Origin of the sequence: Micromonospora sp. WMMD961, assembly GCF_029626145.1 — a bacterium.
Taxonomy (GTDB): domain Bacteria; phylum Actinomycetota; class Actinomycetes; order Mycobacteriales; family Micromonosporaceae; genus Micromonospora.
In genome coordinates, this window is the sequence record NZ_JARUBJ010000002.1 from 3,291,024 (window position 1) to 3,348,694 (window position 57,671).

A 57,671-nucleotide genomic window follows, 5' to 3' on the forward strand; every position below is an offset into this window, starting at 1 on the left:
ACGACCTGCTCAGCGCCCGGGAGGCCGGCACGCTCACCCGGCTGGCCGCCGCGTCCGAGATCGGGCGGGACGGGCACACCGGGTACGAGCCGCTCTTCGACGGCACCGCCGAGTCGCTGCGCGGTTGGCAGCAGGCGCCGACCGGATCGTTCGCGATCCAGCCGGACGGTTCGCTGCGGCCCAGCGGAGGTCTGGGCATGCTCTGGCACACCAAGGAACTCGGCGACTTCTCGCTGCGGCTCCAGTTCAAGGACATCGCACCGGGCACCGGCCGGGCCAACACCGGCGTCTTCATCCGGTTCCCGGACCTGCGAACCCCCCTGGAGCAGCGCCCAGCGGGCAGTTGCGGCACGATCGGCTCGGCCCGGACCTCGACCGCGTGGATGGCGATCTACTGCGGACACGAGATCCAGATCTACGACGGCGAGACCGGTGAGCCACAGAAGACGGGCTCGGTCTACAACTTCGACCCGGTGCCGCTCGCCCAGGCCGGCGTGACGCCGAAGAACGAGTGGAACGACTACGAGATCCGCGTCGTCGGGCAGCACTACACGATGATCCGCAACGGCGTGGTGATCAACGAATTCGACAACACACCCGGCAAGCAGTCGTCGCGTGCCGGCGACCCGCCGACGGACCTGCGGCAGTTCCTGCGCGGCTTCATCGGTCTGCAGAACCACGGTGACAACGACCTGGCCGAGTTCCGCAACGTCCGCGTCCGGGAACTCTAGGAGAGACGATGCCCCGACGAATAACGGCAGCGCTGGCGGCGCTCCTGCTCACGGTGACCCCGTGGGTGGCGACGCCGGCCTCCGCCGCCCCCCGAGCCGCGGCACAGGTGCTGACCTGGACCGCCGACGGCGACATCACCCGCTACAAGTCCGCGCCCGCCACCGCCGTGGCCGGCGAGACCACGATCATCTGGGAGAACAGCGAGGCCACCGGCAACACCATCGGGATGCCGCACACGCTGACCTTCGACACCAGCACCGAGGGCTACAACCACGACGTCACCCTCAACATCCTGGCCAGCCCGTTCGACGCCAACAACGGCCGCCACCAGGCGACGGTGACCCTCACCCCGGGTCGCTACCGCTACTTCTGCTCGATCCCGGGCCACAGCCAGATGGTCGGCGAGTTGGTGGTCACCGAGGGCGGCGGGGGTGGCGACACCACACCCCCGACGGTGGCCGCCACCGTGGCGGGTGACCAGGATCCCGACGGCAACTACCTCGGCGCGGCCACGGTGACCGTCACGGCCACCGACGCCGACTCCGGAGTGGCGACCGTGGAGTACCAGGTCGACGACACCAGCTTCGCGCCGTACACCGAGCCGGTGCGGGTGACCGCGATCGGCGACCACTCGGTGCAGTTCCGGGCCACCGACCAGGCCGGCAACACCAGCGCCGTCGGATCGGTGTCGTTCCGGATCGTCGAGCCGGGGGAGGAGGACACCACCGCGCCGGTGGTCACGGCCGCGCTGGCCGGCGACCGCGACGACGACGGCAACTTCATCGGTACGGCCACCGCCACCCTGACCGCCACCGACGCCGGATCCGGGGTCGCCACCATCGAGTACTCGTTGGACGGCGCCGCCTTCACCGCGTACACGACTCCGGTCGTGGTGACCGCGGCCGGGATGCACATGCTGCACTACCGGGCCACCGACGTCGCCGGTAACACGTCGGCCGAGCAGATGTCCCACTTCACCGTCGTCGAGCCGCCGGCCGAGGACACCACGCCACCCACCGTCACCGCGACCGTGGCCGGCGAGCGAAACGACGACGGCGCGTACGTCGGCGGTGCGACCGTGACGGTCACGGCCACCGACGCCGACTCGGGCGTGGCAGCCGTGGAGTACGCGCTCGACACCGGCGCGTGGACCGCGTACTCCGCTCCGGTCACCGTTCGCGCCCCCGGAGCACACACGGTGCGCTTCCGGGCGACCGACACCGCCGGGAACACCGCCGCCGAGCAGTCGACGACGTTCACAGTGGTGGCCGACGGCACCGACGCCTGCCCGGACTCCGACACCCGGGCCACTGTGGTCATCGACGGTGACAACACCGGCGTCGGCAACGTCGACACCGGCAACGGCTGCACGATCAACGATCTGATCGACGAACACGCCGACTACCCCGGCCACGCCGCCTTCGTCCGGCACGTCGAGGCGGTCACCCTCGCGTTGGTGACCGGCGGAACGCTCGACCGGCGGCAGCAGGGCGCCATCGTCCGGGCCGCGGCCCGATCGGACGTCGGCGCATGAGTCCTCGAATCTTCTCGACAGGGAGTACCACGATGCCCGGACGTACCGCCGCCAAACTGGCCACCGTGACCGCCGTCGTCGCCGCCTCGGTGCTGACCGTGGCGCCGACCGCCCACGCCGACCTGGTCACCCACTGCATCGGCACCGGCGGTGCGGTGACCGTGCCCAACGACCTGTACGTGCCGGCCGGCGAGTCCTGCGCGCTCACCGGCACCACGATCACCGGCAACGTCACCGTCGCCGCCGGTGGGAACCTGGTGGTGACCGGCGGTCGGATCAGTGGTGAGGTACGCGTCTCCGCAGACGGTTACCTCGACGCCACCGACACCACTGTCGACGGCCAGGTGGTGCTGGCCGCCGGCGGCTACGGCATCTTCCTCTCCGACGCCAGGACGGGCACGGTTACCGTGCGGCCGAAGGGCAGCGCGACCATCGACAGTTTCCTCTTCGCCGAGGAGTCGACGGTCAACGGGAACGTCACAGTAGGTGCCGGTGAGGTCCGGCTCGACCGGGGCACCCAGGTGGAGCGCAACGTCAGCAGCACCGGCACCTACTACACCGACGTGCACGACTCGTTCGTCGACGGCACGCTGTCGGTGCTCAACAGCGCCACCGGCAGTGTGGTGTGCGGCAGCGCGGTGCGCGGCAAGGCCACGTTCGCCGGCAACCTGGGCGGCGTGCAGCTCGGCCCGAACGGTGGGCTGGACAGCTGCGCCTCCGGTGGCTACTGGGGTGCCGACGTCAGCATCACCAGCACCACCGGTGGTGTGACGCTGGACGACAACATCATCGACGGCGGGTTGACGGTGACGGGTAACGACCCGGTCGCCCAGGTGGCCGCCAACAACCGGATCCGTGGCGGCGTGACCGGTGACCAGGCGGCGGCGACCGCCAACCGGGCAGCGCGGATGGCCACTCCGGACCGGGAGGACGCCGGCGACCAGCGGGCCGAGGTTCGTCGTACCTCGGCGGTGCAGGAGGCCACCGAGGCGGGCGCCGCGAAGCTCTAACCCCGGCCTACCCCGTCGATCATGGAGTTGTGGTGCCTGTCTTGGGGGACGATGTCTGCTTCGTCACCCACCACAACTCCATGATCGACAAGGCTAGGGGGCTAGAAGTTGCCGGCCGAGTTGCACTTCACGCCCTGGTCGAGGCAGTTGCGCACCCGTGCGGCGAGCGCCTCGTCCTTCCACGCGTTGAAGAAGTCCGCGTGCATGGAGAACGAGGTGCCGGACGCGAGGGTGATGCCGTCGGTGTTCGCGCTCAGCGGGTACGAGATCACGAAGGACACCGAGGGGACCGGCACCGGGTGGCTCTTCGGACAGGCCCCGGTGTGGTCGCCGTTGGCCATGTGCGCCTTGTGGTCCGGGCTGTCCAGGTGCTTGCCGTCCCAGCAGTCCGGGAAGGTGATCTGCCGGACGATGTGCGCGGTCTTGGCGCAGACCGGGAAGGTCTTGTCCGCGCTGCGGCCGATCTCGCCGCCGATGCCGGCGCACCAGAAGTGGTTGCCCTGCTTGTCCGGGGTGTCGACCTGGTTCTTGGCGTTACCGGTGATCATCCGCAGGCCGAACGGGAAAGGCTGGGTCTTGCTCGGGTCCTTCAGGCGGGATCCGTAGTAGACGGTCACCTCCGTCGGGTCGACGACCTTGCCGTTCTGATACATCGTCGGCACCCAGTAGGCGGACTGGTCGTCCGGCGAGTTGCAGGTGGTCGCCTTGGACGCCCGCAGCGACTCGGCCGTCGAGTTGGCGTCGGTCGACCGGTTTCCCCAGAACGTGTGGTTGTGCGAACCGCCGACCAGCTTGGGCAGCACGATCGGGTCGTCGCTGTTGTGGTGGCTGACCGTGCAGCCGACGTTGAACTCGGGCACCTTGACCGGGTTGCCGGTCACCGGCTTGGGCTTGCGCGCGAAGAACGCCCTCGTCGCGGCGGCCTGCGCGGCGGCGTCGATTTTGATCCAGCCACCGGAGGCGGTGGGCGGGGCGGTGCTGGTCGACGGGGCCGCCGGCTGACCCGGGGCGGACGGGGCGGCCGAGGCGCTCGGCGCGCCCGGCGTGGCCGACGCGTCGCCGGGAACGGGAGCGGTGGGCGTGTCCGGTCCGGACGAGCCGATGCCGGTGTCGCTGGAAGGGCTGGACGCGCCGGGCGTGCCGGGAGCCTCCTTGCATCCGCCGGCGAACGCCACGCTCACCAACAGCAGGGCGGTCACGGAACGGCGAAGCCTGGGGGTGGATCGCATATTGAACAAGAGGGGTCACCTTTCTTCCGACAACGAAGAGTACGAGTCGACCCCCTGCACCATTCCAACTGAGACGATTAAGTCTCCCTTAAATATCGCTCCGCGATTGCTCGATCCGCTTTGCGGAGTGGTCGCGCTGTCGTTTCAATCTCATTTCCCGGATTTTCTTCGAAAAACTGTAATCGAGCAGCGGGTGGATACTCCACTCTCAGGGGGCGTCTGCCGCGCGCGGAACAGCGTCGTGCGGCGCCGGGTGGCTAGTCTGCCCGCACGCCGTCGTCGCGAAGGGCCGTGGTTCTTCGGCAGGTGTGCCGGGCGTTGCCGCGTGCGCGGTGGCCGGCGCCTGGGTGGCGCTGGGCTACGGTCTGTTGTTCTCGCCCGATAATGCGCAGGTTTGGGGAGACCTGGAGGCCGGCGGACGGTTCGCCGCCACCATATTTGTGTACCTGCCGTATTACGTCACCACCCTGCCTGTCGCCGTCGTGTTCGTCCACGGGCGCTGGGGAGATCCAGACCTGCTGTGGCCGCTGGCGGCGACGACCGGTGGCATCGGGCTCTTCGCCTAGTGGGTGAGCGGTCAAGTACCACCTGGTCCAGGCCCAGCCGCAACTCCTGACCCCCGTCGTGTGGTGCTCCGTCGCCGATGCGGTTGCTGCCGTGTTGCTGGGTGTGGCGGGCGCGACGTCGCTCGCCCGGCGAATTCAGCCAGTCACCCGCTGAGCGCGGTCGGCGCGGCGACGAACCGTTTCCGACTTTTCTTCGTGATTGCCGGAAACGGCGCGATATCCCCTGCTGGCGCGGAAGAATTGCGGCCACGGAACACGAGAGTCGGGGGCGTTCGATGGGGCTGTGGCGACGGATGGCGCTGGTCGTGGTGTCCGTCGTGGCCACACCGCTGGTCATCGGCGGATGCACCACCGAGCGCAAGGCCCCCGTGCGGCTCGCCGAGGGGGAGGTGCCGGCGCCGGAGTTGACTCTGACGCCCGCCGACCGGTCCCGCGACGTGCCGGTCAGCGCCGAGGTCACCGCACGGGTCGCCGGCGGAAAGGTCGTCGTCGTACGCATCGCCGACGACAAGGGCATGCTGGTCAGGGCGGAACGGCGGGAGGACGGCTCGGCCTGGGTGCCCACCGTCGCGTTGCGACCGCGGAGCACCTACACCGTCGAGGTGATCGCCGTCGGCGACGCCGGCCGGACCACCACCCGTACCACGAGCTTCACCACGATGCCGACGTCGACGAAGCCGCAGGTGGCCAGCACGCTGTACTTCGCGGACGGCCGGACGTACGGCACGGCCATGCCGGTGACCATCGGCTTCGATCCGCCCATCGCCAGGGCGGCCCGCGCCGACGTGCAGCGTCGGCTGTTCGTCACGACGAACCCACCGCAGCGCGGGGTCTGGTCCTGGCTGGACGACGGCAGTCAGGTCTACTACCGCGCCCCCGACTTCTGGCGACCGGGCACCACGATCAGCGTCCGCGCCGCTCTGGAGGGTCTGCCGATCGGCGAGGACCTCGTCGGGGACGCCGACCGCACGGCGACGTCCCGGATCGGACGGCAGGTGGCACTCGAGGTCGACAACGCCACCAAGCAGATGCGCGTGCTGCGCGACGGCAAGGTGATCCGCAGAATCCCGGTCAGCCTGGGCAAGTCGAGCACCCCGACGTCCAGCGGCAAGATGGTGATCATGGAGAAGCACCAGCGCACCACCTTCGACACGCGCGGCGAGCCGAACGGCGGCTACGTAGTGGACGTCGAGGACGCGCAACGGCTCACCTGGGGCGGTGAGTTCATCCACGGAGCTCCCTGGTCCGTGTCGGATCAGGGACACCGCAACGTATCGCACGGCTGCACGAACATCTCGCCGGCCAACGCCGACTGGCTGATGAAGGTCACCCAGATCGGTGATCTGGTCACCTTCACCGGCACCGAGGTCCGGCTGCAGGCGGGCAACGGCTGGACGGCCTGGAACACCAGCTGGGAGCAGTTCGTCAAGGGCAGTGCACTGCCCGTACCCGCTGGTCCTCGGCCGGCCCCGCCCGCGACGCCGCGCCCGGGCACGGTCGCGGGCGGCTCGCCGACGCCGGGGCCGACCGGCTGAGCCGGCAGGCGACTATCGCCCGGTCGGGGCGTAGAAGGCGCTCGGATCGTTGGCGAGGGACGCCTTGACGTACGCGCTCCACTCGTCGGCGAGGACCTCGATCCGGCCGGCTTCGATGCCGTCCAGAGCGACGCGTACGACGTCGGCGGGGTCCATCTTGTCGCCCTCGTAGTGGGCCATCATGTCGGTGTCGGCGGCACCCAGGTGCAGGCCGCTCACCAGGGTGCCCTGGCCGGCGAGTTCGAGCCGGATGCCGTTGGTCAGGCTCCACTCGGCCGCCTTCGCCACGCCGTAGGCGTTGGCCCCGTCGTAGGAGAACCACGACAGCGCGGACAGGACGTTGAGGATCGCCCCTCCGCCATTCGCGCCCAGCACCGGTGCGAACGCCCGGACCATGCTCAGGGTCCCCCAGAAGTGCGTGTCGAGCTCGGATCGGATCTTGCCCAGGTCCCCGTTCACCAGGTTGGTGAAGGTGGTGATGCCGGCGTTGTTGACCAGAAAAGTGACGTCGGACGCGACGGCCGCCGCCTGCTCCACGGAGCTTGGGTCGGTGATGTCCAGCCGAAGCTTCTCGACACCGGGAATGTCGATCTGCTCCGGGTTGCGGGCCGTGGCGTACACCTTGGTCACGCCGCGCTCCAGCAGCTGTCGGGCGAAGTGCCGGCCGAGGCCACGGTTGGCCCCGGTGACCAGTGCGATCGAACCGTTGATCTGCATGACGTGTCGCCTCCTGGCGTGTTTCAAGGACGAGCGGTACGTGAGCTACGCTAAAACCTGACGTGAACGTGAGGGACAAGGTCGTGTGGCGGGCGTCACCGGCCGGGGGAGGATCCATGCGCATCGGCGAACTCGCCACGGCGGCCGGGGTGTCTGTACGCGCCCTGCGCTACTACGAGGAGCAGGGCCTGCTGACTGCCGCACGCAGCAGCGGCGGGCAGCGTCACTACGGCGACGACGCTGTCGAGCGGGTGCACCTCATCCAGACGCTGTACTCGGCCGGCCTGTCCAGCCGCACCATCCTGGACCTGCTGCCCTGCGTCGACGCGAAGGTCAACACGCCGGAGTCCCGGGCGCTGCTGCGCGCCGAACGTGCCCGCATCGATGAGCAGATCAGCCAGCTCCGCAGCGCGCGGGACCGGCTCGACGCGGTCATCGCCCTCAGCGAGAGCCCGGCCAGCGGATGCACCCACGTGGAATTTGCCGCCGCACTGGCGGCGTAGCGGGTCGACGGCGCGACCGGTGTCGGTGGCCGCGCCCGCACCGGGACGGTCCGGCGGCGCTCAGATCGGGGCCAGCTCCGGCACACCGAAGTGCTGGTCGAGGACCTGCATGGCGGCGCCCGCCGCGATGGCGTCCGCGCCGAGGCTGGACACTGTCACCGTCGTGGTGAGCCAGTCCGCGCGTCGCGCGTCGGCCCGCACGGCAGCGGTCACGGCCGCGAGATAGGTCTGCGGATGCCGTAGCAGGTCCGCGCCGGCCAGCACCACGTGGGCGAGATCGAGGGTTTGCAGCAGGTTCACCACCCCCACCGCCACGACGTGGGCGGCCCGGGCGATGTCTCCGGCCTCGGCGGCGTGACTGTGCACGATCTCCAGGCACCCGTGGCGACCGCAGACGCAACGGGGGCCGTCCAGGTCGACGACCGTGTGGCCGAATTCGCCCGCGTTGGTGTGCGCGCCCCGGTGGGCGGTGCCGCCCAGCCAGAAGCCGCCACCGATACCCGACTCGATCATGATGAGGGCCGCGTCGCCGAACGTCGCGCCGTGCCGCCAGGCCTCGGCCGTGATCCCCGCGGTGACGTCCTTGTCCAGGTGGACGGGCAGGCCGAGGTGCTTCTCGGCGATCTCGCGCAGCGGTACGTCGTGCCAGTGCCGCAGCCCGTGGGCGCCCCGGACCAGGCCGTTGGCGTGGTCCAACGGACCGATCATGCCGATGCCCACGCCGGTGACCCGGTCCCGCACGTCGCTGTCGCCGGCGATCGCCCCGATGCCGGCAGTCAGGGCGTCGAGAAGCTGCTCGGGGGTGAAGTCGCCGGGCAGCGGACTGACCGCCGAGTGGCGCACGGCGCCGGCCAGGTCGACCAGGACGAGACGCAGTGTGCGCCGGGCCACGTGGGCGCCGATCGCGTACCGGCTGTCGGGAACGATTTCGTAGACCACGGCGGGCTTGCCGATGCCCGTGCGACGCACACCGGCGGGACGGATCAGGCCGTCACCGGTCAGGCGTGCGATGACCTTGGAGACCGCCTGTGGCGTCAACCCGGTGGCCTCGACCACCGTCGACCGCTCGAAGGTCCGCGCGGTGCGCCCCAGTGCCATGACCCGCGCCTGGTTGTAGCCGCGCAGGAACGTGACGTCGGCAGTGATGCGGGTCATCTCACCACTCTATTACGCAACGCTGTTGCTAAATTTTTTCGGTGATCGGGATGAGCAGGGGACGACGGGTGGCGGCGCTGGTGGCGTTGGCACTGGGTGGTGTGGCGATCGGTCTGACCGAGTTCGTGGCGATGGGCCTGCTGCCCGACATCGCGCGCGGCCTACTTCCGGGGGAGTACGCCCGGTCGTCCTCGGACGCCGTCGCCCGCGCCGGCTGGATGATCACCGCGTACGCGCTCGGCGTGGTCGTGGGCGCGCCCCTGATCGCCGCGCTGAGCGCACGCCTGCCGCGCAAGAAACTCGTGCTCGGACTGCTCGCGCTCTTCGCCGTCGGCACCGTCGCGTCCGCGATCGCCCCCACCTTCGACCTGGTGCTGGTGGCCCGGTTCGCGGCGGCGTTGCCACACGGCGCGTACTTCGGCGCGGCCGGCCTGCTCGCGGCCACCCTGATGGGCCCCGGCAACGAGGCCCGTGGCTTCGCCATCGTGCTCAGCGGCCTGACCGTGAGCAACGTGGTCGGCGTACCCCTCATCACGCGGCTCGGGCAGGCGGCCGGCTGGCGCGTCGCGTACCTGATCATCGCCGGTGTTTTCGTGCTCACCCTGCTGGCGGTCCTGGCGGTCGTCCCGGAGGTCGCCGCGGCGGTCGACGGCTCACCCGCCGCCGAGTTGCGGGCGCTGCGGACCTCGCAGGTCTGGCTGGTCGCCGCGACCGGCGCGGTCGGCTTCGCCGGTTTCTTTGCGGTGGACACCTACATCGCGCCGGTCACCACCGACGTCGCCGGTCTCTCGGCCGCGACGGTGCCCTGGGTGCTGGTGGCGGTGGGGCTCGGCATGACCGTCGGCAACGCCCTCGGCGGCTGGTTGGCGGACCGGGACCTGCAGCGCAGCATGGTCATCGGTTTCGTCGCGATGATCGTGAGCATTGCGACCTTCAGCCTCGTCGCGTCGACAGCAGTCGGCCTGTTCGTGGGCGCGTTCCTGGTCGGCGCGACCAGCCTCTATCTCGGGCCGGTCCTGCAGGCCCGCCTGATCACCGTCGCCCCCGGAGCGCAGCTGATGGGCGCCGCGCTCAACCAGTCGGCGATGAACATCGCGAACAGCCTGGGCGCGGCCCTGGGCAGCGTCGCCATCGCCGCCGGCCTCGGTTACCTCGCACCGGCCTGGGTGGGCGTGCTCCTGGCGGTCGTCGGACTGACCCTGGGAGTGGTCAGCTTCGCGGTCGGGCGGCGCGCGGGCGAGCGGACCCCGGCCACCGTCGCGGGCTGAGGTGGCCGGGCCGCTGTCGCGGGCTGAGGTGGCCGGGCCGCCCGTCGGGCCGGTCAGAAGTCGTCGACGCCTACCGTCACGCGGTGGGCGCTCGACCTCCAGTTGGGCACGTTGATCACGTCGTATCCGCCGCCGCGTTGGCCCACGGTGATCCGCACGAGGCCGAGCTGCGCCGGTGCCGCCGGGATGAACAGGTCCATGCCGGTGATGAAGGTCTGGCTGAAGAACTCCGGCAGGGGGGCGGTCAGGTCGCTGACGCCGTCGCTGCCGTCGTCGAACGCGAAGATCGCGATCGTCCGCTTGACCCGTGGCGCGTTCGCGGCGTTCAGGACGTCCCGGCCGTTGATCCACAGGTGGTCGCCGGCCTCGCCCTGGTCGCCCCACCACTCCTTCTGTCGTTGGATCGTCAGCGCCGTGTGCCGGTCGCTGGTGTCCACCAGCGCGCCGAGCCCCTCGCCGGGCACGCTCGTCGCGAGGCGTACGAACGAGTCCGAGCGAAGGAACGGCTGGAAGTAGAAGTGGTGCGTCGGTGCGCCGGAGCGCACGATCGCGAACTCGTAGCGGGCCGTGGCGAGCACCGGAACGGGACCGAACGAGCCGTCGCCACTCAGTGCCAACCGGTGCGTGGGTCGGTGGGACAACCGACCGCCGGTCAGGGAGTTGACCGGATAGACCTCGAGCGTCGCGTCGGTGACGCCGGCGTTGCTCGGAAAGAGCACCGCGCGACCGGAGACCCGGGCGGTGCCGAAGAGCTGGGGCGTGATCCGTGTCGTGTGCGGCGCCCGACCTCGCAGGAACCGGAAGATCTCGCCGAACGACTCCGGCGACGACACTGTCTGCGTGTGGGACTGGTCCGGGAGGTGCACGTTCGTCGCGCCGACGACGGCGCGGGACGGGTCGCCCTCACCCCAGATCGCGAGGGTGGGCACACCACCGGGCAGGGAGGCGGCGGGGCGCCCGTCCAAATTCACGTAGTGCGCGACCCGGGCGGCGCGCGCCGGTGAGCTGTTGAGATAGCCCTGCATGACGAAGGTGCCCAGGGAGTGCGCGAGCAGGTCGACCCGGTCCGCGCCGCTCGTCGCCAGCAGCCGGTCGATCCGTGCGTCGAGCCCCGCGTACACCTGGGGCAGGATCGTGGCGATGTTCGGCGAGTCGTACTCGTGGGCCTCGATGACGCCGATCGGGTAGCCGTTGGCGGCGAGCCGCTTGGCCTGGGACTGGAACTGCGCCGCCGATCCGGCGCTGCCGTGTAGGAAGATCACCGGGCGGTACGTCGGTGTGGCGGCGGCGTCGGCGGCCCGTGGGACGGGAGCGACGGACAGGCCGACCGCGAGGGCGCCCCCGGCCAGTACGGAGAGCAGTCTCCGGCGAGACACGTGCATCGGTCCTCCACCCTGAGCGACGAAGTATCTGCACTGATAGCGCAAGTATCGTGCCAGGGTGCGGCGCGGCGGTCCACACCTGACGGTCGTCGGTCAGTTGACCTCTCTCGCGAGCAGGTCGCCGAGAGAGGCGCGGACCGGATCGGGATTCGACCAACTCCAGTTGGGGTGCGCGCGGTTGGTGAGCAGCGCGAGGACGAGCTTCCGGGCCGGGTCGACCAGGAGTGACGGACCGGCGAAACCGGTGTGGCCGAAGGTCCGGGCAGAGGCGAGCCGGCCCATGAACCAACTCTGGTTGAGCACGACCCCGAGTCCGTGGGCGGCGGTCCGGTTGGGCCGCTCCGGGTCGATCGCTGGTTTCCCGGCGTTCTGGTTGGTGAGCATCCGACGCACGGTCGTCGCGGAGAGGATCTTCCTGCCCTGGTGGGTGCCGCCGTTCAGGAGCATCTGCCCGATGACGGCCAGGTCGCTGGCGGTGGCGAAGATACCGGCGTGCCCGGCCACGCCGCCGAGGTGGTTGGCGACATCGTCGTGGACGGTGCCCCGGAGCAGACCCCGGGACGAGCGGGCGTCGGTGGCGACGAGACGGCCGGCCTTCGCGCTGCCCGACAGCCAGTTGTTCGGGTTGAAGCCGGTGTCGCGTAGGCCGAGCGGGCCGGTGAGGTTGCTCTTGAGTGCCTGGTCGAGCCGCTGGCCGGTGACCTTCTCGACGATCTTGCCGGCGACCATGAGCCCGACGCTGGAATAGCGGAACGTGGTGCCGGGCACCGCGCCGGAGACCAGCCCGGTGGTGAGCACGGCGTTCCAGCGGGCCGTGTTGTCGGCGAGCCCGGTGACCTTCGCGCCGACCGGTAAACCGCTGGTGTGGGTCAGCAGCATCTCGACGGTGATCCGCTCGGTGCCCGCCCCGGTGAAGCCCGGCAGGTAGTCGCGCACCGGCGCGCCCAACTCGACCCGACCTTTGTCGACCTGTTGCAACAGCAGGATGGCCGTGTACACCTTCGTCACCGAGGCGAGGTCGAAGATGGAGTCCGGGCGCATCTCGACGCGCTGGCCCGCCGGCAGCAGTTTGGGCCCGGCGCCGTAGCGCAACGCCTCCCCGACCGCCGTGTGCACAGCCGTCTTCCCGTCGACCAGAACGACGGCGACCGCGCCGGGAAAGCCCTTGTGCTGCACGGTCTGCGGCGTGGCGGGCAGGTGCCGCCGCAGTAGCGCCGTCACCTCCTGCGCGTAGCGGGCCTGGCCGGCGGGCGCGGCACCGCCGCTCGGGGAGGCCGCGGCGCTCGGCGTACCCGACGGCGGTGTGGTCTTCCCGGCCGCGCCGAAGCCCACCCGGTTGCCGGCGGCATCGGTCGCGGTCACCGCGTCACCGGGCCCGGCCACACCGGGATCCGACGCGCCGTTGTCGCCGCAACCGGCGACGGCGGAGGTCGCGGCGGCAAGGCCGGCGACAAGGAGGGTACGACGTGCGACGGGCATGCCGGAGATCGTGACAGCCGGCATCGGCACGCGCCAACCGGCTCGCCCGAACGTCGGTCGTCTCGATCCCGTCGTCCGACATGCGGTCATCTGGCGGACACGGGCAGTTGCCGTTCGGGTGGTTGTGCGACGATCGGCGAGCGTCACGCCGGACGACCGTCCACCGGTCCGCCCGCCCAACGAACGCTGGCGGGCCCGGAGGGCACCACACCCCGTCTCCCTTGGAGAGCACGATGTCCCTCTCCCCATCCCGGGTCTTCGCGGAGCTGAACGTGGCTCGACCCCCTGACCAGCCCTCCCCGTCGATGGGGCGGGCCGTGGTGATCGGCGGCAGTGTCGCCGGCCTGCTGGCCGCCCGGGTGCTGTCCGATCACGCCGACAGCGTCGTCATCATCGACCGGGATGACCCGCAGGCGGCCGGCGCGCGGCCCGGCGTACCCCAGGGGACGCAGCTGCACGCGCTGCTGCCCGGTGGCCTCCTCCAGCTGGAGCGCCTTTTTCCCGGCTTCCGCGACGCGGCGCTGGCGCGCGGGGCGGTCGAGGCGCCGCCCGAGGCGCGGCGCAACTACCTCGACGGTCGCGCCAAGGTCGTCGTCCCGGACGACGCCGACAGCCTGGCGGGCAGCCGGCCACTCCTGGAAGGGCTGATCCGGCAACAGGTGCTCCGACTACCCAACGTCAAGACGGTCACCGCACGCGCCACCGGTCTCGTGTTCGACGGCGCGGCGGTCACCGGGGTCCGCTGCGAGGTCGCTGGGGTGACCGGCGTGGAGACCGGTGACCTCGTGGTGGACGCCATGGGCCGGTCGAGCAGACTCTCGGACTGGTTGGAGCAGGCCGGCTGGGAGCGGCCGGTGACCCGGCGGATGACAGTGCACCTCAACTACGCGACCGCGCTGTTCCGCCGCCCTGAGGCCACCCCGGCCTCGACGGTCGTGCTGGCACTGCACACCCCGAAGATGGCGGTGGATGTGGCCGGGGCCGCGTTCTTCGCCATCGAGGACGGTCGGTGGATGGCGATGATGGCCGGTTACGGCGACCACCGCCCGGGGCGCACCCCGGAAGACTTCGTCCGTCGCCTGCGGGAGCAGTTCCCGCCGGAGTTCGGCGAGGTCGCCGACCAGGAGATGCTGGGCGACGTCCAGACCTACCACCATGCCGACAGCCGCCGACGGGACTTCCACGCGCTGAAGCGGTTCCCGGCCGGCCTGGTCAGCGTCGGCGACGCCGTCGCGTCGTTCAACCCGGTGTACGGGCAGGGGATGACGTCGGCGGCCCTGCACGCGGCCTGCCTGTCGACGTACCTGCGGTCCCACCCGGATCTGCGCGCGCCCGCGCGCCACTTCCTCGCGTTGCAGCAGGTGGTGGTCGACGCCGCGTGGTCGATCTCGACCTCCGCCGACCTGGCGTTGCCCCACGTCGACGGCCCCTACCCGCGCGGCTACCGGATCTCCAGCTGGGCGAGCCGGCAGATCATCGAAGCGACAGTCACGGACGTGGCGACCGCGCGCCGGTTCAACGACGTCGTCTCCATGCGCGAGCACCCACGCTCGCTGGCCCGGCCCGGCGTGCTCCTCGACGCCCTGCGCGCCAACAGACGGGCGCGCTGACGAGCGGCCCGGCGGCCTGCTGTCGAGGCCGCCGGGTCCGCCCGACTAGGGCCTGTTTCATAAGAACTGGCCGGCCTGCGGCGGGCCCGGACGACGCCCGGCGGCGTTGCGGTTTCGTCCGGATACAACACCGGTATCCGGACGAAACCGCGCCTTGCCGGATCGCCGTCCGGACTCCGCCTCGGCTCGACCGCCCTTATGAAACAGGCCCTAGCGGGGGAGCTTGCGGAGGACGTCGACGACGAACCGGTGGTCGTCGAGCTGCGGCAGCCCGGAGACACCCACCCAGCCGACCACGCCGGTGCCCCGGACGCGCAGCGGCACCGCGCCCCCGGCCGCCGCGTACCGCGACGCCGGCAGGCCGAACCTCTCGGCCAGCGTCACCTGCTTGTCCTGGCACAAGCGGGCCATGTACAGCGACGAGTGCTCGAACCGCATCACCACCCGCCCCTTGCGGCGCAGCCACGCGTCGTTGTCCGCCGTCGACCCCGGCAGGCCACAGTGGAACAGCTGGCGCCCCGCCCGCCACACCCCGATCGACACCGGCAGGCGCTGCTCACTCGCGGCGGCGACGGCGAGCATCCCCAGCTCGTACGCGTCCGTCTCGGACAGGCCCGCGAGTTCCAGCTCGCTCTCCTCGCGCAGCAGCTCGTCCAGCGTCGGCCACGGCTCACGGTCAACTGACATGTCGGTTCTCCTCGTTCGGGTGGGCGGGATCAGCGATCACCAGGCACAGGGCGCGTAGTCCTTCAGGAAACAGCCGTACAGGTCCTCGCCCTGCTCGCCGCGGACGATCGGGTCGTACACCCGGGCGGCGCCGTCGACCAGGTCCAGCGGGGCGTGGAAGCCCTCGTCGGCCAGTCGCATCTTCGTCGGGTGCGGCCGTTCGTCGGTGATCCAGCCGGTGTCGACGCTTGTCATCAGGATGCCGTCGGTCACCATCTCCTCGGCGCTGGTGCGGGTCAGCATGTTCAACGCGGCCTTGGCCATGTTGGTGTGCGGGTGCCCCGGCCCCTTGTAGCCGCGGCCGAACTGGCCCTCCATCGCCGACACGTTCACCACGTACTTGCGGCGCGCCGACGCGGCGGCCATCGCCGGGCGCAGCCGGCTGACCAGGACGAACGGCGCGGTGACGTTGCACAGCTGAACTTCGAGCAGCTCGACCGGGTCGACCTCCTGCACCCGCTGTACCCAGCTGTTGACCGAGTCGAGGTCCGGCACGAGGCCCCCGGCGTCGATGGCGGTGGACGCCGCGATCCGCTCCGGTGAGGCGGAACCACTGGTGAGCGCCAGCGCGGTGAGCGCGTGCGGGGTGAGCCCGGCGGTGAGGCTGCCTCCCGTGGCGCCCTGCCCACCCGCCTTGGCGAACGTGATCAGTTCCGGCAGCGGACCGTCCGGCAGGGCTGCGGCCTCGGCGGCGACGAGCTGCGCGTACGCCCCGGGGGAGCGGCGCACGGTCTGCGCCGCGTTGTTGATCAGGATGTCGAGAGGTCCCTGGCTGCTCACCGAGTCGGCGAGGGCGATCACCTGGGCGGGATCGCGCAGGTCGATCCCGACGATGCGCAGGCGGTGCAGCCAGTCCGCACTGTCCGGCATCGCGGCGAACCGGCGGACCGCGTCGTGCGGGAACCGGGTGGTCACCGTCGTGTGGGCGCCGTCGCGCAGTAGTCGCAACGCGATGTACATACCGATCTTGGCCCGGCCGCCGGTGAGGAGCGCGCGTCGACCGGTCAGGTCGGTACGGGCGTCCCGGCGTTCCCGGTTCAGCGCGGCGCAGGACGGGCAGAGCTGGTGGTAGAAGGCGTCCACCTCGCGGTAGCGCTGCTTGCAGACGTAACAGCCGCGGGGATTGTGCAGGAAGCCGGCCGTCTCACCCGCGACCGAGGACGCGAGCGGGATGCCCTGGGTCTCGTCGTCGATCCTCCCGGGAGCGCCGGTGGCGGTGGCCTCCGTCACCGCCCGGTCGGCCGCGAGGATGGCGTCTCGCCGTTCCTCCCGTCGCCGCTGCTTGACCACCTTGTAGAGCCGAGCGGTGGCCCGCTGCACCCGCACCACGTCCGGATGGTCGGAGGGCAGCGCCTCCAACGCCTCGAAGACGCTGAGGCAGGCCTCCAGCCGCTCTCGGTCGATGCCCTGCTGACCACCTTCGCGGTCGAGGCCCTGCTGACCGTTTTCGGTAATGTTGTCCACCGTCATGCGTCGTCGTCTCGTCCCGTATCCCGTGCCGGATCATCCCGGCTGGCCCCAAGTCCGACCCGAAACTGTACGCACCGTGCGCCCCGCGACGCACCTCGCGGCGGTCAGGCGCCGTCCGCGTGCCCGAGACGCCAGTAACCCATGAACGCCACCGCCCGACGGTCCAGACCTCGCTCGGCGACCAGGTGCCGGCGCAGTGTGCGGATGACGCCGGCCTCCCCGGCCAGCCACGCGTAGAGCGGCAGCACCGAGGTCGCCTCCTCGGGAACCTCCCACAGGATCTCGGTGTCCACGTCCAGGTCCGCGACGGCCTGAGTGGCCTCGGACGTGCCGGGGATGAGCAGTTCCTCCGCCGCCGCGGCGACCGCGGGCACCAACCGGCTGCCATGTCCGTCGTGCCCCCGAGGTAGCCAGCGGACCTCGATGCCGGGCGGCGTGATCAGCGGCAGCACGTCGTCGGCGTCCGGCACCTCCAGCAGGACCGTCCCCCGGGCGTCGAGGGGGAGTCGCTCGCAGATGCTGGCGATCGCCGGAACGGCGGTCTCGTCGCCGGCCAGCAGCAGGCAGCTCCCGGCCGAGGGCCGGAACTCGATCCCGCCGTGGTTGCCGTCGAACCCCGCGTCCGGACCGACGATGGCGATCTCGTCACCCGCGCTCACCCGCCGGGCCCAGCGCGTCGCCGGCCCACCATCGCCGTGCAGCACCAGGTCGACGTCGACCTCCGCCAGGTGCGGTCGGACCGCCCGCACGGTGTAGGTGCGCACCGGACTGCGCAGGTGCTCCGGCAGGGCCCGCCACTTCGCGTACCAGTCCGTTCCCCCCGGAAGATCCACCCCGCGCTGGCCGGGCAGCGGCAGCGCCAGCTTGATCCGCTGGTCGTACCCGTTGTCGGCGAAGCGGTCGAGGTCCACGCCGGTGAAGGTCACCCGGGTGAAGGACGGGCTGAGTCGGCGTACCGCGCGAACGGTGACGGTGAACACGCGCCACGGCGCGATGGACAGGGTCTCGGTCATGGGTGCCTCCGGGATTGGGCCGGTGTCTACCGGGGGTTGTTCGTCACGGCGCGGGAGCGCCACAGCAGCCAGACGAAGTACGGGGCGCCGATCATGGCGGTGACCAGGCCGGCGGGAACCTGGGCTGGAGCGATGACCGTCCGCCCGACGGTGTCGGCGATGCTGACCAGCGCCGCGCCGAGCAGCGCGGCCACCGGGAGCACCCGGGAGTGCCGGCCACCGACGAGCGCCCGGGCGGCGTGCGGGGCGACCAGGCCGACGAAGCCGATGACCCCGACGGCCGAGACCGCGGTGGAGGTGAGCAGTGCCGCCGCGCCGAGCGCGACCAGTCGGGTGCGTTCCAGGCGGACGCCCAGCACCCGGGGCGTGTCGTCGTCCAACGCCATCAGGTCCAGTTCACGCCGGGCGGCGACCACGGCCGGGGTGAGCACCAGCAGCGCGATCAGCACGGGGAGCACCTGGGTGGGCATCCGGCCGTAGGTGGAGCCGGACAGCCAGGTCAATGCCTTCCCGGTGTTCCACGGGTCGAAGGCGACGACCAGGTAGGTGATCACCGCCATGCCGCCCTGCCAGGCGCCGAAGCCGATCAGCACCAGTCGGTCGGAACTCAGCCCGCCACGCCAGGCCAGGCCGTACACCAGCGCGAAGGCCAGCATCGCGCCGAGGCCGGCGACACCGGAGACGGCCCACACCCCGGCCAGCGGCACGAAGGTGAGCAGCGATACGGCGCCGAGCCCGGCGCCGGCGGTGATGCCGAGGATGCCCGGTTCGGCCAGCGGGTTACGGCAGACCGCCTGCACTGTGGTGCCGGCCACCGCGAGCGCCGCGCCGGCCAGGACCGCCGCGGCGACGCGCGGCCACCGTTGGTCCAGCACGAAGGTGTACGCCGGACCGGTGGTGCCGTTGATCCAGTTGACGACGTCACCCAGCAGCACCCAGGTGTCACCGGCGAGCATGCCGACGGCCACGGCGGTGACGGTCAGCACGGCGGTGACGGTGACGACGACGCGGTGGAAGGCGGCCGAGCGGACTGCGGCGTGCCCGCCGGGTGGGCGACGGGTGGGTCCCGCGTCGCGGTGCCGGCGGGCCAACCAGATGAGGATCGCCGCGCCGAGCAGGGTGGTGACCACACCGGTGGGGATGTCCACACCGGCCTGTCCACCCATCACGGCGCGCAGCAGCACGTCGGAGCCGAGGACAATGACGACCCCGGCGATGCCGGACAACGGCAGCAGGACGCGGTGCCGGTGCACCCCCGGCACCACGGGGGCGAGCAGCCGGACGATCACCGGGGCGCACAGCCCGACGAAACCGACCGGGCCGGTGAGGGTGACGGCCGCCGCGGAGAGCAGCACGGCCAGCACCAGGACGGTGAGCCGGGTTCGCCGCACGTCCAGGCCGAGCACGGTGGCGGTGTCGTCGCCGAGGGCGAGGATGTCGAGGCGGTGCCCGAGCAGCATCAGCACGACGATGGCGCCGACGATCACCGGGGCCAGTTGGGTCAGCGCGGTCAGGTCGCTCTGGACCAGCGAACCGTTGCCCCAGGCGAACAGCCCGATGGTGGCCTGTTCGAACAGGAGCAGCAGCAGCGTGGTCACCGACCCGAGCGCCAACGCGGTCGCCGAGCCGGCGAGGACGAGCCGGGTCGTGCCGGCCTGCCCACCGGAGGACATCGCCATCACCAGGCCGGCGGCGACCAACCCTCCGCAGAAGGCCAGGCCGCCGGCGGGCAGCGCGGGCAGCGCGACGCCGAACGCGGCCACGGAGACGATCGCCAGGTGGGCGCCGGCGTTGACCGCCAGGGTGTCGGGGGAGGCGAGCGGGTTGCGGGCGATCGACTGCAACGCCGCCCCGGCGAACCCGAGCGCGACGCCGATGGCCAGCCCGGCGAGCAGCCGGGGCACCCGGGAGGCGATCAGCACGCGGGCCGCCTCGTCGTCGGTGCCGGTCACCAGGCGCAGCAGGTCGAGGGCACCGACGGTCGAGGTGCCCTGGGTGAGGTGCACCGCGCCGACCACGAGCAGCAGCAGGATCGCCGCGACGAAGACACCGGCGACGCGGGGCACGGCCAGGCGTCCGCCCGGAGCCGGCCGGGTGGCCGGCTCCGGGCGTGGGGGTGCGTTCAGCACGCTCACACCGCGTACGTCTTGACGAGCTCGTCGATGTACTGCTTACCGGAAAGCGGTCCGCCGAAGGTCCAGATGCCGTTGGGCATCTTGTGCAGGTTGCCCTTCTGCACGAACGGCAGCGACTTCCAGATGGCGTTGCTGGCGAGACCGTCGGCGAACACGTCGTCGCCGTCGGAGGCGTTGTAGAAGAGGTGAACGTTCGGATCCTTGAGGACCGTCATGCCCTCGACGTCGGTCTGGCCGAGGCCCCACACCTCATCGGTCTTGCCGGTCCAGGCGTTGGTGAGGCCGAGCTGGATGCCGATCTGGGAGACGAGCGCGCCCGTGCCGAACATCCGGATGCTGACGGTGCTGCCCTCCTTCCAGCCGTCGGCGATGGCGAACGGCCGGCCGGCTGCCCCGGCGTCGGCGATCTTCTTCTTGCCGTCGGCGAGGGCCACGTCGAAGTCGGCGAGCAGCTTCTCCGCCTGGGCGGTCTTGCCGACCGCCTTGGCGATCATGTTGAGGTCCGAGCGCATCCGGCCGAGGTTGTCGGTGGCGTCGCTGCCCTTGGCCACCACGACGGGGGCGTACTTCTCCAGCTGACTGACCATGTTCGCGCCCCGGTCGTCCTCCATCACGATGAGGTCGGGCTGGAGGGCGACGATCGAGTCGACGCTGGGCTCGCCACGGGTGCCGACGTCCTTGACACCGGGGTCGAGCTTCGCCGAGGTGACCCAGGTGCCGTAGCCCTTCGGGTCGGCCACGCCGACGGGCATGACGCCCAGGCTGACCAGCATCTCGACCTCACCCCACTCGAGCCCGACGACCTTGGTCGCCGGGGCCTTGAGGGTGATCTCCTTGCCCCGGCTGTCGGTGAGAGTGACCGGCCCGCCGGCCGCCGAGGCGGAGGTCTCGGGAGCGGCGGCCTTCTCGGTGGTGCCGCAGGCGCCGAGGGTCAGGGTGGCCACGACGGCGATGAGGGCGGTGAAACGGGTACGGGTCATGACGGTCTTTCTCTGCTGTGGATGGGAGTGGTTCAGACCAGGGCGCGGATCGGGTGCCGCCCGACCGGGCGGGTGGTGACCAGTCCGCTGATCGGATCGGTGGTCACCTCGATGCGGATTCCGTAGGTCTCGGTGAGGGCTTCCTCGGTGAACACGGTGACCGGGGCGCCGGTGGCGCGGACCCGGCCCTGGTGCAGCAGGACCACCTCGTCCGCCACGGCGGCGGCCTGGTTGAGGTCGTGCAGGACGACGCCGACGGCGACGCCGTGGTCGTCGGCGAGGTCACGGACCAGGTCCAGGATCTCCACCTGGTAGCGCAGGTCGAGGAACGTGGTGGGCTCGTCGAGCAGCAGCACCGGAGTGTCCTGGGCCAGGCAGGTGGCCAGCCACACCCGCTGCAGCTCGCCTCCGGAGAGTTCGTCCACCGGACGGTCGGCCATGGTGGCGACGCCGGTGACGTCCATCGCGCGGGCGATGGCGACGGGACCATCCGGATCCTCCGTGCGCCAGCGCCCCCGGTAGGGGTGACGACCGTAGCCGACGACGTCGTGGACGGTGACTCCGCTGGGCACCGGTCGGCTCTGTGCGAGCAGGGTGACCCGGCGGGCGAACTCCCGGGACGGGAGGCTGGCGGCGGCGATGTCGTCGGCGAGGTGGACCAGGCCGGACTCGATCGGATGCAGGCGGGCCAGGGCCCGCAGCAGCGTGGACTTGCCGCTGCCGTTCGGCCCCACCAGCGCGGTGACCGCGCCCGCCCGAAGGTCGATCATGGCGCCGTGCACCACCGGCACACCGTGGTAGCCCAGTCGGAGGTCGACGCCGGACAGGCTGCGCTCCCCGTTGGCCGACGCCAACTCGCTCTTCATGAGGTTAGGCTAACCTAACGGAATGCCGGCGTGTCAAGCCGGTGATCGGGCCGTGGTGATCGGGACGGACCGGTGGTCGTCGCGGCCTCGCGTGCGTGGGGGATGCTGGGTCCGTGCAGATCGCGACCCTCGGCCCCCTCGCCGTCGACGGCCGGCCCGTTCGGGGTGAACGGCTCGCGGCGGTGCTCCGCGCGCTCGTCGACGCGCGTGGGCGGGTGGTCTCCGTTGCCCTGCTGGTGGACGCCGTCTGGGATGGGGCGCCACCCGACGACGCGACAGGCGCCGTGCAGGCGCTGGTGTCCCGGGTGCGCCGGCTCGGACTGCCCGTCGTCGCGGTGCCGGGCGGATACCGGCTGCCCGCCGAGGAGATCACCGTCGACGCGGTCGAGGCGCGCGCTCTCGTCGAGCAGGCGGGCACCGTGTTCCGGTGCGGAGACCTTCGTGCCGCCCGCAGCCTGGCCGACCAGGCGCGGGGCCTGTTCCCCGAGGTGCCGGAGCTGGTCAACGCCGAGGACACCCGTCTGTTCGCGGAGGTCGCCGCGCTGCGCGCGCAGGCGGCACTCGACGGCGTCGGCCCGTTCGACGAGGTCGACCTGCGCCGACTCGCCGCGCGTACGCCGCCGGACGAGCCCTCGACCGCACTGCTCGTCCGGGTCCTTGCCGCACAGGGGCGGGAGGCCGAGGCGCTGGAGGTGATCGAACGACTCCGGGTCGAGCTGGCCGACCGGTACGGCACCGACCCGTCACCGGTGATCACGCAGGTCCACCTTGCGCTGTTGCGCGGCGAGCTGACCACCCCGGTCGTCGCGCAGGCACCCCGGCAACCGACGCGGATCGCCCTGCCGACCGCTTGGCGGCGGCCGATGACCGCCCTGGTCGGCCGGGAACGGGACGTCGAGGCCGTGGAGGAGGCACTCGCCGACGCCGCCGTGGTGACGATCGTGGCATCTGGCGGCGCGGGCAAGACCCGCCTCGCCGCCGAGGTGACCCGCCGGTTCGCGGCGGCCGGACAATCGGTACGCGTGATCGAACTCGCCGGCCTGCGCTCGCCCGAGGAGGTGCTGCCCACTGTGCTCGCCGCGCTCGGCGGCGCGGACACCACGGCGACCGGCAGCAATCTGGGCCTGGAACGGCGGGTACTGAGCCCCGAGGAACGCCTTCGCGTCGTAGCGCCCGACCTCGACGGGCTGGTGGTGTTGGACAACTGCGAGCACGTGCTCGACGCGGCGGCCGTTGTCGTCGCGGATCTGATCGCGGCGGCCTCGCCGGAGGTCGCGGTGCTCGCGACGAGCCGCGCCCCGCTGGGCCTGGCCGGCGAACTGGTGCACCGGCTGAATGTCTTGCCGGACGCCGACGCGCTCGCGCTGATCGAGACGCGGGCCCGGGCCGGTGGCGCGGTGCCGACCTGGGACACCGAGCGGGCGCTGGCCCTGTGCCACCGGCTCGACAACCTGCCGTTGGCGCTCGAACTGGCCGCCGCGCGACTGCGGCACATGCCGATCGACGACGTCCTCGCCGGACTGAGTGACCGGTTCGCGTTGCTCGACGACGCCCTGCGCGGCCTGCCCGAGCGGCACGCGAGCCTGTGGGCGATGGTCGACTGGAGCAGGGAACTGCTCTCCGAGGACGACCGGGAGTTGCTCGAGCGGGTCGCGGTCATACCCGCGCCGTTCACCGCCGACCTCGCCGCCGCGGTCGCCCGGGCCCCGGACGTCCGCCGCGGCCTGGCGACGCTCGTGGAACAGTCCCTGTTGACCCTGGTCGAGGGGGACGGTCCGCCGCGCTACCGGATACTCGAAACGGTCCGGGAGTACGGCGAGGCCCGGCTGGACGCCGCCGGCGCCCGGGATCAGGCGATGGCCGGGCTGGTCAGCTGGGCGCGCAGGCAGGCCGTCGCGCTCGCCGGCCGCTTCATCGGACCCGACCAGGTTGAGGCGCTGCACCGCTGCGCCGTCGAGCAGGACAATCTGGTCGCGGGCCTGCGGTGGGCGACAAGAGAGGACGACGAGCCCGCCTCTGTCGACGTCGCCACCGCGCTGTTCCACCTCTGGTCGGTACGCGGCCTGCACCTCGAGGTCCTCGCCTGGGCGCGCGGGCTGCTGCACATCGACGATCCGCAGCGGCGGCGGCGGTCGGCGATCCTGCACGGCGCGTCCAGCGGGCGGCCACTGCCGAACGCCGACCGGTTGGCCTGGACCTGCGTCGTGATCAGCGTGAACGCCGGTGTCAGCGCCGACCTGCGGCCCGCCGTGCTCGCCCGACGGGCGCTGCGGACCCTGCTGGCCGAACGTCCGGCCGAGGTGTCACCCCGGCTGACCGCTCTCGCGGTGGCGTTGCCCGGCTTCGACGCGTCCGATCTGGAGCAGAGCCTGAAGAGCGCGGACGAGATGGTCGCGCACCCGGACCCGTACGTGCAGGGGCTCGGGCTGTTCGCGCGCGCGGCGGTACGGGAGAACGGCGGCCTGCCGGATGCGTCGGTCAGCGACGCCGAACAGGCGTACCACCGCTTCGAGGCCGCCGGCGACCACTGGGGCATGGCGATGGCGGCGGGTGCCGTCGGGCAGTTCCTGGTCCCGAGCGGGGATGCCCGGTCGGCCGACTGGCTGGCGCGCAGCGTTCAGCACATGGAACTGGTCGGCGCCACGCAGGACGCACGGTCGATCCGGGTCCGGCTGGACGTGCAGCTCGCCCTCGGCGGCGACGAGGACGCGGAGCGGCGACTGGGCGAGACGGCCGCACTGGGTCAGGCCGAGCAGATGGACGCCGGGCAGGCGTTGCTCGGCCTGGCTCACCTCGCCTGGCAGCGGGGGCGGTACGACGAGGCGCTCGGTCACGCCGACGAGGTGACCCGTGTCCTCGCCGGTTGGGTCGGGCCGCAGCCTCAGCCGCGCGTGATGCTCCGGGCGACGGCCGCGATCATCTACCTGCGGGTGGCCCAGACCGGGCAGGTGTCGGGGACTGACGCCACCGCCCAGGCGGTCGCGCTGCTGTCGCTCGCCCGCGACGACGCGCTGACCTCGCGGGATCTTCCGGTGATCGGGGCGTGGGCGTCGGGCGGCGCGGAGTTGGCAGCGTCCCGGGGCGACGTCGACGCCGCCCGCGAACTGTCCGCGCTCGCGAAGCGGATCGGCACCCAGATCGAGATGTTCTTCCCGTTCGAAAACGGCGAACGGCTCAACGCCATCCTCGGGGACGAGGAACAGCGCGAGCCGTTGCTTGCCGCGTGGCGTGAGCGGCCGCCCGCCGCGGCCATCAGCCGGATCCGCGAGCTGATGGACGACCTGCTCGCCTGACTCAGATCTTCTTGCGGTACGCCCGCAGTGCCAGCGGCATGAACAGCGCCACGAAGCCGGCGCACCAGGCGAGCGTCCACCAGATGTGGTTGTCGAGCGGGGTGCCGAGGAACAGCCCGCGTACCGACGCCACCAGGTGGGTCATCGGGTTGACGTCCACGAACGCCTGCATCCAGCCGGGCAGGGTGTCGGCGCCGACGAACACGTTGGACGCGAAGCTCAGCGGCATGATCAGCGCGAACATGACGCCCTGCACGGCACCCGCGGTCCGCACCTTCATCGACACGAGCACCGGCAGCCAGCTCAGGCAGAGCGCGAACAGCACGGCGAGCAGACACCCGGCGATCGCCCGGAACAGGTCGGTCTCGATCCGGAAACCCATCACGTAGCCGATCGCGAGGGTCGACACCGTGACGATGACGTACCGGACGACGTCGCCGAGGACCGCGCCGACCAGTGGTGCGGAGCGGGGGATCGGCAGCGACCGGAACCGGTCGAAGATGCCCTTGGCGATGTCGGTGTTCAGGTTGACGCCGATCGCGATGGCACCTGTCGCGATGGTCTGCGCCAGGATGCCGGGCAGCAGGAACTGCAGGTAGTCGTGTGTCGAACCGGCGACCGCGCCGCCGAAGACGTACACGAAGATGACGAGGAACAACACCGGCTGCAACGTGACGTCGATGAGCGCCTCGGGCGTACGCCAGGTCTTGATGAGGCTGCGCTTGGCCAGCGCCAACGAGTGCCGGACCAGTCGGAACGGTCGCGGGTTCGGGGTGGTTGTCGACAGCCCTCGGTTCCTCGTCGGTGCCGTGTCGATCAGGGTGCTCATGCCGCGACCTCCGTGGGGCGGGTGGTGTCGTCGTCGGATGCCGTACGCCCGGTGAGGGTGAAGAACACCTCGTCGAGGCTCGGCAGGTGCAGGGACAGTTCGGTGACCGCGATGCCGGCCGTGGCGAAGCGCGCGACGCTCTCGGTCAGGGCCGCGTCGTCGGTGACCGGCACCGCGAGGACGCCCTTGCGGATCTCGTCGGCCTGCGCGCCGGAGCCGACCTGGGTCAGGATCTCCGCGGTGCGCGGCAGGTGCGCCGGGTCGGACGGCCGGACCTCAAGGGTCTGCCCACCGACCACCCGCTTGAGTCCTTCGGGTGTGTCGTGGGCGATCACCCGGCCGTGGTCGATCACCGTGATCGCGTCGGCGAGCGCGTCGGCCTCCTCCAGGTACTGCGTGGTGAGCAGTACCGTCGAGCCGTTGCCCACCAGTGAGCGGACCACGTCCCACATGTCCTCGCGCTTGGCCGGGTCGAGCCCGGTCGTCGGCTCGTCCAGGAAGATCACGGCGGGGGAGCCGACCAGGCTGGCGGCCAGGTCCAGCCGCCGGCGCATGCCACCGGAGTAGGTCTTGGCCGGCCGGTTCGCGGCGTCGGTCAGGTCGAACCAGTCGAGCAACTCGGCGGCCCGCCGCCGGGCGCCGGTGCGACCCAGCTCCAGCAGCGTGCCGAACAGTTCCAGGTTCTGCCGCCCGGTCAGGTCCTCGTCGACCGAGGCGTACTGGCCGGTGAGGCCGATGCTCTGCCGAACGCGCTCGGCGTCCCGTACGACGTCGAAACCGCCGATCCGGGCGGTTCCGCCGTCCGGGGTCAGCAGGGTGGACAGGATGCGTACGGCCGTGGTCTTGCCGGCACCGTTGGGGCCGAGCACCCCGAGCACCGTCCCCCGGGGAACCGCGAGGTCCACGCCCTGCAGCGCCCTCGTCTTCCCAAACGTCTTCACGAGGCCCTCGGCCTCGATCACCAGGTCAGCTGTCATGCGTACAGCATGCGCGGGCCCGCTGACACCGCCCCGACACGCCGCCGACACTCGCTGACACGGTCGCTGCCGACTACGGTGCCCGCTGATCTTGATCGGTGCGACGAGTGGAGGCGACGACATGGCCGGCTGGTCGGCGACGGTGGGCACGCACGAGTTCGTCGTCCCCGACGCGGCCGATGTGGCAGTCGCCGTCCGGGCGGGGCACGTCCTCGCCGCAGGAGCACCGGGCGCCTCAGCGACATCGAATGATCCGATCCTGTCGGTGCCCGGCGGGAAGATGGGTGCGGCCTGACCGACAGTGACCGGCAACGAACGTGGAGGAGGGCGCGATGGGCCGCACCGTGGTGAGCATGAGCGTGTCGTTGGACGGCTTCGCCGCCGGACCCGACGTCACCAGGGAGCAACCGATGGGCGTGGGCGGCGAGCGGTTGCACGAGTGGCTGTTCCGCTCCGGCGATGACCGCGCCGTGGCGGCCGACGGGGTCACCCCGGCCGGCGTCGACGCCGCCCAGGCACGAGAGCTCCACGCGACGACGGGCGCGGTGGTGATCGGCAGACGGACGTTCGACGTCGGCGTGGACCTGTGGGAGGACACCCCCTTCCCGGTGCCGTGTGTCGTGGTGACCCATCAGGCTCGGGAGCCGTTGACGATGAAGAGCGACGTCTTCACGTTCGTCGACGACGGTTTGCACAGCGCGCTGCGCCAGGCGCGTCACGCGGCGGGCGACCGCAACGTCCTGATCATGGGCGGGCCCACCACCGTGCAACAGTTCGTCAAGGCCGGGCTGGTGGACGAGATCCGCATCCAACTCGTACCGGTGTTCCTCGGCACCGGCACGCGCCCGTTCGACCACCTCGGCACCGACCACATCGAACTGCGACGAACCGCGGTGATCGAATCACCACACGTCACCCACCTGCGCTTCCACATCCCGAAGTGACCACCTGACGTCCAACTGCCACGCGACCGGACCGGCCGGACGGGCCATCGTCGTGTGAATCAGGTGACGGCCAGGCGAAAGACCTGCCGGGAGCCCCCCTCCGGGCCGGGCTCGACGGTCTCGGCAGGAGCGAAACCAAGGCGTTCGTAGAAGACACGTGCACCGCTGGCGTGAGCGCCCGGGTGATCGGCGCCGAAGCTGACCACCTCCACGGACCCGGGGCCCCGCACGAACCTGCGCATGGCTTCTGCCATCAGCGCACGACCGACGCCCGTCCCCCGCGAGCCCTCGGACACGACAAGCCAACGAACGTGATGGGTCGCGGCCTTCGTCGCGAACAACAGCCCGCCCAGCAGGTCGGGCCCTCCGGACGTGGCAACGATTGCTGTGGACCGAAGAGTGTGTTTGCGTACCGCGTCGTGGAAGCCGACATCCTCGACCATCGGGCCGAACCAACACTCGACCTGGGCCGCCAGGCCGAGGAAGCCGTTGAAGTCCCGTTCCTCCGCACGTCTGACGATCATCGGCAAGGTTCAGTCTTCGGCTAATCGAGGGGGATCAGGTAGACCAGCTTAACTCGTGTCAGCCCGCATCACGGTGTGCGCCACCTCGGCCACGTTCACGTAGGTCTGTCTGGTGAGGGCACTCCACCAGGGATGCGTAGCGCCTCGGGCTGTCGCGCAGACCGGCCGGGCTCCTCGCGAGGAGCCCGGCCGGTGCGGTCGACGCTTCCGTGGAGCTGTCCGGCCCAGCGGGGGGGGGGTGCTGCGGCGGGAGAGCCACGGGGGCGGCGCGACCGCTCTCCGCGCGGTGGTCCGCCTGCTCAGCTCGGCAGACGGCCCCGCGTGGAGACGAAGTGGTACGACATGACGGCGAAGCGGGGGTCACGCACCAGCCGCCGGAAGGCATTCAGTTGCTGGGGCGACAACCCGGCGGCGAGCAGGTCCGGTTCCAACTGACGGGAGTTCGTCTCGTAGAGCGACGTTCCGGTCGAACCGCCGGCCCAGCTCTGCGAGTGGGTGATGGTGTCCAGGTCGGTCAGGCCGGCGAGGGCCATCTCGGTGTGCACGTCCTGCGCCCACCCCAGGTCGGCGCCATGGTCCTGCAGGACACCCATCATGGCGTCCATGACCCGCGCGAAGAGTTTCGCGGCGTCGTCGGTCGGCGCGGTCAGCACCCGCAGCGGCTGGGTGCAGTCGAACTCCTCGACCACCAGCCATCCGCCGGGAGCCAGCGCACCGGTGAGCGTACGCAGGACCCGCCGTCGATCGGGGAGGTGCAGCAGTACCAGCCGGGCGTGGATCAGGTCGAACGCGTCCCCGGGTGGCGGTTCGGTGCGGACGTCGTGCCGGCGTACCTGCAGGTTGCCCTCGGCCACCAGGTGGGTGGGGTCGATGTCGGTGGCGAGCACGGACCCGTCGTCGCCGATCGCACGGGCGATCCGCCGGGCCATCGATCCGCCGCCCGCGCCGACCTCCCAGCAGGTGGCACCCGGTCGCAGCACCGGGCGGGCCAGCCGTCGCGTCGTGATCGGGTCCAGGAAGGACTCCAGCGCGTGCATCTGCGGCACGGCCTCCGGTTGACCGTTGTCGAACGTGTACGTGCCGTCGCTCGTAGCTGTTGCCATCGGTGTCTACCTCTCCGATTGGTCGGGTGACGGGGTGTCGGCCCAGAGCCGAGGGGCCGGCCGGTTGGGTGGCGGCGGCAACGGGGCGGTGGTGACGCTCACCATCGCCGCCAGCGGGCCAGGGTCGACGCGGGCCTCGGCCGTCGGTCGGTCGTAGACCACCCGGCCGTACTCCAGCACCGCCACCCGGTCCGCGATCTCGATCGCATGCTGGAGCTGCTGTTCCACGAGCAGCACCGTCAAGCCGTCGGCGGCCAGGCCGTTGACGAGTTCGCGGACCCGCGCCGCCACGTCCGGCGACAGGCCCTCACACGGTTCGTCGAGCAGCAGCACCCGTGGTTGACCGAGTAGCGCACGGGCGATCGCCAGCATCTGCTGCTCGCCGCCGGACAGTTCACAGCCGCGGTGCCGCAGCCGTAGCGCCAGTCTCGGCAGCAGTTCGAGGGTGCGGTCGACGGTCCAGCCCTCACCGCCGGAGGTGCGGGCCCGCCACGGCGCAGCCGCCAGGTGCAGGTGCTCGGCCACCGTCAACCGGGAGAACACCCGTCGGCCCTGCGGGACCAGACCGACGCCGGTCTGGGCGACGCGGTGCGGTTGCCGGCCGGCCACGTGCAGCCCGCCGACCTCGATGCGACCACTGGAGGCTCGCACCAGCCCGGCGATCGTGTGCACGAGCGTGCTCTTGCCCGCGCCGTTGCGACCCACCACGGCCTGGATGCTGCCGGGGCGTACCCGCAGGCTGACCTCGTGCAGCACGATCCCTCCGGCGTAGCCGGCGCAGAGACGATCCACTGACAACATCAGGCCATCCCGTCGGCGTAGGCCTGCCGCACCAGCGGCGAGGTTCGGATCTCGTCCGGCGCTCCGGCGGCCAGCGTTCGACCGTCGCGCAGCACGGTGACCGTGTCGGAGAGGGCGTACACCAGGTCCAGTCGATGTTCGACCAGGAGCACGGCGACCGCCCTGGGTAGCGCCCGCAGTACCTCGACCAGGTGGCCGACCTCGACGGCGGACAGCCCGGACGCCGGTTCGTCGAGGAGCAGCAGGCGGGGGCGGCCGGCGAGGGCCATCGCGATCTCCAACTGGCGTCGTTGCCCATGCGCGAGGTGCCCGGCGGGCACCGCCGCGACGTCGGCGAGACCCATCTGATCCAGCAGCGGGCCTGCCCGGTGTTGTGCGGCACGCCGGCGTCCGCCGGGCCACCACCTGCGCCGTGGGATGACCCGCGGCAACGCCGCGACCACGATGTTCTCCGTCGCGGTGAGCGTCGGGAAGACCGCCGGACGCTGGTGGATGCGGTTGATGCCTCGTCGGGCACGGGCCGCAGGTCCCAACTGGCCTACGTCGCGCCCGTCGAAGCTCACCGTGCCGCGCTGCGGTCTCGTGGATCCGCCGATCACGTTGAGCAAAGTCGTCTTGCCGGCGCCGTTCGGGCCGATCAACGCGTGCCGCTGGCCGTCGTGGACGCGCAGGTCCACGCTGTCGAGTGCGGCGAGCGAGCCGTACCGCACGCTGACACCCTGGGCTTCGAGCAGGCCGGTCATCGGTGCGACTCCGCGACGGCGGCCTGCTCAGGAGCGGCGGGCTGGTGTGACAGGGCCTCCGGCGGGCGCACCCTGCTCCGGACCCGGTTCACGCCGGTGGGCAGCAGGTAGACAGTGGCCACGAACAGCAGGCCCAGCACCAGCGGCGCATGCCCGGGCAGCAGCCCGAACAACCAGTCCCGGGCAGCGATGACCAGCGCCGCGCCGACCAGGGCTCCGCCGACCGACGCGGTGCCGCCGATGACGACACCGAGCAGCAGCAGCGCGGACGTGTCGAAGCCGAAGTCGGCGGGGGAGATGTACTGCTGGGCGACGACCAGGAGCGAGCCGGCGGCTCCGGCTATCGCCCCGGCGGCGATGTGCGCGCCGGAGAGGTACAGCGGCACCGGGTGCCCGCTGGCCCGCAGTCGGGCCTCGTCGTCGCGGCCGGCCCGCAGCAGCAGCCCGGCCCGGGTACGCAGCAGCACCAGCACCGCGCCGACCACCGCGGCCGCGACGACCAGCGCGTACAGGTAACGGGCCCGGTCGTTGGCGAGGACCGGGAGACCCCAGAACGGGCGGACCGCGGCGATGCCGACCAACCCGTCGGTGCCACCGGTCACCGACCGCCACCGGCCGACGACGACGACGGCGAGTTCGCCGATCGCCAGCGTGATCATCAGGACGACCACCCCTCTGGCCTGCACGACGAGCGGCACGGTGAACGCGGCCAGCACCGCCCCGGCACCCGCCGCGACGGCGAGTTGCACGACGCCGACGTCCGAGACCTGGCTGCCGACCACGGCGCACGCGTAGGCGCCCGCCGCGTACGGCGCGGTCTGGCCGAGGGTCGGCAGCCCGGCGACGCCGGTGAGCAGGGCGACGCTCACCCCCACCAGGGCCAGCGCCAGCGTCCGGGCGAGGATCGCCGTGGTGTAGTCGTCGACCACCCAGGGCGCCACGACCAGGCCGGCCAGCACCAGGGCCGCGATGGCGCCTCGGGCCCGCCGGATCACCTCGTTCCTCACGTCGTCCTCCATCTGCTGGCCAGGCCACGTGCCCGCACCGCCAGCACCGCCGCCATGGCGGCGAAGAGCAGGAACGGCGCGGCGGACGGCAGCAGCGCCACCCCCAGCGTCTGGATCTCGCCGATCGCGAGCGCGGCAAGCAGCGTGCCCCCCATCGAGCCGAGACCACCGAGGACGACGACTACCAGCGACAGCAGCAGCACGGTGTCGGCGGTGTCGGTGCCGGGGCCGATGATGGGCGCGCCCAGGACCCCGGCCGCGCCCGCCAGCGCACCCGCGGCGGCGAGCACACCGGCGCGGATCCACGCGGGGCTCACGCCCAGGCAGGCGACCATCTCCGCGTCGTCGACGGCCGCGCGGACCAGCATCCCGGCCCGGGTGCGTCGCACCACCAGGTAGAGCGCGGCGGCGATCACCGCGGCGACGACGATGAAGACCAGCCGGTACGCGGCATAGCGGTGACCGGCGACCACCACCGACCCCTCCAGCGCGGCGGGCACCTGGACCTGCGGGTCGTCCGGACCGAAGCCGGCGACGAGCAGGCTACCGCCGGCCAGCGCCACACCGAACGTCAGCAGCGCCTGACTCAGGTGGTTGCCGGCGGCGACCGGAGCGAGCAGACCGGCGAGGAGCACACCCGCCGCCGCGGCGGCCAGCACGCCGACGCCCAGCGCCACCGCCAGACTCGCCCAGCCACCGTCGAGCAGCGCCGCGGCGGTGTACCCGCCGATCGCGTAGAGCATGCCGTGCGCCAGGTTGAGGATGTTGGCGACGCCGAAACAGAGAACCAGGCCCGACGCGGCGACGAACACGAGCAGCCCGTAGGCGACTCCGTCCAGCGCCGGTATCAGGTACGGGTCGATCCGGTTCGTGCCGGCCGCCACCGCGATCACCGGCCGACGGTCGCGAGGTCACCCACGACGGTGTTGGACAGCGCCCGGCCGTCCTGGCGGACCTGCCGCAGGTACCACTTCTGCACCGGCGAGTGCGTGCTGGTGGAGAACTGCCAGGTGCCGCGCGGGCTGGCGATCTGGCCGAGCGTGCCGATGGCCGTGTTGATGGCTTCCGGGGTCGGGTCGTTCCCGGCGGCGCCGATCGCCCGGTCCAACACCGCCGCGGCGTCGTACGAGGCGAGCGCGTACGTCGTCGGCGAACCGTCGTGCTTGGCCTTCCACGCCGCCACGAAGGCCCGGTTCTCCGCGTTGTCGAGGTCCGGCGAGTAGTTGAGCACCGAGTAGATGCCCCGGGCCGCGTCGCCCTGCGCGTTGAGCACTCCGCCCTCGGTGAGGAACCCGGCCGCGTACAGCGGGACGTCCTTGATCTCGGACTGCGCGTACTGCTTGACGAAGTCGACGGCAGCGCTGCCGGCGTAGAAGGTGAAGACGGCAGCCGCCCCGGAGGCCTTGATGCGGGCGAAGTACGGGGTGAAGTTCGTGGTCGCCGGGAACGGGGTGAAGGTCGTCTTACCGTCGGAGTTCGCGAGCTTCCCGCCGATCTTTCCGAACGCCTCGGTGAACCCCCGCAGCTCGTCCCAGCCGCCCTGGTAGTCCGGGCCGATCGCGTACACCGAGCCCTGCACGTTGTCCCGGACGTGTTGGGCGATCGCCGCTCCGGGCTCGTCGGACAGATACGAGGTGTGCCAGACGCGGGAGACGTCCTTGAGCTCGGGTCGCCCGTTGGAGCCGACGAGGGGCACCTTGGTCTCGTCGAGCAGCGGGACGACTCCGGCTACCGAGCCGCCGCCGACGATGCCGGTGAGCGCGGAGACCCGGTCCTGCTTGAGCAGTTTGGTCGCCGCCGGGACGGCGGTCTGGGCGCCGTTGCCCTCGTCCGCGACGACCAGGTCGACCTGTCGGCCGCCGAGCTTGCCGTCGTGGGTGTCGAGGTAGAGCTGGAAACCGTCGCGGATCTCCGTACCGACCGCCTGGTACGTCCCGGACAGGGACGCGAGCAGGCCGATCTTTATCGAGCCGCCGGCGCTCGTTCCCGGCGCGTCGTCGCCGCAGGCCGCGCTGCCGGTCAGGACGACCGCGAGCAGTGCGGCGGTGAGGGCACGGCTGCGCCCAGGGGTGGTGAGAGGCATGTCGTCTCCAGAGGGAAGGAAGGTCTCCGGCGTGGGGGCGCCGGGGTTGTCAGCGGCTGCGGGCGAGTGCCGCCCGGGCCGCGGGGGTGAGGGCGTCGCCGATGCGGTTGGCCAGCTCGGTCATCTCGTAGGAGACCTTGCCGACGTCGCACTCGGGCGCGGCGAGCACCAGCAGCGAGGCACCGTCGTTGAAGGCCATCGAGAACATGAATCCGCCCTCGAGCTGCGTGACGTTGGAGATCACCGCGCCGGCGTCGAAGAAGGCCGCCGCCCCGCGCAGCAGGCTGACCAGCCCGCTGCCCGTCGCGGCCAACTGGTCGGCCCGGTCCGGTGGCAGGTCGCGGGTGGCGGCGACCATCAGGCCGTCGCTGGAGATGGCGATCGCATGGCTGACCTCGCTGGCGCGGGCGGCGAAGTTGTCCAGCAGCCAGCCGAGGTCCTGTTGGTCGTTCACGTGCTCTCCTGTCGCGTCATTTGTTGCCGAGGTTGATCGGGGTGCGTCGCCGGTTCGCCACACCCCGCGCGTACGCGGCCATCGCCGTCGCCACCTGGGCCGGGTCGCGGTACTCGGATCTCTGTTGCTGCTGGGGCACGGTCACGCCGCCGGGCACGAGATGCCGTTGTGGCTGTCGTTTGGGTAGACCGGAGTTGGTGGTCGTGGCGACGTCGGGGGTGGTCGCCTGGGCGGCGGTGCGCCAGGCGTCGTCGGCGGGGCTGGACCACTCCCGGTTCTGGTGGCCGTCGACGACGTCGCTCTGGAACCAGTGGTTGACCTGTTCGAAGATGAGCAGCTCCTCGGTGGGCGCATCACCCCGGTCCGGGGGTGGGGCAGCCGGTCGGAACACCGGCGCCGCGGGCAGGGTCCGCTCGGCCGGTGGGTGCCCGGCGGTGGGCTCGGGGCGCGGGTGGTACGGCGGTGGGGCGCTGGTCGTGCGGGCCGCCCGCCGGGAGAGCCGTCCGGGTGCGAGCAGGTACTCCTCCGGCGGCAGCGATCGGATGATCGCCGCGGGGAGCGTCGCTTCGGCGAGGGTGCCGCGTCGGGGCCCGCGTCGCAGTTGGACGGTGGCGCCCAGCCGTTGTGCGAGCTGACCCACGACGACCAGTCCCATCGCCCGTACGGCGGCGACGTCGATGGCCGGTGGGCGGGCCAACAGCTCGTTGAGCTGCTGCATCCGCTGGGGCGACAGCCCGACGCCCTCGTCGCTGATCTGGATGATGACGCGGTCGCCCAGGCTTCGCCCGCTCACCCAGGTCTCACTGCCCGGCGGCGAGTACGTCGTCGCGTTGTCCATGAGTTCGGCGAGCAGGTGCACGACCTCGTCGACCGTCTTGGCCGCCACCGCGACGTCCCCGTCGATCATGCCGAGTCGGATCCGCGCGTAGTGCTCGATCTGGGACAGCGCCGCCTGGAGCACCTGTTGCAGAGGGACGTCGCGCTGGCGTACGCGACCGACGCCGACGCCGCCGAGCACCAGCAGGCTCGCGTTGATCCGTCCCATCCGGGTCGCCAGGTTGTCCAGCGTGTACAGCTGGTGGAGCCGGTCGGGGTCGGTCTCGTCCCGTTCGACCAGATCGACCTGGGCCAGGACGGCATCGACGAGTCGCTGTTCGCGGCGGCTCAGGTGGATGAAGATGTCGGCGGTGTTGGCGCGCATGACGGCCTGCTCGGCGGCGGTCCGTACGGCGGCCTGGTGGACCGCGCTGAACGCCTGGCCCAGTTCGCCGATCTCGTCGTCGCTGGACGGTTCGAGGGCGGCGGTGGACTGCTGACGGGCCAGCTTGTCCGGGTCGACGGCGGCGCTGCCCGGTTGCTGGAGCTGCGCCACCACGGCGGGGAGCTGTTCGAACGCCACCGCGTTCGCCGCGTCCCGCAGGCGACGCAGGCGGCGGGTGATCTGCCGCGCGACGAGCCAGGTCACCAGCGCGGTGAGGATCAGCGCCAGCAGGACGCCGACGGCCTCGGCGACGGCTCGGCGGCGTTGGTCGGCGTGCGCGGCCCGCACGTCGTCACGGACCGCGGCGTCGACCCGTGCCCGCAGGTCGGCCAGGCGGGCGGCACGGGTCTGCGTGGTGGACACCCAACTGCCGGTCTCCAGTTGCAACCGTGAGCCCGGCTGGGCCCGGGACACCTCGTCCTGCATCCGCTGCAGGGTGAGCGCCTCCTTGCCGGTGCCGGCCTGCTCCCACCAACTGCTCCACTCGGGTGGGGCCAGGGCCAGGAACGACAGGCTCGACTCGGTGTAGCTGGTACGGGCGGCGGTGATGTCCTGCTGCATGGCCGGGGTCAGTTCGCCGCCCGCGACGGTCCGCAGCACCGCGACCTGCTGCTGGCCGATCGCCTCGGCCGACTTCGACAGCGCCGCCGAGGCGCGGATCCCGTCGGCGAGTTGGGCGTCGACCACGCCGTGCGAGACAGCTTCCCGAAAGTTGATCAGATCAGCGATCGCGATGCGGTAGCTGAAGGTCATCGCCGACACCGACGCGTGCGTCGCCGTGCGTACCTGGGTGCGCAGCGGGGCGAGCCCGTCCAGGGCCGCGTCGATGCGGCGAAGGAGGTCCCGGTTGGCGTCGGTCTCGGCGGTCAGTCGCCCTCGCTGCCCCCGGTAGCGGCTGACCGCGTCGTCGGTGGCGGCCATCTCCGCGCCGAAGGTGTCCTGCTGCTCCGGCGCGCCGTAGGTGAGCAGGTCCGCGGCGGCAATCCGTTCGCGTTGCAGGCGGTAGGCGAGGTCACCGGCCTCGGCGCCGACCTGTGCCAGGATCCGCAGGTCGCTGGCACGGGCCGTCTGGCGAGCGCTCTCGGTCAGCGCGAGCCCGGCGAAGCCGATCACGGCGACCAGCGGTGCCGCGACGATGAGGCGCATCCGGCCGGCTATCTTCCAACCGCGTCGGCGGGTCGGGTAGGGTCTGGCCGCGTGGGACCGGGTGCTCGACGCCAAGATTGACTCCCACGACTCGTCGATGACGGTCTATCCGCACCTTGCCGAATGCAAGTCTCATTCGGCCGGAAGCGACGCTCGTAGACCAGACCTGGCCGTGGTACAAACTGCCCGTACCAGCATCTGTACCCAACGTCAGCAACCGGTGACGCCCTGAGGTCGAGGCGGATCCGTGTGGTCAGCGCTGGTCGTCGTGGGGGTCGGAGGGCGGCCGTCGCCGCTGCGTGCCGTCCGGCGTCTGCCATCGCTGTGCGTCGCCCGATTCGCCCGGCTCGGCTGGGCCGTTGAGCACCTGGCCGATCAGCTCACGCAGCTCGTCGATCGCGTCCACCACGGCGCCCGGGTCACGCGCGTCGCGCCGATCACGCTGACGCGGCACCGCTTGCTGCGGCTGATGCGGTGGCGATTCGCGGGGGCCTCGGCGACCGTCTGCCGCCAACTGTTCGGCGGCCACCTGTGGCCACAGCGCCGCGAGCCGGCCGCCGGTGCCGAGCACGTCGTCGCAGCGCAGCGCGAACTCGTGACTGCCGAACCGGCGACCCGACTCGACCGCCGCGACCGTCTCCCGGCTGAACCGCACCAGGTCCGCCAGGGCTCGCTGGGTCAGGCCCCGTCGGACCCGGCAGTCGCGCAGTTCCCATCGGAACCGCTGACTGGCCGCGGAGTGAGCAGAGCTCGACGGGGACGTGTGCTCCATGCGCTCACCTTCGTGGCTACGGGAATCAGCAACGGACGCCAGATCGGGATTGGCGGATGAGCTGAACATTCATAGAGGGCAATTCTTAACCCAGGAAGCGATGGGTGTGAAGACGTTCGCCGACATCGATCGTCGGGCAAAGCGGGAAGGATGCGTGCCGGACCGGTTGCCTGTGCCCGTGGGGCCGCCAACGCGACCCGCGCCACCCTCGGTCCGGCGGGCTGACGCTCGCTCACGTCACGCGGCGTGCGCTTCGGCGGCGACCTCGCCACGCGAAGCCGGGATGTCGGTGGGCGTCCCGGCGTCGATTGTCGCGAGCAACGTGCGGTGCGCACGGAATGCGACATTCGGCTTGTACGAGCGCTGCTGCTCGTTCGCGAGGCGTAGGCCGGGAATGGCGTCGGTGAGCCGGGTGACGGCTATCTCGGCCTCCAGTCTCGCCAATCCCGCTCCGATGCAGAAATGTGGTCCGTGGCCGAACGACAGGTGATTGCCCACGTCCGCCCGCTGTGGATGAAACCGGTCCGGGTGGGCGAACACCGCGGGGTCGCGGTTCGCGGCTCCGATCAGCAGCAGGCAACGCGCGCCCGCCGGGATCGTCACCGTTCCCAGGGTCACGTCCCGGCTGGTCACCCGCAGCCAGCCGTCGATGGCGGGCGCGAACCGGAGCGTCTCGCTCACGAACGCGGGGACGCTCGCCGGGGCCGCGGCCAGAGCGGACCAGCGCTGCGGGGTGGACAGTGCCTGGTCGAGGGCGTGCGCGAGTAGCCCGGCGGTGGTCTCGTGGCCGGCGACCAGGAGGTTGAAGGCCAGGCTCGCCACCTCGGACACCGTCAGCACCGTGTCGTCGTCGTCCCGGTAGGCCAGGGCGCGGCTGATGAAGTCGTCCCCCTGGTGCCCGCTGTCCACCCGCCGGCGGACAAGCTCCTCGCAGTAGTGCCAGAACTCGAGCAGATCCCGTGCCAGGCGTACCTGTTCGGCCGGGTCGGGCTGCCCCCACACGAGGGCGATCTGGCCGTCGGCCCAACTCCTGATCCGCCCGATGTCGGCGTCGGGCACCCCGAGAATGTCGAGGACCACCAGCAGGGGTAGCTCGGTGGCGAACTCCGGGATCAGGTCGACCTGGTCACCCTGGCGGGCGGCGAGCCGGGACACCAGCTGGTCGACCCTGCGTCGCACTATCGCGCCGTAGTCGGCCTCGACCCGCTCGCCGGTGTTCGCGAAGGTCGCCCGGAGCGCCCGACGGGTGCGGGGGTGCACCGGCGGGTCCGCGGCGGCCGTTGTGGGCGGCGCGTCGATCTGCACGAGTACGCTCATCGCCTCCGGGCACACCTCGTAGACCGGGGCGAGGGTGAGGGTGCTTCCGAACGTCGCCACGTCGGCGAGGGCCCGCCGGACGTCGGCGTGCCTGCTGATCAACCACAGACCCAGATCCTCGGCGTAGTGCACCCCGTCAGGATCGTCGAGAATGCGCTGCCAGATACTTGCCGGATCGGTGAGATAGATCCCGGCGAACGGATTCAACCGCATGGAACGCCTCCTGATGCACGCGGCGCGAAACCGGCAGCGCCCCCATTCAACGATCCATGTCAGTTGGACCGATAATGGCGCGCATCTGCCTATTGCCCTTTACGGTGCGCTGAGCGGCTGCACAAGTCAAGATTGAACAACGTCTATTTAATGCGCGACATAATGCGAGTTGCAACGGACAGTTGAATCCGGCTTGATGCAACTTGCGAGTCGGGCCTTGTCGGCGGTGACCACTCAACGGTCAGGGGCGGACGACCGGCCATGACGGACGCTGGACTCGACGTGCCGCTCTCCCTCATGACCGGAAGAACGATCTTCCTGCCGCTGGGTGACGTCGGCCTCCGGTCGCGGTCCCGACAGGAGGGCGCCGCGACGACGCCCAACCGGCGAGGGGCCTCCGGCCTGGCCGGAGGCCCCTCGCGACGTCCTCTCGTGGCGAACTGCCCTCGTACGCGGTCAGGGCGTCCAGGGGGTGGCGATGTTCCAGGTGCTGTCGGCGGTCCACAACGTCGGTGTGTTGTACGCGTCGCCGCCGGCGCCGTTGCTGAGCCAGACCTCCGAGTTGTAGTGCCGCAGGTACCTGCCCCGGAAGTTGTACGACTCCAGCGACACCCCCGCCCCGGTCAGCCCGGCCCGCGCACACCAGGTGGCGTCGGCACGCATCAGCGCCGAGCCGTCGTCCGGCGAGTTGCGGACCCGGGAGTTCTGGTGGCGTAGGTACTGCCCGGGGAAGTTGACCGACTCGAACGAGTAGCAGCCGGCGTCGGCCAGGCCGGTCCGGATCGTGTACGTGGCGTCGGCCTTGAGCAGGGTGGAGCTCGCGGCGTCGACGACCTCGGTGTACGCCAGGCTGTCCTGGTGACGTAGGTACCGGTTGGTGTAGCCGGCTGTCGTCACCTGCAACGACCGTCGGGTGTTCACCGGCAGGGCGACGGGCGACGGGCTGCCGATGGTCTTCGAGGCGTCGATCAGGGCGGTGTTGGCGGCGCGGACCCGCGCCTGGTCCATCTTGATCACCTGCCGGTCGTAGGTGAGGAACCCGTTCAGCTCACCCTCCAGGTCGGTGATCTCGGTGTAGACCGAGGCGCTGAGTCCCTTTCCGAGCATCAGGTTCTGGGTGCCCTGCACCAGCCCCACGTACCGGTCGGTGAGGGCGTTCGAGCTGGTCTGCCACTCGTAGGCGAAGAAGCTGCCGCTCGGGCTGTACTCGTGGCCCGGGGTGTGCAGGCCCAGCCCACCGAACTCGCCGAGCACGGCGATCCGGCTGCTCGACGGTACGGGGGAGTCCGGTCCGAGGTAGACGTGCCAGTCGTCGATGTCGCCGTTGCCGGGGTTGCCGAGGGACTGGCAGCAGTTGTGGCCGCTGTGCGGGTTGACCAGGCGTGTCGGGTCCTGGGTCTTGATGTTCTGTGCGACCCGCCGGGTGTCGGCGAGGGACCGTTCACCCCAGCCCTCGTTGTAGGGCGTGTACGCGACCACGGCGGGCGAGCTGCGGTGCTCGTCGACGACCTCGCGTGCCTCCGCTTCGAACTGTGCCTGCTGGGCGTCGGTGGGGTTGATGTCCTGCGCGGTTAGCGACGGGATGTCCTGCCAGACCAGCAGACCGAGCCGGTCCGCGTGGTAGAACCAGCGCTGCGGTTCGACCTTGATGTGCTTGCGCACCATGTTGAAGCCCAGGTCCTTGTGCTTCTGCAGGTCGAAGGCGAGGGCGGCGTCGGTCGGCGCGGTGTACAGGCCGTCCGGCCAGAAGCCCTGGTCGAGGGTGCCGACCTGGAATACGAACTGGCCGTTGAGCTTGGGGCGCAGGACTCCGTTCACCAGACCGGTGGTGATCTCCCGCATGCCGAAGTAGTGGACGGTCCGGTCCACCGTGGCGGCTCCGGCGTTGCGCAGCGTGATCCGCAGGTTGTAGAGGAACGGGTCGTCGGGTGACCAGCGGCGGGCGTTGGGCACCGGCACGCTGAAGTCGGTGAAGCCGCCGGTGGCGGTTCCGACCACTGTGCTTCCGTTCAGCGCCTCGGCGAGCACGCTGTGGCCGGTCACGTTTCCCCTGGTGGAGACCCGGACCCGCAGGGTGTTGTTGCCCAGGTTCGGGTAGACGTCCACGCTGCTGATGGACGCGGTCGGCACCGGCTCCATCCACACCGTCTGCCAGATGCCCGAACTCGGGGTGTAGAAGATCCCGCCGGGCGTCTTGGTCTGCTTGCCGATGGCGGGCAGGCTGCCGTTCTGGCGGGTGTCGGTGGGATCCCAGACCTTGACCACGATCTCGTTCGTGCCGGCCCTGAGCTGCGGGGTCACGTCGAAGGTGAAGGCGTCGTAGCCGCCGGTGTGCGCGCCGACCCGGACGCCGTTGACCCAGACGGTGCTCTGCCAGTCGACGGCACCGAAGTGCAGCAGGGTCCGCCGCCCCGACCAGTTCGCCGGGATGGTGACCGTGCGCCGGTAGAACAGGTAGTTGCGGTTGTCGTTGGCAGCCCGCTGGATGCCGGAGAGGGCGCTCTCCACGGGAAAGGGCACGTTGACCCGCTCGGGCAGGTCGGCGCCGAACTGCGGGGCGTCGTCGGTGGCCGACTGGCGCAACTGCCACTCGCCGTTGAGGTTGAGCCAGTCCGGTCGCGTCATCTGGGGGCGCGGGTACTCGGGCAGTGGTGTGCCGGCCAGGGCCTGGCTGGTCCAGGGAGTGGTCAGCGGCGGCGTCTTGGCCGGCGCGGCCTGCGCAGGCGGGGCCGGCGCGGCGAGGACGCCGACGACCAGGGCGATGATGAGCAGCAGTGGCAGAGCGGGGCGGGCGGGAACCTGTCGTGTCATGCCGTCTCCGGGGGACGAGTCGCCGCGGGCGGTGCAGCCAAGCCCGAAGCGCGTGGGCGGTGGGCGGTGGGCATCGGGTGATCGTTGACGAGGGACGGACGTCGTCGACGGATGTCGGTGAGGTCTGCACCCGCCACGGCGGCAGGAATATTGACATCCGTCATCACCTGTATAACGTTATAGAGCCGCGCCGGGCCTCCCGTCAATCCTTGTCCGTCGATGCCTCGACTCGGCGGTTCCCCGCGCGAAGGGTCGGTGGATGGGCGTCAACCTCAAGGACATCGCCCAACGTGCCGGCGTGTCGTTGGCCACCGTCTCGAACGTGGTCAACGGGTACCGGCCGGTGGGGGAGCGGACCCGGCAGCGTGTGCAGCAGGCGATCGACGAACTCGGGTACAGCCCCAACCTGGGCGCCCGGCACCTCCGCCGGGGGCGTACCGGTCTGATCGCCCTGGCCATCCCGGAACTGAACAACCCCTACTTCGCCGAACTGGCCGAGATCGCCATCGCCGAGGCCGCCGGGCTCGGCTACACGCTCGTCATGGAGAACACCGCCGCGGACCGGGAGGCCGAACTGGCGCTTCTCGACGGGACCCGGCGGCACATCATCGACGGGCTGATCCTCAGCCCGGTGCGGATCGGCCGGGAGGAGGTGCTGGCCCGGACCGCGGACACCCCGCTCGTGCTGATCGGCGAGGGCGTCTACGACGTGCCGCACGACCACATCGCGATCGACAACGTCGCCGCCAGCCACGCGGCGATCCAGCACCTCGTGGCGATCGGTCGCCGGCGGATAGCGTTCATCGGTGCCACGTCCGGTGGTGACCGGCAGTCGGCGCACCTGCGGGTACGCGGCTACCGGGAGGCGCTGGCCGCTGCCGGCCTGCCGTACCGCTCGCGGCTGGTCGCCCGCACCGAGGCGTTCGGTCGGCGCGACGGCAAGCGCGCGATGCGTGAGCTGCTCGCCCTCGGTGACCCGCCGGACGCGGTGTTCGGTTACAACGACCTGGTCGCCATCGGCGCGCTGCGGACGTTGGCCGAGGCCGGTCTCCGGGTGCCGGAGGACGTCGCGGTGGTCGGGATCGACGACATCGAGGAGGGTCGTTTCGGTACGCCGACCCTCACCACCATCGCACCGGACAAGAGGGAGATCGGCCGTCTCGCGGTGCGCCGCCTCGTCGCCCGCATCGAGGGTGCTGCGGTGGCGGCGCCGCTGACCGTGCAGACGCCGTTCCGGCTCATCCGACGGGAGAGCACCGGCACGCCGGGCGGGTGACGACCGGTCGCCGCACACCGAGCGAGATCCATAGCCCCGGTGGTACGACCCAGAGAGGATGACCCGCTAGATCCATCCATCTCAATATGATGACCGCTATCTCGAATGCGGGTGCGCTCACGAGGCGTGCCATCCCGATGCGGAGGAATGCATGGTTCGCTGGCGTACTCTCACTGGCCTGCTGGCCACCGCGTTGGCCGCGGTGACCGCGGCCAGCCTCACCCTCACCGCGCCGGCCGCCGCGGCCGACAACCCCGTGACGCCGAACGTCGTCGGGGGTACCCGCGCCGCTCAGGGCGAATTCCCGTTCATGGTGCGACTCTCGATGGGGTGCGGCGGGGCGCTGTACAGCCCCCGGCTGGTGCTCACCGCGGCGCACTGCGTCGGCTCGACCGGCACCAACACCAGCATCACCGCGACGCTCGGGACGGTCGACCTCCAGTCGTCCAGCCGGATCACCGTCCGGTCGAACTACGTCTACCGTGCCCCCGGTTACAACGGCGCCGGCCGCGACTGGGCGCTGATCCGGCTGGCCAGCCCCGTCACCGGGCTGAGCACGCTGCCGATCACCACGACCACCGCGTACGACAGCGGCACCTTCACCGTCGCCGGATGGGGCGCCGCCCGCGAGGGTGGTGGCCAGCAGCGGTACCTGCTCAAGGCGACCGTCCCGTTCGTGAGCGACTCCACCTGCAACGCCAACTACGGCGGCGACCTGATCCCCGCCCAGGAGATCTGCGCCGGCTACTCCAGCGGTGGCACGGACACCTGCCAGGGGGACTCGGGTGGTCCGATGTTCCGGCGTAACGCCTCCAACGCCTGGATCCAGGTCGGGATCGTCAGCTGGGGCAACGGCTGCGCCCGGCCCAACTACCCGGGTGTCTACACCCAGGTGAGCTACTTCGCCTCGTCGATCGCCTCGGCCGCGGCGAGCCTCGGCGGCTGACCGTACGACGGGACGGCCAGCCAGCGCGCCGGTCGCCCCGCCACAGCTCGGGCGGCCCGGACGACACGGTCCGGGTCGCCCGTTCGTGCCGTCCCGGCTGGGCGGCGAGTGGGCCAGCCGACAGAAACGGCGGGCCGCCCGTGCCGTCCCCGCCGCAGCGGCCATGATGGGCCGGTGAAGATCCTGTCCATCCAGTCGTCGGTCGCCTACGGTCACGTCGGCAACTCGGCGGCGGCGTTTCCCCTGCAACGACTCGGGCACGAGGTCTGGCCGGTCCTGACGGTGCACTTCTCCAACCACACCGGCTACGGCGCGTGGCGTGGACCGATGCTCCCGGCGGCCGACGTGGCGGAGGTGATCGCGGGCATCGAGGACCGCGGGGTCCTCGGCGGCGCCGACGCGGTGCTGTCCGGCTACCAGGGCGACCCGGCCATGGGCGCGGTGATCCTGGACGCGGTCGAGAAGGTCAAGGCGACCAACCCGGCAGCGGTGTACTGCTGCGACCCGGTGATGGGCGACGCCGGTCGCGGCATGTTCGTCCGCCCGGGGATCCCGGAGTACCTGCGCGACACCGTCGTGCCGCGTGCGGACGTCATCACGCCGAACCACTTCGAGCTGGACTTCCTCGCCGGGCGTACGACCAACTCGGTGGCGGAGGTGCTCGACGCGGTCGACGTCGTGCGCGCGACCGGCCCACGGCACGTCCTGGTGACCAGCGTGCTGCACCGCGAACTGCCGCCGGACTCGCTGGAGGTGGTGGCCGTGTCGGACGAGGGCGCCTGGGCGGTGACCACCCCGCTGCTGCCGATCAACCCGAACGGCGGGGGCGACGTCACCGCGGCGCTCTACCTCGCGCACCTCTGGACGACGGGCTCACCCGCGACCGCGTTGGAACGCACCATCGCGTCCGTCTTCGCCGTGCTCGAGGCGACCCTCGCGGCGGGCACCCGGGAGATCCAGCTCGTCGCCGCGCAGGACGTGATCGCCGCCCCGCCGGCCCGGTTCACCGCCCGCCGGCTCCGCTGACGGCGGACTGGCTGCGCTGACGGCGGTCCCGCTGACGGCCCGAGGGCCGGGTACGGTCAGCGGCCCTCGGGGACGGCCATCTCGCCGAGCAGCGACCAGTCGTCCTGCGGCACTGTGGCGTTCACGATGCGCGGCGTCTCGGCCAGGTGCGGCGGCAGGGTCTCCTGGGCCGTGCGGAAGTGCGCCGACTGCACGTGGGCCCCGCCGGCCTCGCCGTCGCGGAACGCCTCGACCAGCACGTACTCGGTCGGGTCGTCCACGCTGCGAGACCAGTCGAACCACAGGCAACCCGGTTCGGCCCGGGTCGCCCCGGTGAACTCGGCGGCGATCTGCGGCCACTGGTCGGCGTGCTCGGGCAGGATGCGGAACTTGGCGGTTATGAAGATCATGGCCCCAGGCTACCCAGCCGGACGGGCGCGGGCGACGACCTCCTCGGGGGTCAACGGCGCCTTCGGGTGATGCGTCAGGCACAGCGGCGTGCGGACCTTGACGAACGAGAATCCCTCCCCGGCCGCGTAGAACTCACCGCTGTTGAGCAGGCCGATATCCGGCAGCCGGCCACCCTTGGCCTCCGCGAGCTGCCGGGCCGCGTCGATCTGCGCCGGCGCGTTGAGCAGCCCGAAGAACTGCGTCGTCGCGTTGCCGGAGATCTGGTTGTGCAGACCCCTGGGTGCCTGGGTGGCGAAGACCAACCCGAGCCCGTACTTGCGGGCCTGCGAGGCCAACGCGATTGAGCTGGCGGTGCAGGCCGTGGTGCCGGTCGAGGGCGCGAGCGTCTGCGCCTCGTCCATCACGAACAGCCCACCCAGCGGTCGGTCACCGGCGGGGTGCCGCTTGATCCACGCGAAGAGCGCCATCTGCAACTGGTTGACGAAGCTCTGCCGCTCCTGGTCGGAGGTGAGGCCGACGAAACTGATCACCGACACCCGGGCCCGCCGCCCTGCCGACGGCGTCAGCAACAGCCCCGGATCGGCCGGCGCGCCGACCCCGCCGAAGAGCGGATCGGTCACCATCGCCGCCTTGAGCGCCTCGGCCAACTCCTCGGCGAGCTTCCCGGCGCGGGCCAGCCGACTGACCCCCTCGGGCAGATCGGTGAGGAACTCGGTGAAGCCGGGCAGGCCCACCATCCCGCTTCGCGCGTACGCCTGGAGGGCCTCGGTGAGGACGGCCCTGCCCTGCTGGGCGAGCCTGCTCGACCGGTCGACACCGGCCCGGGGCGCGAGCGCCTCCACGGCGGAGCGGACGGCCTGGTCGAACTCGTCGGGCCAGTCCCGCAGGGAGGTGAAGTCGGGTAGCGGCTGGAAACTCAGCGGCCGACCGGCGGTGACCCGGGGCGTCCACACCACCACCTCGGTGTGGTCGAGGTAGTCGGCGGCGCGTTCGGCGTCGCCGGGACCCCAGCCGCTCGGCGGGTCGGGCCACGCGTCGCCGAGCCGTGCGAGGTCGTTGTTGGGATCGAGCACGATCGCCGAGACCCCTTCGCGGGCGCACTCCTCGACCAGGCGGCGGATGAGCACGGTCTTGCCCGAGCCGGACCCGGCGAACACCACGGCGTGGCGGCGCAGCGACTCCAGGGGAACCGTGAACGGGTGACCACCGTCGACGGTCCGCCCCAGCCCGATGGCCCGTCCGCCCTCGTCGACCACGAGGTCGGCCGGGTCGGCGGGTACGGGCTCGGCCCCCACGCCGGCCGACACACCAGTGGGGACGTCGGCGGCCGGCACGGTCGTCGGGTCGGACTCGGGGCCGCCCGGCGGTGGCTCGTCGTCGGGCGTCGGTGGCGGGGCATCCCCGCGCGTGCCGTCGGGTCCAGGCAGGACCGCGCGGAACAGGTCGGTTCCGCTGGCCGGGCGGCGGGCCACCAGCCACTCCTGCAACGCCGTGGACGGCTCGGCCGCCATCACCCGCAGCGCCGCGAAGACCCGCAGGTCCGCCTCCGACACGGCGCGGCGCAGGCCGCCGGCCGCGTCGAAGCCGGTCAACACCTCGGTCGTACGCTTCCCGGTCGGCCACGGGCCGTTGCGCAGCAGGATCAGCCGCCGTTGTGGCAGGTCCCGGTCCAACCCGGCGAGGGTGCACGCGGCCTTGACCCGGGCGGTGACGGCGACGGCGTTGGGGTGCGCGATGGCCCGGAAACACCAGTGCGCCTCGTTCTCGGTGGCCTCGTCGAGCACCTCGACCAGCCGTCCGTGCAGCGCGGGCTTGCGCCCGGGCGGCGGATCGTACTTGTAGGTGGCGCCGGTCGGCGCCTGCTCGGCGATCCAGGCGGCCAGGCCGGCGGCGAGCAGCGGCGGCATGTGCTCGTCCTCGCCCGCCGGGTCGACGGCGGCCGACACGTCCGCGGCCTCGACCAGTTCGGCGAAGCGCGTGTCCAATGCGTGCAGGCGGCGTTCGTCCGCCGCCGGCTCGGCGGAAGCGCCACCGGCGGTGCGCACCGTCGGCGTCGACTCGGCGACGTCGATGAGCCGGTCGAGTTCGACCACCTCGTCGCGATCACGGCACCAGGCGATGTGGCGGTCCACCCGGCGGAGCAGCGCGCGTGGCGTCAGGGTGGGCGCGTCGGCGAAGGCGGCGGGGGCGATCGGCCAGGTGGGGTGCGGTGGCCCGAAGAACATGCCCGCGAACGCGGCGGAGAGGCGCTTCGCCACGATCGCCTGCCCGATCTCTGGGGTGAGGATCCGGTCCGGCAGGGTCGCCGTACGGAACCGGTCGGCGACCGGAGTGGGCGCCGCGCGGGTCATCAGCACCCAGGTGTCCGGCAGGCACGAGACGACGACAAGCGTGCGGCGGGTGATGTCACGGAGCTTGAGCAGGCCGTCGGCGATCGGGCCGAGCACCTTTGCCTGGGCGTCCTCCAGCCCCTGGTGCTGGTTGAGCAGCGAGGTGCTGGTCTGGGCGAACAGCGTGTCGAGCTGGTCCACGGCGATGACAGTGGGATCCAGGGCCAGTGCCATCAGCCTTGAGATGTCCTGCACGACCTGCTGCGGAGTGCGGATCGCGGCGCTCAACCCCCACGCCGTCCGCGCGGCCGGGTCACCCGGTTCGGAGATCAGGTGGGCGTATCCGACGTCCTGTGCCTCGAAGTCGACGGCGCCGTGCAGGACGAGCGCCCGGGCGGTGTCCTGGGCGTCCCGCCCGACCTCCCGATCGCGCTCGCGCAGCGCCCAGATGAAGGTGTCGAGCTGCCCGCGGGTCACCGGTCGGGCGCCGGCGACCGCGTCGCGGACCTCCATCGGCAGGCCGAGCTGCGTGGTGAGTCGTCGCAGGAAGGTCTTCAGCTGGGTGCCCCAGCCGACGTGCGGGCGGCCCATCCCCTCCACCAGGGCCAGGGCGACACTCTCCCAGAACGTCTTGCCACTGACCATGTCGACCAGGAAGAAGTAGCCGCCGTCGCGCTGGATCTGTTCGCGGACCGCCCCGAGCAGGTGCGTCTTGCCGGCGCCCGCGCGGCCCTGCATGGCCACGCCGAGCGGCATGCTCGTGTCGTCGGTGCGGGCCCGCGCCACCCCGCGCAGGATCTCCGCGGTCACCTTCTCGTGCAGCTCCGGCACGTTGTGTGGGCTGGGTCGCCAGACGTCGTCCGGGGTGACCGCCGGGTTGAGACTGACCGCGTCCAGCGCGGCCCGATGGTCCTCCGAGATCATGCCGAGCCGATCGCCAGGGCGTGGTTGTCCTCGTTCCCGATCCGCACGGCCGCGGCCCGGTCCCGCGCGGTCAGCGACTTGGTGTTCGCCACCGGAATGATGCGGACGTCCTCTCGGCCGACCATCGCCCGCAACGCCGCGTCGAGGGCTGCCCGGTCGGTGTCGGCGAGTCGGTCGCGGACGTCGGCGAGGCCGACCCACGCGCCCGGCGCGGTGGCCAGCTCCCGGTACGTCGAGCGGACCAGTGCCTCCACCTCCACCGCGGACAATGGTCGCGCCGCCGTGGGTGCCGGTGCTTCGCGCCGGGGCTCGCCACCAGTCGGGGCCGTCGCCTCGGTCGGCTTGAAGAAGTCGCCGTGGCTGATCCGGAGCCGGTCCAGCGAACGGTGCAGGTTGGACAGGACGACGAACAGGGACCGGGTCGTCGAGCCACCCGCCTTCGGCGGCGCGGCGGTGTGCAGCTGACGTGCCACCCGCCAGCCCTGCTCGGTCAGCTCGTGGGCGAACGGCCGGTGCGTCCGATCGGTGTCGACCAGACCCAGGTCGACGAGCTTCTTGTTGTCCTTGCCGGTCAGCGTGAAGCCGGCCAGCTCCTTCAGCTCGACGTTGCTGAGTCGGCGCGCCTCGACCATCAGCACCACGAGGGCGTTGATCTGGTTCGGCGTCAGGTGCGGGACGTCCGCCGGGCTCGTCATGATGTCTCATCTCCGTGGGGGTACGTGCCGCCCGCGCGTCGCCGGGCCAGCAGCCGACGGATCCCGTCGACCACCGCCGGCACGTCGGTGAGCACCTGCTCGTTGGTGAAGCGGAGCACGTCCAGCCCGAGGAGTTGTAGCTGCACGTCTCTCCGCCGATCGTTGGCGAAAGCGATTCGCCCACGATGCTCCGGGCCGTCCACCTCGACCGCAAGACCCTCCGTGGGCCAAAACAGATCCAGTCGGTACGCCGCGCCCAGGACATGCGACTCGTAGGTCTGGTTCCACCGCCGGCCCCGCGCCCAGTCGTGCGGCGCGAGCGCGCGTTCCAACGCCTGCTCGGCGGCGCTGTCACCGCGGGGCACGCCCGCGATCGGCGGCCAGGCCAGCACCGTCGAGCCCGGCTCGCCGGCGGTGGTCGGGATCCGTTCGGCAGTGCCGGCCAGCCCGGCGAATCGGGCCGGCACCGGAATGCGCACCGAGCGCACCCGATCGGCGTGGCGCAGCGGCCCGCCGGCCAACCACACGGTGAAACCGCCGTGCCGCACCAGCCACTCGGCAGCGGCCACCAGCGTCCGCTCGGCGTCGACGTCCAGGTCGGGCAGGGCCACGACCAGCACGCAGCTCTCCCGGTCGTACGCCCCGGAGATCACCCGGGCGAGCCCGGCCGCGCGTACCCCCGGGGCGAAGCGGGACCGGCCGGCGGGGCGGCGTGGGCCGCGCAGCCCTCGCTCGGCGAGGTCGGCCAGGAACGGGCCGAAGTGCCGGGATCGGGCGGCGGTACGGGCCGCGAGGGCCCGCGTCGCCGCCACGCCGAGTGTGCCCTCGCTGTCCAAGCGGTCGGCCCCGGTCAGCCAGCGGGGGAACATCGCGAGGGCCGCGGAGTCCAGTTGGTCGAGCAGGGTATTCACGAGGTCGCCGAGAGGACCTGTCACAGTGGGCCGGTAGTGCACGATCGCGGGCGCTGCCGGTGGCAACGGGTCGAGTGCCACCCGCAGCAGCTCCGGGTCGACGCCCGGCAGGTGACTGACGCGCCCCGTCGGCGGGGCAGCCCACCAGGCCGCGCTGGCGTCGCCGTCGGCCCGGACGGGGTGTGCCATGGCGGCACCCTACGACAGCGACGGGTGCGGCCGGGACCCCCTCGCCGCTCAGCGCAACCGGCGGATGTCGCCGAACGCGCGGTAGTAACCGCCACGGCTGGACTCGCGGACCTCGGTCACCAGGTAGCGGGCACCCGGCTCGCGGATGCCCTTCGGGAACTGCACCGACCAGTCGCGCCGGTAGCCGTCGGACAGCACCTGGACCCGCAACCGCCCCCGATCGTCCAGGCACTGCACCACCACGCCGCCGCCGACGTCGCTGGTCACCTCGACGAGTGTCGGCTCCACCGGCTGCGGGGCCTGGCGGGGTGCCTTGACGTCGCGTACCTCGGGCACGTCACCGGCCTGGGCGGCGCGGATCGCCGGCTCACTCGCGTCGATGCAGGCCAGATGGCCGCCGGTGGTGACGACGTAGAGCCGGTCGTCGTGGTACTGCATGGAGTATGCCGAGCCGCAGCCGGTGCCGAGCTTCCACAGTCGGGTGCCCTCCGCGTCAAAGCAGTAGATCGAGGACTGGCTGTCGCCGGCGAAGACATACCGGCCGCCCTCGGCGGTCGCACAGGAGAAGACCGGGGCGTCGCAGAAGTAGCTGCGCTCGTGCCGACCCGTCTTGGACAGGCGTACCACCTCGCGACTGCTCGTCCCGGCGAACACGCTGCCGCTTTCCTGCCAGCCGAACAGCACCGCGCCGGTCCTGGTGTGCCACAGTTCGCGGCCGGTACGCCACTCGTAGCCGGTCACCCCCTGCGAGTGGCCGTGGTAGATCGCGTCGGGGTCACACCGCACCATCCACGCCGAGCGCCCCCGCCCGGGCCTGCGCCACAGGAACTCGTCCTCGTGGTCGACGGCGGTGATCCCGCCGTCGGCGTCGGAGACGCCCAGGACGCCGTCGTGGATGTCCAGCCAGTAGATGTCGATCTCCGGGGCGATCGCGTACGCCACCCGGGGCACCTTGCCGGACAGGTCGTAGACGTTGCCGTCGTCGCAGCCGGCGTAGACCCAGGCGTCGTCGGCGACGATGCACTTCACTCCGTCGGGCAGACGCACCTGGGCGCGCACCCGGGCATCGTGGTCGAGCGTGGTGATCACGCCGTGCTCGTTGCCGACCATGCAGTGCTGCCCGTCGACGAAGATGCCGAAGGCGGGCGCGCCGGAGTCGTAGCGCCAGAGCACCGGCGCGGTGTGGGCGGTCGAACGGGTGCTGACGATCTGCCGCCGGGAGACGGTGCGCTTCTGTCGGACACCCGGGACGGCCGGAGAGTAGCCCTTGCGGACCTTCTCCCCGATCTTCTTCGCCGCGGCTGCGCGGGCACGGGCGTTGTCCGGGTAGGCGCTCGCCTTGACCTGACCCTGGTCGCCGATCCGGCCGTAGCGCACGGTCAGCGTGGCGTTGTCGACGATGACCTCGTAGAACTTGTGCGCACCGTCCACTTCGGACAGTTCGAGGTAGGTCGTCTCCTGGGACATGGGCGGGCCTCCGAGGGGTCAGCGACCGGCTCGACGTGGCCGGCGCGGCGACAGTGACCACACGCTAACGACCGCCCCCGACAGAACCGGCAGGCGCTTGTCGACGCGGTCGCGTGCGATCACCGTCCCGGCCAGCCCAGCGCGTCGTCGCGCAACACCGCGTGCGCCCCGACGGTCTGGTTGACGATCTGGGTCACCCGTACGTCGACCGCGACGCTGGCCAGCGCCACCGCGTCCGCGCGGCTGAGCCCGTGCAGTCGCCGCATCAGGGTCAGCATCGAGTCCAGTGCCGTGAACGTGGCGTCGTCGAGGGACGCGCCGACGCCCAACGTCAGCCACGCGTCCGCGGTACGCGCCACCGGTCCGGTGAGCGGAAAGTCGTCCCGAACGTCGAAGGTCAGCGTCACCTCGTCCATCGGGCACTCGATCGCGGTCCCCCCGATCTCACCGTCGCCCTGTGCGGCGTGCCCGTCCCCGACCGAGAACAGCGCCCCGTCCACCGGGATCGGCAGCAGGAGGGTGCTGCCGGCGGTGAGGTCCTTGCAATCCAGGTTTCCGCCCCAGGGCCGGGGTGGGATGGTCGAGTGTCGTCCCGGCTCGGCCGGCGGCATGCCGAGCACCCCCATGAAGGGACGCAGGGCGACCGTGTGCCCGTGCTGGTTGCGCCCGACCATCGTCACCGGGTCCAGCTCCCAGGCGTGCACCACCGGTTGCTCCGATACGCCGTAGCGCTGGTTGAACGTGCTCGGCCAACCGCCGGCCACAGTGGTGCCCCAGGCGGCCGGCACGACCGTGTCGATGCGTACCGCGAGGGTTTGGCCAGCGCGTGCGCCGCGGACCGCGACCGGACCGACCAGCGCGTGTCCGTGGTCGGGGCGGTGCTGCGCGACCCGGGGGCGGTCCCGGTTGGGTCCGCCGGGGTACGGGCCGGCTGACCACCAGCAGTCCAGGGTGCGGTAGCTGACCGTGTCGCCGGGATCGATGGTGAGCACCGGCGGGACGTCGGGGGAGAAGTGGCCGTGCAGGGTGTCGTCCCCGGGCGTGAGGGTGTGTCGCATGGGTGCAGGTTAGTGGCCCCGACCGGCGCGACGCGGTGCGCGGCGGGTGCCGGGCGCACCCGCCGCGCACGTCACGTTCCGGCGGTGTCAGCCGGACGTGCAGGAGCGGATCTGTGGACGGGCCCCGCTGTTGCCGTTGGTCATCGTGGTGAAGCCGAAGGTGTTGCCGCTGCCGTTGGACCGCATGGTCATGACGGTGCCGCTGCTGTCCCAGGTGGCGGTGCCGTTCCAGATGGTGGAGACCCGCTGCGGTGCGGTCAGGACCACCACCACCGTCCACGTGCTGGCGCCGCTGACCGTCACCGACGTGTTGTACCGGTCGCCCCAGACGTTGGTGGTCGTCGCCGTCGCGGTGCAGCTACCGGTGGGCGGTGGGGTGGTGCCGCCATCGGTCGGCGGGGTCGTGCCGTCCGGGGCGACGGCGCGGCCGGTGGACGGCGAGATCATGCCGGGGCACAGGTTGCGGCTGGTCAGGTTGGCCATGATCTGGGGGATGGCGTCGCGGGTGTTCTGGATCCCGTCGTGCATGAGGATGACCTGCCCGGCTTGCAGGCGGCTCGCGTTGGCCACGATCTGGCTGACGCTGGCCCCGTTCCAGTCCTGCGAGTCCACGTCCCAGAGCACCTGGCGCATGCCGAGCGAGGACGCGACGGACTGGAGCGTGGAGTTGGTCTCGCCGTACGGAGGCCGGAACAGCACCGGTCGGCTGCCGGTCGCCGACTGGATCGCCGAACTGGTCTGGGACAGGTCCGACTGCATCTGCGACTGGCTCATCGAGGTCATGTGGGCGTGGTTCCAACTGTGGTTGGCGACCCACATGCCGGCGGAGACCTGCGCCTGCGCCGCCGAGCGGTTGTTCTGGACGTTCTGCCCGACGTTGAACATGGTGGCCCGTACGCCGTTGCTGCGCAGCACGTTCAGCAGCGCGCTGGTGCTGCCGGTCGGGCCGTCGTCGAAGGTGAGGCCGACGTACCCGTTGCAGGTGGCGGCGCTGGACGCGGTCGAGGTGGCCGCGAGGACGACACCGCACATCGCGACGGCGGTGGCGAGGACGGCGAGCGCCGCGCGCAACCGCCTCGACCACAGGGCCGTGCGGGGGAAGAGCCTGCTCATCTGGTGCCCCTTCGCGCAGGCCCGGCCGCGCCCCGGTGCGTGGGCAGCACGGTCCGGACGGGTGTGGATGAGTGGGGAGGTCATGTCGACCGACGTCGACGCATTGACCTCAATGGATCGAAGTATTACAGCGGGAATTCCAGCGCGTCAACAACTTCCGGAACGACCCCGGAACACGTCGGCGACCGTTGCGAGTCATCAATACGTCGCTGTGCTGCACGTCTGCCTGGCGGCGGACTTCCGTGTCGAGGGCTGGATCATGACGGTCGTTCGATCTGTCGCGACATGATCCGGAAAGCTGCCGGAAATACCGGGGTCGATGGGGCATGGCGACGGCCGTCGCGCCGGAGGGCTGTGGTGGTGGGTGTCCCGGGAAACAGTTAAGACTGTGAACAGAAGATGTTACAGTCATCCCCGTCGATTTCCGCCTGGATTTCGGTCATTGGGTTCCCAGGAAGGAGTGATCACATGACGAGACTGCGCGCGCTGGCCGCGCTGGCGGCACTGATCGTCGCCGGCGCGTTGGTCGCGGTCATCCCGCCCACCGCCGCGTCGGCGGCGGCCTGCTCAGCATCGTGGCAGGCCTCTGCCGTCTACTGGGCAGACGCCCAGGTGTCACACAACGGCCGCAACTACCGGGCGAAATGGTGGACCCAGAACGAGGCGCCGCCCGGGACGACAGGCGTCTGGGAGGATCTTGGAGCGTGCGGGGGAGGTGCCACGCCGCCCACCGGAGGCACCTGCAACCATCCGAACTGGGTCGCCGGAACCTGGTACACCGCCGGAGCGATCGTGCGGTACACCAACGGTCTCTACTACGTCGCCGAGCACGACAATCCGGGGTACGACCCCGTCGTGAGCACCTGGTACTGGGAGCCGTACACCTGTGGTGGCCAGCCACCGACCACCTCGCCGCCCACCAACCCGGGAGGCTTCGTGGTCACCGAGGCCCAGTTCAACCAGATGTTCCCGGGTCGGAACTCCTTCTACACCTACTCCGGGCTCGTCGCCGCGCTCAGCGCCTACCCGGCGTTCGCGAAGAGCGGCAGCGCCACCGTGCAACGTCAGGAGGCCGCCGCCTTCCTGGCGAACGTGTACCACGAGACCGGTGGGCTCGTGCACATCGTCGAGCAGAACACCGCGAACTACCCGCACTACTGCGACCCCGGTCAGCCCTACGGCTGCCCGGCGGGGCAGGCCGCCTACTATGGACGCGGGCCGATCCAGCTCAGCTGGAACTTCAACTACAACGCCGCCGGGAACGCCCTCAACCTGCCGCTGCTGACCAACCCGTGGCTGGTGCAGACCGACGCCGCGGTGGCCTGGAAGACCGGGATCTGGTACTGGATGACGCAGAACGGGCCGGGCACCATGACCGCCCACAGCGCGATGGTCACCGGCGCCGGGTTCGGCCAGACGATCCGCAGCATCAACGGCTCGATCGAGTGCAACGGCGGTAACCCCGCCCAGGTGCAGAGCCGCGTCACCAGATACCAGCAGTTCGTCGGCATCATCGGCGTGTCGGCCGGGGCCAACCTCTACTGCTGATCCGCGCGGCCGGGCCTCGACGTACGCCGCTGCGTATGTCGAGGCCCGGTGCACGTCGCTCCGGGCGACCCGTTGACACGGCCGCGGTGCGACCGGAACTATCAGCGGACAGCTCACCGCTCCGACTCTCGTTGATCGCCAACCGGCATGACAACGATGTCAGAGCCTGACCAGCGCCACCGCACGCTCCACACTGCCCCGACCTCGACGTACTCGACCCGGTTCGAGTCGAAAGGCACCGTCCCCCATGTCACACAGCCCTCCCGCACGTTCCCTGTCTCCCCGCCTGGTCGCCGCGACGACAGCCGTCCTGCTGCCGCTGGGCCTTCTCGTGGCCGCGCCCCTGGCCAACGCCGCCCCCACCGCGCCGACCCCCGGCGACTTCAGCTCCTCGTTCGAGACCGCCGACCCGCAACCCGCCACCAGCACTGTGGAGGTCGGCGGGAACGGCAAGCCGGTCCAGGCCAACCTGAGCGGCACCGTCACCACCCTGCCCGGCAGCCTGCTCGGTCAGGTCGACGCGGTGACCGCGAGCGACGAGTACCAGCCGCGAGAGATCGCCGCGAACCTCGCCGACGACGACTCGTCGACCAAGTGGCTCGTCTTCCAGCCGACCGGCTGGGTGACCTACCGGTTCGCGAAGCCGGTCACTGTCACGCGCTACTCGCTGACCTCGGCCAACGACGCGGCGACCCGCGACCCCAAGGACTTCGTCGTGCAGGGGTCTGCTGACGGCGACACGTGGACCGACCTGGACAAGCGCGCCGGCGAGACGTTCGGCGGCCGGTTCACCACCAACAGGTACAGCTTCACCAACACGAACGCCTACGCCTACTACCGGCTGAACGTCACCGCGAACTCCGGCGACACCCTGCTGCAGCTCGCCGACTGGAACGTCAGCGACGGCTCGGACGTCCGTCCGCCGGCCACCCCGATGGTCAGCGAGGCCACCGCCGGGCCGAACGGCGGCTACACCACCAAGCCGGACGTCGGGTTCACCGGGCTCGCCGCGCTGCGCTACTCCGGCGGCGCCGAGGGCGACGGCCGCTCGTACGCCACCAACAAGCTGTTCGACGTCAACGTCCCGGTGGGGCCGAAGACCCGACTGTCGTACAAGATCTTCCCGGAGTTCACCACCGGCAACGCCCGGTACCCGTCCACCTACGCCGCCGTCGACCTGCACTTCACCGACGGCAGCTACCTGAGTGGACGCTCGCCCGTCGACCAGCACGGCTACCCGCTCACCGCCGCCGGGCAGGGCGCGTCGAAGGTGCTCTTCGCCGACCAGTGGAACCTGGTGCAGGCCGACCTCGGCACTGTCGCCCGCGGCAAGACGATCGACCGCATCCTGCTCGCGTACGACAACCCGCAGGCCACCGGGGACACCCAGTTCCAGGGCTGGCTCGACGACATCGAACTGACGGCCGAACCGGCGTCGATCGACGGCACGAAGCTGACCAACTACGTCGACACCCGACGCGGCACCAACTCCACCGGCGGCTTCTCGCGCGGCAACAACCTGCCGATCACCGCCGTGCCGAACGGGTTCAACTTCTTCACCCCGGTCACCGACGCGACCTCCGACTCGTGGGAGTACGAGTACCACCGGA

General features: G+C 71.3%; 48 protein-coding genes (2 of these 48 cut by a window edge). 16 read left to right on the forward strand and 32 right to left on the reverse strand.

Going from position 1 to position 57,671, the window contains the following annotated elements; all coding sequences use genetic code 11:
* The 3 genes in view from O7614_RS14820 to O7614_RS14830 are tightly spaced (at most 32 nt apart) and all read left to right on the forward strand, a layout consistent with a single transcriptional unit that may run on beyond the window.
* On the forward strand, positions 1–731 hold the 3' end of the coding sequence (locus tag O7614_RS14820) for a ThuA domain-containing protein (protein WP_278139036.1). Its footprint begins 3,070 nt before the window's first position; the window shows 731 of its 3,801 coding nt (coding positions 3,071–3,801); its start codon lies beyond the left edge, outside the window; its stop codon occupies positions 729–731.
* Positions 732–739: 8 nt separating this feature from the next.
* Positions 740–2,266, forward strand: coding sequence for a plastocyanin/azurin family copper-binding protein (locus O7614_RS14825; protein ID WP_278139037.1), 1,527 nt, complete (start codon positions 740–742; stop codon positions 2,264–2,266).
* 32 nt (positions 2,267–2,298) lie between these two features.
* On the forward strand, positions 2,299–3,276 hold the full coding sequence (locus tag O7614_RS14830) for a hypothetical protein (protein ID WP_278139038.1): 978 nt from the start codon (positions 2,299–2,301) through the stop codon (positions 3,274–3,276).
* A 101-nt stretch (positions 3,277–3,377) separates the two neighbouring features.
* On the opposite strand, the gene O7614_RS14835 is transcribed toward O7614_RS14830, so the two are convergent.
* A complete protein-coding gene (locus tag O7614_RS14835; RefSeq protein ID WP_278139039.1) occupies positions 3,378–4,475 on the reverse strand; it encodes a DUF1996 domain-containing protein in 1,098 nt (365 codons plus the stop codon).
* Positions 4,476–4,813: 338 nt separating this feature from the next.
* Here O7614_RS14835 and O7614_RS14840 point away from each other — a divergent pair, with 338 nt between their 5' ends.
* Together O7614_RS14840 and O7614_RS14845 are read left to right on the forward strand one after the other, a co-directional pair.
* Positions 4,814–5,071 carry a hypothetical protein gene (locus O7614_RS14840; protein WP_278139040.1) on the forward strand — a complete coding sequence of 86 codons (258 nt, stop codon included), beginning with the start codon at positions 4,814–4,816 and terminating at the stop codon, positions 5,069–5,071.
* A gap of 275 nt (positions 5,072–5,346) precedes the next feature.
* Positions 5,347–6,606 (forward strand): Ig-like domain-containing protein, encoded by a 1,260-nt coding sequence (locus O7614_RS14845; protein ID WP_278139041.1) that lies wholly within the window; start codon positions 5,347–5,349, stop codon positions 6,604–6,606.
* A 12-nt stretch (positions 6,607–6,618) separates the two neighbouring features.
* Here O7614_RS14845 and O7614_RS14850 read toward each other — a convergent pair whose 3' ends face one another.
* The gene (locus O7614_RS14850; protein WP_278139042.1) at positions 6,619–7,323 is read right to left on the reverse strand and encodes an SDR family oxidoreductase; all 705 of its coding nucleotides are present in this window, start codon (positions 7,321–7,323) and stop codon (positions 6,619–6,621) included.
* Between the two features lie 116 nt (positions 7,324–7,439).
* Here O7614_RS14850 and O7614_RS14855 point away from each other — a divergent pair, with 116 nt between their 5' ends.
* Positions 7,440–7,826 (forward strand): MerR family transcriptional regulator, encoded by a 387-nt coding sequence (locus O7614_RS14855; RefSeq protein ID WP_278139043.1) that lies wholly within the window; start codon positions 7,440–7,442, stop codon positions 7,824–7,826.
* Positions 7,827–7,886: 60 nt separating this feature from the next.
* Here O7614_RS14855 and O7614_RS14860 read toward each other — a convergent pair whose 3' ends face one another.
* Complete coding sequence (locus O7614_RS14860) at positions 7,887–8,981, reverse strand: ROK family protein (RefSeq protein WP_278139044.1); 1,095 nt, start codon at positions 8,979–8,981, stop codon at positions 7,887–7,889.
* Positions 8,982–9,031: 50 nt separating this feature from the next.
* Here O7614_RS14860 and O7614_RS14865 point away from each other — a divergent pair, with 50 nt between their 5' ends.
* Positions 9,032–10,249 carry an MFS transporter gene (locus O7614_RS14865; RefSeq protein WP_278139045.1) on the forward strand — a complete coding sequence of 406 codons (1,218 nt, stop codon included), beginning with the start codon at positions 9,032–9,034 and terminating at the stop codon, positions 10,247–10,249.
* A 53-nt stretch (positions 10,250–10,302) separates the two neighbouring features.
* Here O7614_RS14865 and O7614_RS14870 read toward each other — a convergent pair whose 3' ends face one another.
* Together O7614_RS14870 and O7614_RS14875 are read right to left on the reverse strand one after the other, a co-directional pair.
* Entirely contained in the window at positions 10,303–11,631 is a 1,329-nt protein-coding gene (locus O7614_RS14870; RefSeq protein WP_278139046.1) for an alpha/beta hydrolase, read from the reverse strand.
* Between the two features lie 93 nt (positions 11,632–11,724).
* Positions 11,725–13,110 (reverse strand): serine hydrolase domain-containing protein, encoded by a 1,386-nt coding sequence (locus O7614_RS14875; RefSeq protein WP_278139047.1) that lies wholly within the window; start codon positions 13,108–13,110, stop codon positions 11,725–11,727.
* A gap of 233 nt (positions 13,111–13,343) precedes the next feature.
* On the opposite strand from O7614_RS14875, the gene O7614_RS14880 reads away from it, so the two are divergent.
* Complete coding sequence (locus tag O7614_RS14880) at positions 13,344–14,720, forward strand: FAD-dependent monooxygenase (protein WP_278139048.1); 1,377 nt, start codon at positions 13,344–13,346, stop codon at positions 14,718–14,720.
* A 210-nt stretch (positions 14,721–14,930) separates the two neighbouring features.
* Here the strand turns inward: O7614_RS14880 and O7614_RS14885 are convergent, their stop codons facing one another.
* The 6 genes from O7614_RS14885 to O7614_RS14910 form a co-directional block, all read right to left on the reverse strand.
* Positions 14,931–15,407, reverse strand: coding sequence for a heme-degrading domain-containing protein (locus O7614_RS14885; RefSeq protein WP_278139049.1), 477 nt, complete (start codon positions 15,405–15,407; stop codon positions 14,931–14,933).
* A 36-nt stretch (positions 15,408–15,443) separates the two neighbouring features.
* Positions 15,444–16,916, reverse strand: coding sequence for an SDR family oxidoreductase (locus tag O7614_RS14890; RefSeq protein ID WP_278139050.1), 1,473 nt, complete (start codon positions 16,914–16,916; stop codon positions 15,444–15,446).
* Positions 16,917–17,020: 104 nt separating this feature from the next.
* Positions 17,021–17,929 (reverse strand): siderophore-interacting protein, encoded by a 909-nt coding sequence (locus tag O7614_RS14895; protein ID WP_278139051.1) that lies wholly within the window; start codon positions 17,927–17,929, stop codon positions 17,021–17,023.
* 26 nt (positions 17,930–17,955) lie between these two features.
* Positions 17,956–20,055: an iron ABC transporter permease gene (locus tag O7614_RS14900; RefSeq protein WP_278142262.1), complete on the reverse strand. Its 2,100-nt coding sequence runs from the start codon at positions 20,053–20,055 to the stop codon at positions 17,956–17,958.
* A gap of 5 nt (positions 20,056–20,060) precedes the next feature.
* Entirely contained in the window at positions 20,061–21,044 is a 984-nt protein-coding gene (locus O7614_RS14905; RefSeq protein ID WP_278139052.1) for an iron-siderophore ABC transporter substrate-binding protein, read from the reverse strand.
* A gap of 32 nt (positions 21,045–21,076) precedes the next feature.
* The gene (locus O7614_RS14910) at positions 21,077–21,910 is read right to left on the reverse strand and encodes an ABC transporter ATP-binding protein (RefSeq protein ID WP_278139053.1); all 834 of its coding nucleotides are present in this window, start codon (positions 21,908–21,910) and stop codon (positions 21,077–21,079) included.
* 113 nt (positions 21,911–22,023) lie between these two features.
* Here O7614_RS14910 and O7614_RS14915 point away from each other — a divergent pair, with 113 nt between their 5' ends.
* A complete protein-coding gene (locus O7614_RS14915; RefSeq protein ID WP_278139054.1) occupies positions 22,024–25,203 on the forward strand; it encodes a BTAD domain-containing putative transcriptional regulator in 3,180 nt (1,059 codons plus the stop codon).
* 1 nt (position 25,204) lies between these two features.
* Here O7614_RS14915 and O7614_RS14920 read toward each other — a convergent pair whose 3' ends face one another.
* Both O7614_RS14920 and O7614_RS14925 read right to left on the reverse strand, forming a co-directional pair.
* Positions 25,205–26,032: an ABC transporter permease gene (locus tag O7614_RS14920; RefSeq protein WP_278139055.1), complete on the reverse strand. Its 828-nt coding sequence runs from the start codon at positions 26,030–26,032 to the stop codon at positions 25,205–25,207.
* Complete coding sequence (locus tag O7614_RS14925; RefSeq protein WP_278139056.1) at positions 26,029–27,009, reverse strand: ATP-binding cassette domain-containing protein; 981 nt, start codon at positions 27,007–27,009, stop codon at positions 26,029–26,031. The genes O7614_RS14920 and O7614_RS14925 overlap by 4 nt, the downstream gene beginning before the upstream one ends.
* A 121-nt stretch (positions 27,010–27,130) precedes the next feature.
* Between O7614_RS14925 and O7614_RS14930 the strand changes: the two genes are divergently transcribed.
* Both O7614_RS14930 and O7614_RS14935 read left to right on the forward strand, forming a co-directional pair.
* Positions 27,131–27,304 (forward strand): hypothetical protein, encoded by a 174-nt coding sequence (locus O7614_RS14930; RefSeq protein WP_278139057.1) that lies wholly within the window; start codon positions 27,131–27,133, stop codon positions 27,302–27,304.
* Positions 27,305–27,341: 37 nt separating this feature from the next.
* Positions 27,342–27,953 carry a dihydrofolate reductase family protein gene (locus tag O7614_RS14935; RefSeq protein ID WP_278139058.1) on the forward strand — a complete coding sequence of 204 codons (612 nt, stop codon included), beginning with the start codon at positions 27,342–27,344 and terminating at the stop codon, positions 27,951–27,953.
* Between the two features lie 59 nt (positions 27,954–28,012).
* On the opposite strand, the gene O7614_RS14940 is transcribed toward O7614_RS14935, so the two are convergent.
* The 12 genes from O7614_RS14940 to O7614_RS14995 all read right to left on the reverse strand — a co-directional run bounded on the left by O7614_RS14940 (position 28,013) and on the right by O7614_RS14995 (position 42,188).
* A complete protein-coding gene (locus tag O7614_RS14940; protein ID WP_278142263.1) occupies positions 28,013–28,477 on the reverse strand; it encodes a GNAT family N-acetyltransferase in 465 nt (154 codons plus the stop codon).
* A 299-nt stretch (positions 28,478–28,776) separates the two neighbouring features.
* Complete coding sequence (locus O7614_RS14945; RefSeq protein WP_278139059.1) at positions 28,777–29,580, reverse strand: methyltransferase domain-containing protein; 804 nt, start codon at positions 29,578–29,580, stop codon at positions 28,777–28,779.
* Between the two features lie 6 nt (positions 29,581–29,586).
* Positions 29,587–30,381: an ATP-binding cassette domain-containing protein gene (locus O7614_RS14950; RefSeq protein ID WP_278139060.1), complete on the reverse strand. Its 795-nt coding sequence runs from the start codon at positions 30,379–30,381 to the stop codon at positions 29,587–29,589.
* Positions 30,381–31,124 carry an ABC transporter ATP-binding protein gene (locus tag O7614_RS14955; protein WP_278139061.1) on the reverse strand — a complete coding sequence of 248 codons (744 nt, stop codon included), beginning with the start codon at positions 31,122–31,124 and terminating at the stop codon, positions 30,381–30,383. Before O7614_RS14955 ends, O7614_RS14950 begins: the two co-directional genes overlap by 1 nt.
* Positions 31,121–32,131 (reverse strand): branched-chain amino acid ABC transporter permease, encoded by a 1,011-nt coding sequence (locus O7614_RS14960; RefSeq protein WP_278139062.1) that lies wholly within the window; start codon positions 32,129–32,131, stop codon positions 31,121–31,123. Before O7614_RS14960 ends, O7614_RS14955 begins: the two co-directional genes overlap by 4 nt.
* Positions 32,128–33,024, reverse strand: coding sequence for a branched-chain amino acid ABC transporter permease (locus O7614_RS14965; protein ID WP_278139063.1), 897 nt, complete (start codon positions 33,022–33,024; stop codon positions 32,128–32,130). Before O7614_RS14965 ends, O7614_RS14960 begins: the two co-directional genes overlap by 4 nt.
* On the reverse strand, positions 33,021–34,214 hold the full coding sequence (locus tag O7614_RS14970) for an ABC transporter substrate-binding protein (RefSeq protein ID WP_278139064.1): 1,194 nt from the start codon (positions 34,212–34,214) through the stop codon (positions 33,021–33,023). Before O7614_RS14970 ends, O7614_RS14965 begins: the two co-directional genes overlap by 4 nt.
* A gap of 49 nt (positions 34,215–34,263) precedes the next feature.
* Positions 34,264–34,668, reverse strand: a complete 405-nt coding sequence (locus O7614_RS14975; protein ID WP_278139065.1) for a roadblock/LC7 domain-containing protein — start codon at positions 34,666–34,668, stop codon at positions 34,264–34,266.
* Between the two features lie 16 nt (positions 34,669–34,684).
* Positions 34,685–37,075 (reverse strand): nitrate- and nitrite sensing domain-containing protein, encoded by a 2,391-nt coding sequence (locus O7614_RS14980; RefSeq protein ID WP_278139066.1) that lies wholly within the window; start codon positions 37,073–37,075, stop codon positions 34,685–34,687.
* Between the two features lie 253 nt (positions 37,076–37,328).
* Positions 37,329–37,847: a helix-turn-helix transcriptional regulator gene (locus O7614_RS14985; RefSeq protein ID WP_278139067.1), complete on the reverse strand. Its 519-nt coding sequence runs from the start codon at positions 37,845–37,847 to the stop codon at positions 37,329–37,331.
* A 237-nt stretch (positions 37,848–38,084) separates the two neighbouring features.
* Entirely contained in the window at positions 38,085–39,377 is a 1,293-nt protein-coding gene (locus O7614_RS14990) for a cytochrome P450 (protein ID WP_278139069.1), read from the reverse strand.
* A gap of 456 nt (positions 39,378–39,833) precedes the next feature.
* The gene (locus O7614_RS14995) at positions 39,834–42,188 is read right to left on the reverse strand and encodes an AbfB domain-containing protein (protein WP_278139070.1); all 2,355 of its coding nucleotides are present in this window, start codon (positions 42,186–42,188) and stop codon (positions 39,834–39,836) included.
* 259 nt (positions 42,189–42,447) lie between these two features.
* Here O7614_RS14995 and O7614_RS15000 point away from each other — a divergent pair, with 259 nt between their 5' ends.
* The 3 genes from O7614_RS15000 to pdxY all read left to right on the forward strand — a co-directional run bounded on the left by O7614_RS15000 (position 42,448) and on the right by pdxY (position 45,436).
* Entirely contained in the window at positions 42,448–43,464 is a 1,017-nt protein-coding gene (locus tag O7614_RS15000) for a LacI family DNA-binding transcriptional regulator (protein WP_278139071.1), read from the forward strand.
* 151 nt (positions 43,465–43,615) lie between these two features.
* The gene (locus O7614_RS15005; protein ID WP_278139072.1) at positions 43,616–44,410 is read left to right on the forward strand and encodes a serine protease; all 795 of its coding nucleotides are present in this window, start codon (positions 43,616–43,618) and stop codon (positions 44,408–44,410) included.
* Between the two features lie 174 nt (positions 44,411–44,584).
* Positions 44,585–45,436 (forward strand): pyridoxal kinase PdxY, encoded by an 852-nt coding sequence (gene pdxY, locus O7614_RS15010; protein WP_278139073.1) that lies wholly within the window; start codon positions 44,585–44,587, stop codon positions 45,434–45,436.
* A gap of 56 nt (positions 45,437–45,492) precedes the next feature.
* On the opposite strand, the gene O7614_RS15015 is transcribed toward pdxY, so the two are convergent.
* The 7 genes from O7614_RS15015 to O7614_RS15045 form a co-directional block, all read right to left on the reverse strand.
* Positions 45,493–45,825, reverse strand: coding sequence for a putative quinol monooxygenase (locus O7614_RS15015; RefSeq protein ID WP_278139074.1), 333 nt, complete (start codon positions 45,823–45,825; stop codon positions 45,493–45,495).
* 9 nt (positions 45,826–45,834) lie between these two features.
* The gene (locus O7614_RS15020; protein ID WP_278139075.1) at positions 45,835–49,080 is read right to left on the reverse strand and encodes a DUF87 domain-containing protein; all 3,246 of its coding nucleotides are present in this window, start codon (positions 49,078–49,080) and stop codon (positions 45,835–45,837) included.
* Positions 49,077–49,775, reverse strand: coding sequence for a hypothetical protein (locus O7614_RS15025; protein WP_278139076.1), 699 nt, complete (start codon positions 49,773–49,775; stop codon positions 49,077–49,079). Before O7614_RS15025 ends, O7614_RS15020 begins: the two co-directional genes overlap by 4 nt.
* The gene (locus O7614_RS15030; protein ID WP_278139077.1) at positions 49,772–50,875 is read right to left on the reverse strand and encodes a DUF559 domain-containing protein; all 1,104 of its coding nucleotides are present in this window, start codon (positions 50,873–50,875) and stop codon (positions 49,772–49,774) included. The genes O7614_RS15025 and O7614_RS15030 overlap by 4 nt, the downstream gene beginning before the upstream one ends.
* 48 nt (positions 50,876–50,923) lie before the next feature.
* Positions 50,924–52,342 carry a WGR domain-containing protein gene (locus O7614_RS15035; RefSeq protein ID WP_278139078.1) on the reverse strand — a complete coding sequence of 473 codons (1,419 nt, stop codon included), beginning with the start codon at positions 52,340–52,342 and terminating at the stop codon, positions 50,924–50,926.
* 119 nt (positions 52,343–52,461) lie between these two features.
* Positions 52,462–53,400: an acetamidase/formamidase family protein gene (locus tag O7614_RS15040; protein WP_278139079.1), complete on the reverse strand. Its 939-nt coding sequence runs from the start codon at positions 53,398–53,400 to the stop codon at positions 52,462–52,464.
* A gap of 87 nt (positions 53,401–53,487) precedes the next feature.
* Positions 53,488–54,513 (reverse strand): polysaccharide deacetylase family protein, encoded by a 1,026-nt coding sequence (locus tag O7614_RS15045; protein WP_278139080.1) that lies wholly within the window; start codon positions 54,511–54,513, stop codon positions 53,488–53,490.
* 468 nt (positions 54,514–54,981) lie between these two features.
* Between O7614_RS15045 and O7614_RS15050 the strand changes: the two genes are divergently transcribed.
* A complete protein-coding gene (locus O7614_RS15050; RefSeq protein ID WP_278139081.1) occupies positions 54,982–56,061 on the forward strand; it encodes a glycoside hydrolase family 19 protein in 1,080 nt (359 codons plus the stop codon).
* Between the two features lie 247 nt (positions 56,062–56,308).
* On the forward strand, positions 56,309–57,671 hold the start of the coding sequence (locus O7614_RS15055; RefSeq protein WP_278139082.1) for a GH92 family glycosyl hydrolase. It continues 4,253 nt past the right edge of the window; 1,363 of the gene's 5,616 nt are visible here — the first part of the coding sequence; its start codon is at positions 56,309–56,311; its stop codon lies off the right edge, out of view.

Coding starts and splice junctions, on each gene's coding strand:
- O7614_RS15045 (WP_278139080.1), bottom strand. CDS start 54,513: ATGAGCAGGCTCTTCCCCCGCACGGCCCTGTGGTCGAGGCGGTTGCGC.
- O7614_RS15050 (WP_278139081.1), top strand. CDS start 54,982: ATGACGAGACTGCGCGCGCTGGCCGCGCTGGCGGCACTGATCGTCGCC.
- O7614_RS14825 (WP_278139037.1), top strand. CDS start 740: ATGCCCCGACGAATAACGGCAGCGCTGGCGGCGCTCCTGCTCACGGTG.
- O7614_RS14950 (WP_278139060.1), bottom strand. CDS start 30,381: ATGTTGTCAGTGGATCGTCTCTGCGCCGGCTACGCCGGAGGGATCGTG.
- O7614_RS14850 (WP_278139042.1), bottom strand. CDS start 7,323: ATGCAGATCAACGGTTCGATCGCACTGGTCACCGGGGCCAACCGTGGC.
- O7614_RS14925 (WP_278139056.1), bottom strand. CDS start 27,009: ATGACAGCTGACCTGGTGATCGAGGCCGAGGGCCTCGTGAAGACGTTT.
- O7614_RS14945 (WP_278139059.1), bottom strand. CDS start 29,580: ATGGCAACAGCTACGAGCGACGGCACGTACACGTTCGACAACGGTCAA.
- O7614_RS14920 (WP_278139055.1), bottom strand. CDS start 26,032: ATGAGCACCCTGATCGACACGGCACCGACGAGGAACCGAGGGCTGTCG.
- O7614_RS14905 (WP_278139052.1), bottom strand. CDS start 21,044: ATGACCCGTACCCGTTTCACCGCCCTCATCGCCGTCGTGGCCACCCTG.
- O7614_RS14875 (WP_278139047.1), bottom strand. CDS start 13,110: ATGCCCGTCGCACGTCGTACCCTCCTTGTCGCCGGCCTTGCCGCCGCG.
- O7614_RS14890 (WP_278139050.1), bottom strand. CDS start 16,916: ATGACGGTGGACAACATTACCGAAAACGGTCAGCAGGGCCTCGACCGC.
- O7614_RS14830 (WP_278139038.1), top strand. CDS start 2,299: ATGCCCGGACGTACCGCCGCCAAACTGGCCACCGTGACCGCCGTCGTC.
- O7614_RS15015 (WP_278139074.1), bottom strand. CDS start 45,825: ATGATCTTCATAACCGCCAAGTTCCGCATCCTGCCCGAGCACGCCGAC.
- O7614_RS14985 (WP_278139067.1), bottom strand. CDS start 37,847: ATGGAGCACACGTCCCCGTCGAGCTCTGCTCACTCCGCGGCCAGTCAG.
- O7614_RS14880 (WP_278139048.1), top strand. CDS start 13,344: ATGTCCCTCTCCCCATCCCGGGTCTTCGCGGAGCTGAACGTGGCTCGA.
- O7614_RS15030 (WP_278139077.1), bottom strand. CDS start 50,875: ATGGCACACCCCGTCCGGGCCGACGGCGACGCCAGCGCGGCCTGGTGG.
- O7614_RS15040 (WP_278139079.1), bottom strand. CDS start 53,400: ATGCGACACACCCTCACGCCCGGGGACGACACCCTGCACGGCCACTTC.
- O7614_RS14860 (WP_278139044.1), bottom strand. CDS start 8,981: ATGACCCGCATCACTGCCGACGTCACGTTCCTGCGCGGCTACAACCAG.
- O7614_RS14885 (WP_278139049.1), bottom strand. CDS start 15,407: ATGTCAGTTGACCGTGAGCCGTGGCCGACGCTGGACGAGCTGCTGCGC.
- O7614_RS14995 (WP_278139070.1), bottom strand. CDS start 42,188: ATGACACGACAGGTTCCCGCCCGCCCCGCTCTGCCACTGCTGCTCATC.
- O7614_RS14955 (WP_278139061.1), bottom strand. CDS start 31,124: ATGACCGGCCTGCTCGAAGCCCAGGGTGTCAGCGTGCGGTACGGCTCG.
- O7614_RS14935 (WP_278139058.1), top strand. CDS start 27,342: ATGGGCCGCACCGTGGTGAGCATGAGCGTGTCGTTGGACGGCTTCGCC.
- O7614_RS15025 (WP_278139076.1), bottom strand. CDS start 49,775: ATGACGAGCCCGGCGGACGTCCCGCACCTGACGCCGAACCAGATCAAC.
- O7614_RS14990 (WP_278139069.1), bottom strand. CDS start 39,377: ATGCGGTTGAATCCGTTCGCCGGGATCTATCTCACCGATCCGGCAAGT.
- O7614_RS15035 (WP_278139078.1), bottom strand. CDS start 52,342: ATGTCCCAGGAGACGACCTACCTCGAACTGTCCGAAGTGGACGGTGCG.
- O7614_RS14970 (WP_278139064.1), bottom strand. CDS start 34,214: ATGCCTCTCACCACCCCTGGGCGCAGCCGTGCCCTCACCGCCGCACTG.
- O7614_RS14845 (WP_278139041.1), top strand. CDS start 5,347: ATGGGGCTGTGGCGACGGATGGCGCTGGTCGTGGTGTCCGTCGTGGCC.
- O7614_RS14910 (WP_278139053.1), bottom strand. CDS start 21,910: ATGAAGAGCGAGTTGGCGTCGGCCAACGGGGAGCGCAGCCTGTCCGGC.
- O7614_RS14940 (WP_278142263.1), bottom strand. CDS start 28,477: ATGATCGTCAGACGTGCGGAGGAACGGGACTTCAACGGCTTCCTCGGC.
- O7614_RS14980 (WP_278139066.1), bottom strand. CDS start 37,075: ATGCGCCTCATCGTCGCGGCACCGCTGGTCGCCGTGATCGGCTTCGCC.
- O7614_RS14855 (WP_278139043.1), top strand. CDS start 7,440: ATGCGCATCGGCGAACTCGCCACGGCGGCCGGGGTGTCTGTACGCGCC.
- O7614_RS14865 (WP_278139045.1), top strand. CDS start 9,032: ATGAGCAGGGGACGACGGGTGGCGGCGCTGGTGGCGTTGGCACTGGGT.
- O7614_RS15020 (WP_278139075.1), bottom strand. CDS start 49,080: ATGATCTCGGAGGACCATCGGGCCGCGCTGGACGCGGTCAGTCTCAAC.
- O7614_RS14895 (WP_278139051.1), bottom strand. CDS start 17,929: ATGACCGAGACCCTGTCCATCGCGCCGTGGCGCGTGTTCACCGTCACC.
- O7614_RS15005 (WP_278139072.1), top strand. CDS start 43,616: ATGGTTCGCTGGCGTACTCTCACTGGCCTGCTGGCCACCGCGTTGGCC.
- O7614_RS14870 (WP_278139046.1), bottom strand. CDS start 11,631: ATGCACGTGTCTCGCCGGAGACTGCTCTCCGTACTGGCCGGGGGCGCC.
- O7614_RS15000 (WP_278139071.1), top strand. CDS start 42,448: ATGGGCGTCAACCTCAAGGACATCGCCCAACGTGCCGGCGTGTCGTTG.
- O7614_RS14930 (WP_278139057.1), top strand. CDS start 27,131: ATGGCCGGCTGGTCGGCGACGGTGGGCACGCACGAGTTCGTCGTCCCC.